Annotated in this window: 52 protein-coding genes and 1 tRNA gene (1 of these 53 running past the window's edge); 34 read left to right on the forward strand and 19 right to left on the reverse strand. The window is 50.8% G+C overall.

The features are described 5' to 3' along the window. Nucleotides 1-195: 195 nt before the first annotated feature. A complete protein-coding gene (locus tag BUA24_RS02250; protein WP_143146340.1) occupies nt 196-1,854 on the reverse strand; it encodes a L,D-transpeptidase in 1,659 nt (552 codons plus the stop codon). Between the two features lie 780 nt (nt 1,855-2,634). Next, the gene (locus tag BUA24_RS02260) at nt 2,635-3,750 is read right to left on the reverse strand and encodes a DUF3048 domain-containing protein (RefSeq protein ID WP_143146341.1); all 1,116 of its coding nucleotides are present in this window, start codon (nt 3,748-3,750) and stop codon (nt 2,635-2,637) included. A 273-nt stretch (nt 3,751-4,023) separates the two neighbouring features. On the opposite strand from BUA24_RS02260, the gene pdhA reads away from it, so the two are divergent. The 5 genes from pdhA to BUA24_RS02285 all read left to right on the forward strand — a co-directional run bounded on the left by pdhA (nt 4,024) and on the right by BUA24_RS02285 (nt 10,507). Further along, a complete protein-coding gene (gene pdhA, locus BUA24_RS02265; RefSeq protein ID WP_072788338.1) occupies nt 4,024-5,109 on the forward strand; it encodes a pyruvate dehydrogenase (acetyl-transferring) E1 component subunit alpha in 1,086 nt (361 codons plus the stop codon). After that, complete coding sequence (locus BUA24_RS02270) at nt 5,110-6,087, forward strand: alpha-ketoacid dehydrogenase subunit beta (protein ID WP_072788339.1); 978 nt, start codon at nt 5,110-5,112, stop codon at nt 6,085-6,087. Nucleotides 6,088-6,150: 63 nt separating this feature from the next. After that, nucleotides 6,151-7,497 (forward strand): dihydrolipoamide acetyltransferase family protein, encoded by a 1,347-nt coding sequence (locus BUA24_RS02275; protein ID WP_084660102.1) that lies wholly within the window; start codon nt 6,151-6,153, stop codon nt 7,495-7,497. Beyond that, the gene (lpdA, locus tag BUA24_RS02280) at nt 7,498-8,919 is read left to right on the forward strand and encodes a dihydrolipoyl dehydrogenase (protein WP_072788341.1); all 1,422 of its coding nucleotides are present in this window, start codon (nt 7,498-7,500) and stop codon (nt 8,917-8,919) included. It begins immediately after the preceding gene. Between the two features lie 160 nt (nt 8,920-9,079). Beyond that, entirely contained in the window at nt 9,080-10,507 is a 1,428-nt protein-coding gene (locus BUA24_RS02285) for an ammonium transporter (RefSeq protein WP_084660103.1), read from the forward strand. Nucleotides 10,508-10,859: 352 nt separating this feature from the next. On the opposite strand, the gene BUA24_RS02290 is transcribed toward BUA24_RS02285, so the two are convergent. Then, on the reverse strand, nt 10,860-11,972 hold the full coding sequence (locus tag BUA24_RS02290; RefSeq protein WP_072788344.1) for a hypothetical protein: 1,113 nt from the start codon (nt 11,970-11,972) through the stop codon (nt 10,860-10,862). A 389-nt stretch (nt 11,973-12,361) separates the two neighbouring features. On the opposite strand from BUA24_RS02290, the gene xseA reads away from it, so the two are divergent. The 6 genes from xseA to BUA24_RS02320 all read left to right on the forward strand — a co-directional run bounded on the left by xseA (nt 12,362) and on the right by BUA24_RS02320 (nt 18,723). After that, on the forward strand, nt 12,362-13,897 hold the full coding sequence (gene xseA / locus BUA24_RS02295; RefSeq protein WP_072788346.1) for an exodeoxyribonuclease VII large subunit: 1,536 nt from the start codon (nt 12,362-12,364) through the stop codon (nt 13,895-13,897). A 4-nt stretch (nt 13,898-13,901) separates the two neighbouring features. Further along, on the forward strand, nt 13,902-14,120 hold the full coding sequence (gene xseB, locus BUA24_RS02300; RefSeq protein ID WP_072788348.1) for an exodeoxyribonuclease VII small subunit: 219 nt from the start codon (nt 13,902-13,904) through the stop codon (nt 14,118-14,120). 139 nt (nt 14,121-14,259) lie between these two features. After that, nucleotides 14,260-14,332: transfer RNA gene (locus tag BUA24_RS02305), tRNA-Arg, on the forward strand. Between the two features lie 366 nt (nt 14,333-14,698). After that, the gene (locus tag BUA24_RS02310; RefSeq protein ID WP_072788350.1) at nt 14,699-15,784 is read left to right on the forward strand and encodes an ABC transporter substrate-binding protein; all 1,086 of its coding nucleotides are present in this window, start codon (nt 14,699-14,701) and stop codon (nt 15,782-15,784) included. Next, nucleotides 15,781-17,601, forward strand: coding sequence for an ABC transporter permease (locus BUA24_RS02315; RefSeq protein ID WP_072788352.1), 1,821 nt, complete (start codon nt 15,781-15,783; stop codon nt 17,599-17,601). The genes BUA24_RS02310 and BUA24_RS02315 overlap by 4 nt, the downstream gene beginning before the upstream one ends. Further along, nucleotides 17,602-18,723 carry an ABC transporter ATP-binding protein gene (locus tag BUA24_RS02320; protein ID WP_084660105.1) on the forward strand — a complete coding sequence of 374 codons (1,122 nt, stop codon included), beginning with the start codon at nt 17,602-17,604 and terminating at the stop codon, nt 18,721-18,723. Between the two features lie 137 nt (nt 18,724-18,860). Here the strand turns inward: BUA24_RS02320 and BUA24_RS02325 are convergent, their stop codons facing one another. Beyond that, a complete protein-coding gene (locus BUA24_RS02325) occupies nt 18,861-19,787 on the reverse strand; it encodes a hypothetical protein (RefSeq protein ID WP_143146342.1) in 927 nt (308 codons plus the stop codon). A gap of 69 nt (nt 19,788-19,856) precedes the next feature. Between BUA24_RS02325 and BUA24_RS02330 the strand changes: the two genes are divergently transcribed. The 3 genes from BUA24_RS02330 to BUA24_RS02340 all read left to right on the forward strand — a co-directional run bounded on the left by BUA24_RS02330 (nt 19,857) and on the right by BUA24_RS02340 (nt 21,890). Further along, nucleotides 19,857-20,693: a sulfurtransferase gene (locus tag BUA24_RS02330; RefSeq protein WP_084660106.1), complete on the forward strand. Its 837-nt coding sequence runs from the start codon at nt 19,857-19,859 to the stop codon at nt 20,691-20,693. A 95-nt stretch (nt 20,694-20,788) separates the two neighbouring features. Further along, a complete protein-coding gene (locus tag BUA24_RS02335) occupies nt 20,789-21,319 on the forward strand; it encodes a SixA phosphatase family protein (RefSeq protein ID WP_072788355.1) in 531 nt (176 codons plus the stop codon). Nucleotides 21,320-21,446: 127 nt separating this feature from the next. Continuing rightward, the gene (locus BUA24_RS02340; RefSeq protein ID WP_072788357.1) at nt 21,447-21,890 is read left to right on the forward strand and encodes a hypothetical protein; all 444 of its coding nucleotides are present in this window, start codon (nt 21,447-21,449) and stop codon (nt 21,888-21,890) included. Between the two features lie 5 nt (nt 21,891-21,895). Here the strand turns inward: BUA24_RS02340 and BUA24_RS02345 are convergent, their stop codons facing one another. The 5 genes from BUA24_RS02345 to BUA24_RS12090 form a co-directional block, all read right to left on the reverse strand. Next, nucleotides 21,896-23,239, reverse strand: coding sequence for an ABC1 kinase family protein (locus BUA24_RS02345; RefSeq protein ID WP_072788368.1), 1,344 nt, complete (start codon nt 23,237-23,239; stop codon nt 21,896-21,898). A 52-nt stretch (nt 23,240-23,291) separates the two neighbouring features. Beyond that, the gene (locus BUA24_RS02350; RefSeq protein WP_072788370.1) at nt 23,292-24,194 is read right to left on the reverse strand and encodes a TIGR01777 family oxidoreductase; all 903 of its coding nucleotides are present in this window, start codon (nt 24,192-24,194) and stop codon (nt 23,292-23,294) included. A gap of 49 nt (nt 24,195-24,243) precedes the next feature. Next, entirely contained in the window at nt 24,244-24,996 is a 753-nt protein-coding gene (locus BUA24_RS02355) for an SDR family NAD(P)-dependent oxidoreductase (protein WP_072788371.1), read from the reverse strand. 64 nt (nt 24,997-25,060) lie between these two features. Next, the gene (locus BUA24_RS02360) at nt 25,061-25,888 is read right to left on the reverse strand and encodes an alpha/beta fold hydrolase (protein WP_245790264.1); all 828 of its coding nucleotides are present in this window, start codon (nt 25,886-25,888) and stop codon (nt 25,061-25,063) included. Nucleotides 25,889-26,003: 115 nt separating this feature from the next. Further along, nucleotides 26,004-26,243 (reverse strand): hypothetical protein, encoded by a 240-nt coding sequence (locus BUA24_RS12090; RefSeq protein WP_143146343.1) that lies wholly within the window; start codon nt 26,241-26,243, stop codon nt 26,004-26,006. A gap of 165 nt (nt 26,244-26,408) precedes the next feature. Here BUA24_RS12090 and BUA24_RS02365 point away from each other — a divergent pair, with 165 nt between their 5' ends. Continuing rightward, entirely contained in the window at nt 26,409-30,269 is a 3,861-nt protein-coding gene (locus BUA24_RS02365) for a multifunctional oxoglutarate decarboxylase/oxoglutarate dehydrogenase thiamine pyrophosphate-binding subunit/dihydrolipoyllysine-residue succinyltransferase subunit (protein ID WP_245790258.1), read from the forward strand. Nucleotides 30,270-30,284: 15 nt separating this feature from the next. On the opposite strand, the gene BUA24_RS02370 is transcribed toward BUA24_RS02365, so the two are convergent. Next, nucleotides 30,285-30,899, reverse strand: a complete 615-nt coding sequence (locus BUA24_RS02370; protein WP_072788376.1) for an HAD family hydrolase — start codon at nt 30,897-30,899, stop codon at nt 30,285-30,287. Between the two features lie 164 nt (nt 30,900-31,063). Here BUA24_RS02370 and BUA24_RS02375 point away from each other — a divergent pair, with 164 nt between their 5' ends. From BUA24_RS02375 to BUA24_RS02400, 6 genes are all read left to right on the forward strand, one after another. After that, nucleotides 31,064-31,480 (forward strand): 3-hydroxyacyl-ACP dehydratase FabZ family protein, encoded by a 417-nt coding sequence (locus BUA24_RS02375; protein ID WP_072788378.1) that lies wholly within the window; start codon nt 31,064-31,066, stop codon nt 31,478-31,480. A 44-nt stretch (nt 31,481-31,524) separates the two neighbouring features. Next, nucleotides 31,525-32,307: an exodeoxyribonuclease III gene (locus BUA24_RS02380; RefSeq protein ID WP_072788380.1), complete on the forward strand. Its 783-nt coding sequence runs from the start codon at nt 31,525-31,527 to the stop codon at nt 32,305-32,307. A gap of 191 nt (nt 32,308-32,498) precedes the next feature. Next, entirely contained in the window at nt 32,499-33,389 is an 891-nt protein-coding gene (locus BUA24_RS02385) for an FAD:protein FMN transferase (protein WP_072788382.1), read from the forward strand. After that, entirely contained in the window at nt 33,389-34,153 is a 765-nt protein-coding gene (locus BUA24_RS02390; RefSeq protein WP_143146345.1) for a ferric reductase-like transmembrane domain-containing protein, read from the forward strand. The genes BUA24_RS02385 and BUA24_RS02390 overlap by 1 nt, the downstream gene beginning before the upstream one ends. 43 nt (nt 34,154-34,196) lie before the next feature. Next, nucleotides 34,197-35,537: an NADH-ubiquinone oxidoreductase-F iron-sulfur binding region domain-containing protein gene (locus tag BUA24_RS02395; protein ID WP_072788386.1), complete on the forward strand. Its 1,341-nt coding sequence runs from the start codon at nt 34,197-34,199 to the stop codon at nt 35,535-35,537. Next, the gene (locus BUA24_RS02400; protein WP_072788388.1) at nt 35,527-35,769 is read left to right on the forward strand and encodes a ferredoxin; all 243 of its coding nucleotides are present in this window, start codon (nt 35,527-35,529) and stop codon (nt 35,767-35,769) included. The genes BUA24_RS02395 and BUA24_RS02400 overlap by 11 nt, the downstream gene beginning before the upstream one ends. 13 nt (nt 35,770-35,782) lie before the next feature. On the opposite strand, the gene BUA24_RS02405 is transcribed toward BUA24_RS02400, so the two are convergent. The 3 genes from BUA24_RS02405 to BUA24_RS02415 form a co-directional block, all read right to left on the reverse strand. After that, a complete protein-coding gene (locus BUA24_RS02405) occupies nt 35,783-37,777 on the reverse strand; it encodes an ATP-dependent helicase (RefSeq protein ID WP_072788389.1) in 1,995 nt (664 codons plus the stop codon). Nucleotides 37,778-37,782: 5 nt separating this feature from the next. Further along, nucleotides 37,783-39,189 (reverse strand): radical SAM protein, encoded by a 1,407-nt coding sequence (locus tag BUA24_RS02410; protein WP_084660108.1) that lies wholly within the window; start codon nt 39,187-39,189, stop codon nt 37,783-37,785. 493 nt (nt 39,190-39,682) lie between these two features. Beyond that, nucleotides 39,683-40,909 carry an ATP-grasp domain-containing protein gene (locus BUA24_RS02415; RefSeq protein ID WP_072788393.1) on the reverse strand — a complete coding sequence of 409 codons (1,227 nt, stop codon included), beginning with the start codon at nt 40,907-40,909 and terminating at the stop codon, nt 39,683-39,685. Nucleotides 40,910-40,974: 65 nt separating this feature from the next. Between BUA24_RS02415 and BUA24_RS02420 the strand changes: the two genes are divergently transcribed. Continuing rightward, nucleotides 40,975-41,589 carry a NifU family protein gene (locus BUA24_RS02420; protein WP_143146346.1) on the forward strand — a complete coding sequence of 205 codons (615 nt, stop codon included), beginning with the start codon at nt 40,975-40,977 and terminating at the stop codon, nt 41,587-41,589. A gap of 121 nt (nt 41,590-41,710) precedes the next feature. Here BUA24_RS02420 and BUA24_RS02425 read toward each other — a convergent pair whose 3' ends face one another. Further along, nucleotides 41,711-42,259 carry a YceI family protein gene (locus tag BUA24_RS02425; RefSeq protein ID WP_072788396.1) on the reverse strand — a complete coding sequence of 183 codons (549 nt, stop codon included), beginning with the start codon at nt 42,257-42,259 and terminating at the stop codon, nt 41,711-41,713. A 120-nt stretch (nt 42,260-42,379) separates the two neighbouring features. Further along, nucleotides 42,380-43,144, reverse strand: a complete 765-nt coding sequence (locus tag BUA24_RS02430; RefSeq protein ID WP_072788398.1) for a tyrosine-protein phosphatase — start codon at nt 43,142-43,144, stop codon at nt 42,380-42,382. Nucleotides 43,145-43,349: 205 nt separating this feature from the next. Between BUA24_RS02430 and BUA24_RS13080 the strand changes: the two genes are divergently transcribed. The 11 genes from BUA24_RS13080 (at nt 43,350) to BUA24_RS02485 (ending at nt 53,294) form a co-directional block, all read left to right on the forward strand. Then, nucleotides 43,350-43,871 carry a type IV pilin protein gene (locus tag BUA24_RS13080; RefSeq protein WP_072788399.1) on the forward strand — a complete coding sequence of 174 codons (522 nt, stop codon included), beginning with the start codon at nt 43,350-43,352 and terminating at the stop codon, nt 43,869-43,871. Nucleotides 43,872-43,966: 95 nt separating this feature from the next. After that, nucleotides 43,967-44,563, forward strand: coding sequence for a type IV pilin protein (locus BUA24_RS13085; protein WP_072788400.1), 597 nt, complete (start codon nt 43,967-43,969; stop codon nt 44,561-44,563). A gap of 15 nt (nt 44,564-44,578) precedes the next feature. Beyond that, nucleotides 44,579-45,313, forward strand: a complete 735-nt coding sequence (locus BUA24_RS02445) for a prepilin peptidase (protein ID WP_072788402.1) — start codon at nt 44,579-44,581, stop codon at nt 45,311-45,313. A 124-nt stretch (nt 45,314-45,437) separates the two neighbouring features. Beyond that, a complete protein-coding gene (pilM, locus tag BUA24_RS02450) occupies nt 45,438-47,198 on the forward strand; it encodes a type IV pilus assembly protein PilM (RefSeq protein ID WP_072788404.1) in 1,761 nt (586 codons plus the stop codon). Continuing rightward, entirely contained in the window at nt 47,195-47,800 is a 606-nt protein-coding gene (locus BUA24_RS02455) for a type IV pilus inner membrane component PilO (protein WP_072788406.1), read from the forward strand. The genes pilM and BUA24_RS02455 overlap by 4 nt, the downstream gene beginning before the upstream one ends. A 15-nt stretch (nt 47,801-47,815) precedes the next feature. Further along, nucleotides 47,816-48,214 carry a hypothetical protein gene (locus BUA24_RS02460; RefSeq protein ID WP_072788417.1) on the forward strand — a complete coding sequence of 133 codons (399 nt, stop codon included), beginning with the start codon at nt 47,816-47,818 and terminating at the stop codon, nt 48,212-48,214. A gap of 1,167 nt (nt 48,215-49,381) precedes the next feature. After that, a complete protein-coding gene (aroC, locus tag BUA24_RS02465) occupies nt 49,382-50,566 on the forward strand; it encodes a chorismate synthase (protein ID WP_072788419.1) in 1,185 nt (394 codons plus the stop codon). A 1-nt stretch (nt 50,567) separates the two neighbouring features. Continuing rightward, on the forward strand, nt 50,568-51,128 hold the full coding sequence (locus tag BUA24_RS02470; RefSeq protein ID WP_084660113.1) for a shikimate kinase: 561 nt from the start codon (nt 50,568-50,570) through the stop codon (nt 51,126-51,128). Next, nucleotides 51,125-52,150: a 3-dehydroquinate synthase gene (gene aroB, locus BUA24_RS02475; protein WP_072788421.1), complete on the forward strand. Its 1,026-nt coding sequence runs from the start codon at nt 51,125-51,127 to the stop codon at nt 52,148-52,150. Before BUA24_RS02470 ends, aroB begins: the two co-directional genes overlap by 4 nt. Further along, nucleotides 52,140-52,589, forward strand: a complete 450-nt coding sequence (locus tag BUA24_RS02480; RefSeq protein ID WP_178138673.1) for a type II 3-dehydroquinate dehydratase — start codon at nt 52,140-52,142, stop codon at nt 52,587-52,589. The genes aroB and BUA24_RS02480 overlap by 11 nt, the downstream gene beginning before the upstream one ends. A 54-nt stretch (nt 52,590-52,643) precedes the next feature. Then, nucleotides 52,644-53,294: a hypothetical protein gene (locus BUA24_RS02485; protein WP_072788423.1), complete on the forward strand. Its 651-nt coding sequence runs from the start codon at nt 52,644-52,646 to the stop codon at nt 53,292-53,294. 159 nt (nt 53,295-53,453) lie between these two features. On the opposite strand, the gene nusB is transcribed toward BUA24_RS02485, so the two are convergent. From nusB to BUA24_RS02500, 4 genes are all read right to left on the reverse strand, one after another. Beyond that, nucleotides 53,454-53,864: a transcription antitermination factor NusB gene (nusB, locus tag BUA24_RS02490; RefSeq protein ID WP_072788425.1), complete on the reverse strand. Its 411-nt coding sequence runs from the start codon at nt 53,862-53,864 to the stop codon at nt 53,454-53,456. Nucleotides 53,865-53,873: 9 nt separating this feature from the next. Next, on the reverse strand, nt 53,874-54,440 hold the full coding sequence (gene efp, locus BUA24_RS02495) for an elongation factor P (protein ID WP_072788427.1): 567 nt from the start codon (nt 54,438-54,440) through the stop codon (nt 53,874-53,876). Nucleotides 54,441-55,366: 926 nt separating this feature from the next. Beyond that, nucleotides 55,367-55,531: a hypothetical protein gene (locus BUA24_RS12390; RefSeq protein WP_178138674.1), complete on the reverse strand. Its 165-nt coding sequence runs from the start codon at nt 55,529-55,531 to the stop codon at nt 55,367-55,369. Nucleotides 55,532-56,249: 718 nt separating this feature from the next. Further along, the gene (locus BUA24_RS02500; protein ID WP_072788428.1) at nt 56,250-57,368 is read right to left on the reverse strand and encodes a M24 family metallopeptidase; all 1,119 of its coding nucleotides are present in this window, start codon (nt 57,366-57,368) and stop codon (nt 56,250-56,252) included. A 167-nt stretch (nt 57,369-57,535) separates the two neighbouring features. Between BUA24_RS02500 and BUA24_RS02505 the strand changes: the two genes are divergently transcribed. Next, nucleotides 57,536-57,671, forward strand: the start of a protein-coding gene (locus BUA24_RS02505; protein ID WP_072788430.1) for a heme o synthase. 770 nt of this gene lie beyond the right edge of the window; 136 of the gene's 906 nt are visible here — the first part of the coding sequence; its start codon is at nt 57,536-57,538; its stop codon lies off the right edge, out of view.

Here is a 57,671-nt window from a genome sequence, read left to right on the forward strand (position 1 = left end):
AACCACTTACTAAGATAGACACAGTTCCAAAGACTCTATGGCCTATTTGCACAACTTTAGGCACACGACCCCCTGAACACCTTCCACCTAAGTAAAAGTGTTCGCCGAGATGTGAGCGTTGTTGATCTGAGATCGAAGACTATGCGGCGAGACTAATGCTGTGCTCGATAGCTGTACTTTTGATTCGATGAGGTGTTATTGGGGCACGATAGTTACCAATGTGCCGATGTGAACCTGAGGATAGACGATGGCGGCGTTGGAAACCGGTAGTTCAACACAACCGAGGCTTTGAGGAAAGCCGTATTGTGAGCGGACAAAGCCGTGTACGGCCTCACTGCCTAAGAAGTAGTTGATCCAGTGGACGAGATCGTGGTACGTCGTCCCGTTGGGGTTTGTCCCACTCATGTAGTCCTGCACGAATCGAAGGTATATAGGGTAGGTTCCATCAGTGGTGTTTAGACCTTGAATGCCTGTATTTACCAACGTGCTAAAGACCATGGAGCCGTTTTCGTATAGGTAGAGCATCTCGGGACGTTGCTTTTCGACTTCGATCCAAGAGTACCTGTGTGGATCGGTCTTATTGGCTACTACGTCCTGGAGAAGAGTTGGCCAGAGTAGGGGATTGTTGAGACCGTTTGTATCGAGATGGTTGAACTGCTCGAAAGACATAACGGCGCCTCTTGTTATTACATTGTAGGTTCCGCTCTGCCAAAGAGATGTAAAGTTTGACGGCATCGACCACTTCCAGTTGAAGCTGCCGACTGGCGTAGTCAAGACTGTACTTGCTAGTTCGTTTACCGAGTTTGTGGGTAGAGCAGAATTGCTGGTAAAGCTCAAGGGAAGGTAGTTGAGTTGTGCTAGCAGTTGCTGCAGTCGGGTTATGGAGGGAGGCGCTCCTTGAAGAGAAAGTGTGTTCGTTGGAGACGAAACCGACCCATCGCCCTGAGCGATTGCAACCTTTGTCGGCAAGGTCATAGTGAACTGCTCGGACGGCCAAAAGTCTGCCTGTGTCGGTGTGTATGTAATGGAGTACGGCGTGTTAGATACCCACTTGCCCTGTGGTAGGAGAGCGCCGTTTATCTGCGGACTGATGGACGGCATCTTGGCACCAAAGACCTGCGAGACGGGTTTAGACAATGTGATGGTGATTGGTGATGAGGGACTTAGGCTATCTAGAGGTTGGCTGACTACGGCCATTGGGACCGACGATGAGTTTCGAAAGTACGTTATTTGAGAAGGGGTCGGCAAGGACTCCCATGTCTCTGGTGACGCTGCAACGGTGATCGTGCCCGCCAGAGTTGAGCCGATAGAGTCTACCAAAGAGAGTTGTTTTGACCTAGAGGTGAGATCGATGATTTTGGTGCCTGCAGGCCCGTCGATGGCAGCCATTTGAACTGGAGACGAGAAGTAGGCTAGTAAGGGCTTGGTGGGAGAGTCGAAGGCGATCGTGTTCAACAGAGTGGCTTTTGGGGTTATAACCGTCTCCGATAACCGTTCGGTCCTTCCGGTGAGCCAGCTGATCCAAGAGGGACGTTCTACTGTGAAGCTGATGTGAACTTTTACGCCTTCTGCTAACTTTTGCTGAGGTACTAAGTCGCCGTTCACAAGCTTGAACAGAATCGGTCTCCCGTCGACGGAGGCGATCGTGTTCAGAATCTTCTGGCTTACACCAGCCAGCTCGATGTGAGCTAAGGAGGTCTTGGACTCTATGAATCCAGCCTTCGGCCACTCAAGAACGGTAGCGACCGTAGCGCCTATTAGCGCTACGCCGACAAATATACCTGAACCTACAAAGATGCGCTTAGCACCAGAGTGTTTACTGCTATTGTGAAGTGCTCGTTTTCCCTGACTCAATGCCACTTATTCCTCACTTCTTAGAGCATCGGTTCAACTGCACCAAAACTGGAGTTTCCTACCTTGTAGATGCCAATACGGGATACTTCCTACAAGCAAGTGTACATGATAAACGTCAATGGTGCCCAGAACAGAAGCAAACTCTAACTTTATGCTATCCAATTGTGACCTCTTCGCTACCGAGGTGGCTGCGATCCTTGGGTGTTTCTTATGTAGAGTGGATGACCAACGTTACTCTGGAACCTTCGATGGTAGAAACGAAGTTGAGGTCGGACGCAACTGCCGAAACACACGAGATCAAAGATCCTTTAGCGCATCTGTGCAATATGGTACGTTTTATGAGAGTGAACACCATCTGCAAACTTGGCTTTGACGACTGCAATTGATGAAGGTTCTGAGCAGAGGAGCCGGTGTCTAAAAAGTAAGAACGCTCCGCCGAACACTCAGGCTCGAAGGCGGAGCGAGTCCTTAGATTTAATTATCTTCTAAACCAGCCCTTTGAACTGCCAGCTGAGGCGTTGGAGCCACATTGGCATCTTTCAGATACCGGAATATGTCCTAATACTTGCTCTACGTGCTGACCGCATCCGGCCCACGTAGGCTTCTTGCACTTGCTACATGTTACTGCTCTACACATACCCCACAGGGTATAGGCAGTATGCAAGTCGTCCGGTCAAATTTTCGATAAAATTGATACTAACACCTAGTTGTATCATGATAATGGCTCTTCATTGTGGTTGTTAGAGTTCCCCGGAGAGCGGGGAACTCTAACTCAGGATCTCAGCTCACGGAAACGGCTACGGTGTTGGGTACGAGTTCCACCCAGGTGCGACCGGGTGCCAAGGGGATCTTTGTACCAGAACTTAGGTAGTACTGGGTTGGCTCAGCGTAGTTTGGTCGGCTCCAGTATCCCGTGTACTCTCTTCCATTTCGAAATATCATAACTGGTCCCGTGCCGATGGTGATGGAGTGGACTCCATAGACGTTGGTGCCGGTCTCGACGTAAGGGCCAGGTATCGTTTGCACCATCTGCACTACTACGTTGGTTGCATTCTGTTGTGCCCCGCTACTAGAGAGGTCGGGCTGACTTCCATACGATCTCAGCCAGAGCTGCTTTTGTGAACTCCATGTCCAGTTGACCTGAGCAGCGTAAGAGAAGGGTACATAAACGTTCGTAACCGCTGTGCCGCCGCTTGGGACTGACTTTTGAAAGGTAAAGATCCGATTGGGGGGTGTAGTGGATGGGTCAAGAGCGTAGAGATTTTTAGTCGATGTGTACAGGTTCTCGGGGGCGGCTCTAGTAGAGATTCTGTAGTAAGAGTTTATGTATCGGAAAAAGTCTGCATCAAAGAGATAAGGCTTTTGAGAGACTGCGTAACGATCTGGATTTATGCCACCGGCAAACGCAATAATCGGTTTACCCAAAGGCTCAATGACGTGCCAGTCTGTCCAGCGTAAGGAGCGAACCGGTCCTATAGCTGAGGCGTTGTTGCACTGAAATACTGCTATGTATCGAGTGATGCCACCTTCAACCTGGACTTCGTAAACGATGTCGGCCTCTTGCAGGCCACTCTGGGGTCGCGCAGCAGGGTCGTTTCCTACCTTAACTGCCAAGGCGGGTCGCTGGGGTACCGTGCCGTTGGGTGCTGGGAGATCTGTCAGCGGGCAAGTGGCTGAGGTGGTTGATGCGACAGGTGCTGAGTTAGAAGACACTGATGTGGTGCTTGATGGACTTGTTGCGATCGCTGACCGAGGACTTTTCTTTGCAGTAACGTATCTGTAGCCGAAGGCGCCGACGACTACGACTGCCAGGAGTCCTGCAAGTACGCTAAGTTTCAAACTCATGGAGTTGGGACCCTTTGGATTTCTTGGCGTGGCGCTGTGACTGCCAGGCACGTGACCTCCCTCAGTTCACGCGAGCGGTAAGACTCAACGTTGTTATTTGCAGATACTAGCGGTTTTGTCGGCATATTTCACAGAGACCTTAGTGCAAAGTCTTCGTGAATCTCTTGAACCATGTTTGATAAATTTAGTAATTTAGTGGTAGCGTTTCAGTGTGCTTCGATAGTTGTCAATTTAGTTTTTCTTGATTGTAACCTACGTTAAAGTATGTAAGGTTAGGTTCCTGAGAGTAGTTTTAGGCATATTTCCGACGGGAGGGAAAGCGATATGGTGGCCAAAACTAAGTCGAATGCGAAAGGTGTTATACCTCGGTACAGCCCTATCCAGATCCTAAATTCAGAGGGAGAACTGACAGGTCCTTCGCCTGAGATCAAAGACGAGCTGTTACTTGAGATCTACAAGTACATGATTTTGGGCCGTACCTTTGATCAGCGCGCACTTTCTCTCCAACGTCAGGGAAGGATCGGAACATACGCACCTATCTCAGGACAAGAAGCAGTGCAGGTTGTGAGCGCAATGTGTCTCAAAGAGGACGACTGGATGTTTCCAACCTATCGAGACTATGCAGCTATGTATGTGCATGGGATGCCCATGAGGGATCTGTTTCTGTTCCCGATGGGGCACCCTCAAGGAGGAAGGGCGCCTCAAAACGTTAACATCTATGCAATCTCGATCTCGATAGCGACTCATCTTCCTCACGCCGTGGGGGCGGCTTGGGCGTCTAAGATCAAAGGCGAGTCAAAGGCATTCATAACCTATCACGGAGACGGTGCTACCTCGGAAGGAGACTTCCACGAGGCCATGAACTTTGCGGGGGTTTTCCAGGTTCCTTTGGTAACGATCTGCGAAAACAACGGATGGGCTATAAGCCTTCCGAGAGACCATCAGACACACTCCGAGACCATTGCCCAAAAGGGAGAAGCCTACGGTATACCTTCTTTTATGGTCGACGGGAACGACCCGTTGGCGGTCTACAAAGTTGTAACAGAGGGCCTCGAGAGAGCCAGGGCAGGGGAGGGGCCAACGTTCATAGAGGCCGTTACCTATCGTCTTGGACCGCATACGACAGCTGACGATCCCGGCAGATACAGAAGTCAGGAAGAGCTGGATCAGATGAAGCAGAAAGATCCACTAGTGAGAACCTCGCTATATCTGCGTAAACTCAACCTGCTTAGTGAGGCAGAGGAAGCTGCTATGTGGGAGGAGGCTAAGACGGTCGTTGGCGAAGCGCTGAAGGCTGCTGAGAGTATCGCACCGCCAGAGCCAGACTTCTTCTTCCATCATGTGTACGAAGAACCTACTCCCAATATTTTGAAACAGATGCGCGAGTTCGTAGCTGAGGAGGCAGAGTAAATGGCGAAACTTACTATGGTGCAGGCGATAAACCAGGCTCTAAGACAAGCTATGGAGTCAAATCCTGAGGTAATGGTTCTAGGAGAGGATGTCGGCAGGGATGGAGGCGTCTTCAGGGCTACTGAGGGTCTCATCGAAATATTTGGAAGCGAGAGAGTTGTGGACACTCCTCTGTCCGAGTCGGGTATCTTGGGAACTGCGATTGGACTTGCGGTATATGGTCTTCGTCCGGTTCCAGAGATTCAGTTTATGGGGTTTTTGTACCCGGCCTTCGATCAGCTCGTCTCGCAGGCTGCGAGAATTCGAACACGAAGTACATCCCGCTTTACCTGTCCTTTGACGCTTAGAGTTCCCTACGGAGGCAACGTCAAGTCTCCGGAGCTGCACTCCGACTCTCTTGAAGCGCTGATTGCGCACTCACCAGGAGTCAAAGTGGTTACTCCCTCTAATCCATACGACGCGAAAGGCCTCCTTTTGGCTGCAATCATGGATCCCGACCCGGTAGTATTTGCCGAACCCTTAAGACTTTATAGAGCTACCCGGGAGGAGGTACCAGACGCATGGTATCAGATCGAGCTGGGAAAGGCGAAGGTTGCAAGAGAAGGAAGTGACGTCACGGTAATAGCCTGGGGATCCATGGTTCCAACCTCCCTGAGAGCTGCCGATATGGCTGAAGAAGAGGGAATCTCTGTAGAGGTCGTAGATCTAAGGACTGTGTCCCCAATCGATGTGGACACGATTCTGCGTTCAGTAGCCAAGACCCATAGGGCGATAGTGGTACACGAGGCTCCAAAGACGGCGGGACTTGGTGCTGAGATAGCAGCTACCCTAGCCGAAGAAGCGATATTGGACCTTGAGGCTCCCGTGATGAGGGTTACCGGTTACGATACCCCGTTCCCCGTGCCGGCAGTAGAGCGAAGCTATGTGCCTTCAGATCGACGGGTTATGGAGTCCATTCGTGCCTGTGTAAAGTTTTGACGTTTCGCCTAAAGCCTACTAAAGGTGAAGTGAGTCGGAAGCAAGTTTCGGAGGTGTATTGATTTGGCTTATGAGTTTCGCATGCCCGACGTTGGAGAAGGCATCACAGAGGGAGAGGTTCTACGCTGGTTCTATGACATAGGCGACAAGGTGGACGAGGACGCTCCTCTGGTTGAGGTGCAAACCGATAAAGCGGTTGTTGAGATTCCGTCCCCGAGTGCGGGACTCTTACTGCGCCGGGGAGCCCAAGAGGGTGAGGTTATAGACGTGGGCAAGGTGTTGGCCGTGATCGGTGACTCCCTTGACGCAGAAGATAGTCCGGTCGAAGTGGCGCCTAAGAGCCCGGAGTCAAAAGATGGATTCGACGGTCGCAACAACGACGCAGTGTCTCCGCAGAGTCTTGGCACAACATCAGCTTCGGTCCTCGATGCTCCTAATCCCACACTGAATCGTAGAGTGTTAGCCATGCCTTCGGTTAGAAAACTCGCTAGGGACCTAGGGGTAGACATTTCTCTTGTGAGCGGCACTGGCTCAGGCGGGCGTGTCCTTGCCCATGACGTTCGAGCCTTCGTTGACCAGCCCAAAGGTAAGTCACCTGTGTCGTCGCCTAAGAGGATTTTGGAGGAGGCCTCGTCCGATTCCGTGCTTGAGATTCATGACGAAGATCAGCACCTTGAAATAGACCATGACGTACCTCGGCAAGTCATGACGGATGTCCGAGTGCCACTGAAGGGCCTGCGCAGGAAGATAGCAGAGCACATGGTAGAAAGCGTCTCCAAGATACCTCATGTGACGACATTCGACGAGGTCGAGATATCTCGATTGGTAGAGCTAAGATCTAGGCTCAAGCCCTTGGCTGAACAGCAAGGGGTCAAGCTTACTTATCTTCCCTTCATCGTGAAGGCGGCCGCCTCCTTGCTTCGGAAGTACCCTTATCTGAACTCTTCCTTTGACGATGAGGCGCAGGAGATCGTGCTTCACCAGAGAGTCAACTTTGGAATAGCTACTGCGACTGAAGCTGGTCTCATGGTTCCGGTTGTTCAAGATGTTGATAGAAGATCGGTGCTGGATCTCGCTAAAGAGATCGATAGATTGGCTGCATCATCCAGAGAACGTACAGTTACTCTTGATGAGCTAAGAGGCTCCACTTTCTCAGTCACAAACATAGGAGTGGTAGGTGGTACGGCCGCCACGCCGATCATTAACTATCCAGACTCTGCGATCTTGGGTGTCTACAGACTTGCGAAAAAGCCGGTGGTTATGGACGGAGCGATCGAGGTAGGTCAGATTCTTCCTCTGAGTCTTACTTTCGATCACCGTATTGTGGACGGGGAGACCGGAGCTAGATTTTTGTCTGAGCTTTGTGGGTTGTTAGCCGATCCCGAGTTGCTGCTACTGGAGATGATCTAGGTGGTCGTAGGTGAGTTGACTATCGAGTGTGACCTTTTAGTCGTCGGAGGGGGTCCAGGTGGCTACGTGGCGGCGATCCGTGGGGCACAACTAGGTCAAGACGTGGTCCTGGTCGAAGAGAATGTCGTTGGCGGGGTATGTCTCAACGTCGGATGCATTCCGTCCAAGGCTCTCATTACCGTGGCCAACAAGGTAGATCAGATGGGTCACCTCAAGGAAATGGGCGTCTCCGTTGGCTCCTTGGATGTGGACTTTAGCCAGCTCATGCGGTACAAGGATCAGGTGGTGTCCCGCCTTACCTCTGGAGTTGCACAGTTACTAAAGGGTAACGGTGTTGAGGTGGTGCAAGGTAATGCAACGTTTGTTTCTGCGAACCTGGCAAGGATACAGCTTGCTCATGAGGTACAGCAGGTCAGATTTAAGAACGCCATAGTTGCAACAGGTTCTCGACCCCTAGAACTGCCTTCGGTTCCGGTGGATCACGAGGTTGTGGTGGACTCTACCGATGCTCTTAGCTTTAGTGAGATTCCTAAACGACTGGTGGTCGTAGGTGGTGGCTATATCGGTCTCGAGATAGGAACCGCTTATCGCAAGTTAGGTTCTGAGGTGACCGTTGTAGAGGCAACTTCGCAATTGTTGGGAGCTATGGATCAGACGTTGTTGGCTCCCGTTGCGAAAAGACTTAAGGCGCTAGGTGTTACTACCCTGCTCTCTACGAAGATAGTTGGAGTCTCAAGAAAAGGTAATGAGGTCTTAGTTTCACTAGAGAGAGATGGCGTTGCTGAGACGCTCCAGGCAGACAAAGTTGTGGTGGCTGTCGGCAGAACACCTAACTCTCAAAGCCTCGGTCTAGAGCACCTTGGAGTTGCTTTAGATGAAAAGGGATTTATCGTTGTAGACGATCAACGCCGAAGTAGCGTCAAGTCGATATTCGCAATCGGGGATGTGGCGGGGGGTGCGCTGCTAGCTCACAAGGCGTCCTTTGAGGGTAAGGTTGCGGCAACCGTTGCGGCTGGAAAGAAGGATGCGTACGATCCAGTTGCGGTTCCAGCGGTGGTGTTTACCGATCCAGAGATCGCTTCAGTGGGCTTGACTTTGTCAGAAGCCGGACGTCTTGGGTACAAGGCAAAGGCAACACGGTTTCCGTTTGCAGCCATCGGAAGGGCGGTCTCGATCAACGAGACAGAGGGCTTCTGTCAGGTGGTCTACGATGAGGCCGCCGAAACGATACTTGGCATACATCTTGTTGGGCCTGAGGCGTCAGATCTGCTTGGTGAGGCTTCTGTGCTCGTTGAGTTTGGGGCGACTCTAGAGGACGTGGGTCGAACGATTCATGCGCATCCGACCCTGGCTGAAATCTTTATGGAGGCAGCCGAGGTAGGCCTCGGTCTTCCGGTGCATCAGTTGCCTCGGAAGTCATAGTTCGCCTGTATAAGGTATTTTTCGCATCTGTTACAAAGTAAAGTGAAGGGCTCCTTAAGAGATCTCTGAATTTAGCCTTTCTGTAACAAAGCGGACAAGCTTACGAAACAGGCCGAGGGTAGCTTTGAGCAACTGTAAAACCTATCAAGGAGGCTTTGCTTTGCTTGTACCTTATGCGTCTTGGCTTCATCCAGGCGATAACTCCTGGCAGTTAACCGCTGCCACGTTAGTTGGCTTGATGAGTATTCCAGGACTAGCCGTCCTATACGGCGGACTTGTCCAGAAGAAGTGGGTCGTAAACACCATGATGATGGCGTTCTCCGCCTTCTCTGCGGTGCTAGTCGTGTGGGTTCTCTGGGCGTTCAAGATGGGTTTCGGTGTTCCTGCGAACCTTGGACCAGGAATGTTGGGTTCTTTCGTGGGTCACCCTGGACCAGTTATCAACAGTCTTTCTGAACAGGGACAGGCTCAGATTCCGCTTCTAAACGGCCTCATGCCGAAGTTCCGGTTTCCTGAGTCCAGCCTTGTTTACTTTCAGTTTGTCTTTGCAGGAATCGCTCCACTGCTGTTTCTCGGATCCGTCTTGGGACGCATGAGCTTTCGGGCGTGGATGATCTTTGTGCCCCTATGGTCCACATTCGTCTATGCGGTCGATGCCTTTTTGATCTGGGGTGGAGGTTACTTTGCCGCAAAAGGTGGCTTGGACTACTCTGGGGGTTACGTCATCCACCTCTCAGCCGGCATAACTGGATTTGTGGCTGCAGCTGTGATCGGTCCCCGTCTCAGAAAGGACCGGGAGACCACAGCGCCAACAAATCTGCTGTTAGTTGCCGTTGGTGCTGGAATTTTATGGTTAGGCTGGAATGGATTCAACGGAGGGGATCCTTATTTTGCCTCGGCAGATGCCTCAGCTGCAGTGCTCAACACGAATATGGCTACTGCGGCCGCCCTTTTGACCTGGGTATTCATGGATGCCTTCAGCCACATAAAGAAGCCGACCTTTTTAGGAGCGGTAAATGGGATGATCGTTGGTCTGGTTGCCATTACTCCGGCGGCTGGTTACGTAAATGGCTATGGTGCCATTGCGATTGGGTTTATTGCGTCTTTTGTAGTTTGGTTCTCATTCAACAAACTCTCGCAGAGGTGGTTCTTCGCTAAGGTAGACGACGCTTTGGGAGTCGTACATACTCACGGAGTTGCAGGACTTATGGGTGGCCTTTTGACTGGGGTGTTTGCCGATCCAAAGATGATAGAGTACCTCGGAGTCGGTAAAGTCGGGAGTTCTTCGGCTAAAGGGTTGATCTACGGACACCCATGGCAGGTCGTTATTCAGCTCTATACGGGGCTATGGGTTATCGGATGGAGTGCTCTTATGACTTTTATTCTCCTCAGGCTGGTCAAACTGATTACACCTCTACGCATGGATGAAGAGACGTTGGAGATAGGAGATCTTGCGATCCATGGTGAACAGGTTGAGCCATCTGAGACCGCTCGAAGGGTCATTCCAGCAGCCTACGAGTACGACCAGGTGGGTCATGGAGGGGAGCAAGACACACCAGTCAAAACTATGAAGGTCGAGGAGCTATAACGAAAGACAGACCGATTACTCGAATCTGACTGCTAGTTAGCAAAGCTGGAAAGTGCCAGGTCTAGGTACCAAACGAGGTTACCTGGACCCGGCAACTTTCTTTCATGAGGGAGACCCTGGGTGGGTCTTGTGCCGATGTGAGTGAATCTTCGGTAGAGACGGTGAACGACTCCCACTCGAAATGATAAAGGGGGGTAGAAATTTCCGTAACAACACCTCCGGATCGACTCAATCAGGTTTTACCTTGTTTTAGGCGACTGCCATTCGTCTCCGATCGAGCGCCTCTCTTCTTTGAGTTCCGTTGCACAACCTGCAGCTTGCAGGTCTTTTGGATAGATAGAAAAAGCGTAGGCTATGCGATATTTGCTCCGTCGGCGTCTGTGTCGCTATCCCCATGTTGACTACTGATGAGCGTTAGAGAACCTTGTACGTGGCTGTAGGAGCTGGGTATGGTAGTCAGAATAAAGTCGAAACGACCGATTCGGGGGAACGCCAACACTCCTCTGAGGGCCCGAGCGTTCACAAGTGTAACTTTGCCCCGCCCAAGTAGGTGATCGAATCTCAGAGAGACCAATGCCCTAGAGTTTACCAGATCAAGGTAACCTGATGGTTGAGGAACTCCGCTGGCTGCGATGGTAACCGCTCCGATCCTGCCGTGATCGAGGGAACCCTCCACCCATACCCTCACCACCTGCTTGATGTTGGGGTTCGACGCAGATGCCGAGCCATAGAACCGAATTACCATAGGTAGACGATTTTCTCCATCTGGTCCGTTGGGCAGAATCCCCGAGCGAAAGGCGGAGTCAGACGAGGAACCTTGGCGACCCTGAGGTTGAAGAGGAAGGATCTGAGAGTTCGAGGATGAGGCGTTATGGTAGGTGACTGTTACCTGGCTATTGAGCAGGTATGAGGGAACTGCTAAAATTGCTACGAAGGCAAGTGCTGCACCCGCAAGATATCGACCAGAAAGAGTTCGTCTTGTTCGGATCTTAGGTGAAATTGTGCTCCAAATGTTGTTGAGTTTTGGTATCTTCCTGTTCAGGACAGCCAAAGCGATAGGCGTGACGGGGAGAAGAAGTAAGGGTTGTAAGCCGATGACGATCTGATCCACTACAACTTGGGATATCGCAGAACTATAGAAGATGAGCCTGAGGGTATCAGCTGAGAGCGGGGTCGACTGGCTCGGATACTGAACGACGATGGCAGCTCCAGCTATGACCATCAGCCAAACTATCGCCAATGATCCCGTGACTAGGTGGGCGAGCAGCGTATGCGTGTTTGGTAACCCACGCCTTTCAAAGTATGAGAGGAGCTCAAAGGTGGTGCCTAGCGTGAAGAGAGTTTTCAAAACACGCATTCGTACCTTCGAAGCTACCTGCGATAGTTCGCTGATGGCCAAGGCGATCGCAATTGATGCAATAAACGCTGCTACAGCGGCTGTCGAAGACAGTGTTAACTCGGGCACGCTATGCTACCTCCCTCCCGCACCTTTTACTTTCTGCCATTAATTGTTATAGTTGTTTTATGTGAGAACGCTGGGTAGGTTAGCGTTGTTCACTTAAGATTTGCTAAAGAATCAGACTGAGTTTTCCGATAGACACAACTTTGTCAAGTTGGACCCGGACTCTGGCAAAGCTGCGTCAGGTAACGACTCAGTGGATGACGGGGCAATCTCTCTAGTTGGATTGAGACATCTAGACGATACAGAGAGGCTCTAGATCGATGCAGGTAGCCGTTGTGGATGAGAAACTGGGTCTTGCTTATCTACTGCTTGGAGAGAATAACTCAAAGGGTCAAGACTCTGGTATGAGATCTCCGTAGTGCGGCTGTTATATGGATGGGTACAATTGGGCTGTGGACCTAAACGAAAGCTTTGACCTGTTCGAACAACGAGATACGATAACGGTGTCGGACCTCTGCAGAGCGGTCGGTGAGGCCCTATCACCTGTAACCGGATCTATTCACAGGGTTAGATGTACGGTATCGTCAGCAAAACGTAACCAAAGAGGACACATCTTCTTCGACATGGTAGATGCCATGGAGGTGGGAGGCTTCTCTAAGTCCGTTACCGCAAAGATGCCAGCGGTTATCTGGAGCGCCGAGGCGAGCGTCATCTCTAGACAGTTGGCGCAGCGCTCCCTGCCTTCATTTGCAGACGACCTTGAAGTTGTAGTTGTGGGGAAACTGAACTTCCATGTTGTCTATGGAATGAGATTTCAGGTCTTGGATCTTGACTACGATGCGTTACGCCGGGATGAACTGATCAAACTCGAAGAGATTAGACGCGCGCTAAAGAAAGAGGGTCTATGGGACCGAAATAGGTCGCTGCCTGCTCCATATCTTCCTCTGAAGATAGCACTGGTGACCTCAGCAAGCGGAGTAGTAAAGCAAGACTTTATAAATCCCCTCTTAGAAAGTGGTCTCAATTTCGCTGTTAGGCTCTATCCAACCTCAGTTGCGGGTCCCTACGCAGTCGGAGATCTCGTTCAGACCCTGGAAATGGCAGGTCGTGGCGGGCATGATCTGATCGTGTTGATACGCGGTGGAGGAGGGGCCCAGGAGCTGTCGATCTTCAACGAGGAGAAGGTAGTTCGAGCTGTGGCGGAGTCCCCTCTTCCAATCTGGTGCGCCATTGGGCACTCTACCGACTCGGTGCTGGTAAATGAGGTTGCCTCTCGTTTTTTCGATGTTCCCCAAAGCGTAGCAAAGGAGCTCACCTCCTTAGCTCTTGAGTATTTAAGATCAATTATGGATAGTGCACAACGAGTGGCCTTCTTCGCTTCGAAGGTGGCAGAGCGAGAGCTGGAGTTACTGAAGAGGGAAAAGTTGAGAGTCGCAATGGCCTATGATTCTTTCAATAAGAGGTTGCTCTCATCGTTAGTCGATTCCTTGCAAAACATAAGACATGAAGCTTCTACTTTGTTATCCCAACAGTTCCATGCTTTGGCCATTGCGGTGGGCACTGTAACTGAGTCCTTGGGAAGAGAGCTGGCAACACATAAAACCGATATCTTGGAGTCGCTTGCTGAGTTTAGATTTGGACTTCTGGGCCTACTAAGAGATGAGGAGGCAGGGATAGGTAGATCGCTTGCTGAGTTTAGATTTGGACTTCTGGGTCTTCTAAGAGACGAGGAGCTTGATGTGCAAAGGTACCCTTTGGGCCATGGTCATCAGCTTCTTAGTCTTGTAGAGTCTGAAGGTAGGTACTTGTCAGCCGCTCTTGGTAATGTTGTAAAGAGAGATCCAGAGGAGCCGTTAAGGGCTGGTTTTGCTATGGTAAGCGATGCCGAGGGGCGTTGGGTGGTCTCCGCTGCTCAAGCGGTTAGTACTGGGGTAAGCCAAATTCGATTTATCGATGGTGGTGTTCCTGTGAAGGTAGTCGAGGAGTAGATAGATGTCAGAAGTAGACCTTGCAAGCTTTAGCTATGAAGAGCTAAAGGGACAGTTGCAACAGATAGTCGACGACCTATCGGCAGGTAACGTAAAGATAGACGACGTATCGAAGGTTGTAGAGAGGTCCCGTCTTATTGTCGCTGAGTGTCAAAGAAGGCTCAAAGGTACGAAAGAACAGATAGAGGCGATGATGGCGGAGATTCAAGGCAGCGATCTATAGTCTCAAAATACCCTTCGTCGCTCGGTGTAGGATCTCCCGGCAGTTAGATAGGTTTTGATGCAGCCAACTTCCTCTTTATGTTTGTGAAAGTTGGGAATTCAACTACTGGTAATCCTGCTAAGCTACCTGTGTCTGATTCGCCCTCGTAGCTCAGGGGATAGAGCGGTGGTTTCCTAAACCATGTGTCGCAGGTTCGAATCCTGCCGGGGGCACAAAGGCTTTCCGTAGCTCACTTGTAAGGCTTGTTGCGTTTGCTAGCCTTTGTTTTGCGGCTTAGTGTTAGATGAGGTAGAGCCGTTTGTGGCTCCCTGGCAGTCTTAGTCGCAAGTGGTGAAATTTCAGCAGCATACTGACGGTTCTCTGGCGGTTGTCAAGCTCTCTTACTATCTTGTTCCATAATCTCTTTGTTGTTGGCACCGGAAGTTCCCCCATTTTTTGAAGGCCTTCGACTGCTTGGGTAGTAGCTCAAGACAGTGGTAAAGTGTGAATCGAGTCCTGACGAAGATTTAAGTTAGTGTTCATCTAACGTACAACAAACGGTTTGCATTAGGTCAATTACGTGCCTTAGTGTCTCAGCCATGAGAGTTACGAAAGTCGTCACGCGCACTAAGAAGTCAAAGATATCTTTGCTCTTTGGTGCTTTGTCATCGCTAGCCTTGGCTGCCTGTGGATCTACGTCGGCATCCTCGACCCCTACCACTGCAGCTGCAGCTTCGGTAAAGAAGGTGCCCCTGGTCGTCTACGCTGCTGAAGGATACGACGCAGCCGAGGTTAAAGGTTTCCAGCAGGCGACCGGTATCCCCACGGAACTGGAAGATCACTCCACCGGCACTTTGCTTGCTAAAATCTCTGCAGAGGCTAACAACCCCCAATGGGGAGTTTTCTGGTCTGACGGTTCAGAGTCTTATGCAGCCCTAGACCAGCAGGGAATGTTGCTCAGAGGTTTTGAGCCTACCTCAGGACAACTCACCGCTTTGGGCAAGTCGCTTGTACCCGCAGATAAGAGCTACATTCCCACGGGTACTACGATCGCTGGCGCCATAGTGTACAACTCCAAGGTTGTTACTAATCCTCCTACCTCTTGGCAGCAGCTTCTGTCGCCAACCTGGAAGGGTGCGGTTGGGATGAACAACCCTGCTATCTCTGGGCCAACCTACCCTGTTGTCGCATCTATTATGGACCAACTAGGTGGGATTAGTAAAGGAGAGGCTTACTTCAAGGCTCTCGCTGCGAACGGTCTTCACGTATACTCGACCAATAAGGTGACCCTGGGGGCTCTCTTGCAGGGCACCATAAAGCTGGCGATCGTCCAGAACTCAGCTGGAATTGGCTTTCAGTTCACCAATCCGGCGCTAAAGGTTGCCTACCTGGATAAGTCTGCTCTTTTGCCAAGTGTTATCGGAATTGACGCAAAGCAGTCCAAGGCGGAGATCGCAGAGGCCAAGGAGTTCGCTAACTTCGTCTACTCTCCTAAAGGCCAACAGCTGATGTTATCTGGAGATCCCCATGGAGATTCGCTCTTCTTTCCGATCATCGTGGGAACCAAAGCTCACAAGGTTGTTCCTCAGTTGTCTTCGATACCCACTGACTACCCTAACCCCTTCGTCTGGGGACCCCGAGAGGCATCTTTGAACCAGTGGTTCACAACTAATATCGTCCAGTGAGAGCCCCTTTATACACAAGGGATAAGGAGGTAGCTGTCACCCTACCTGAGGGTGACAGCTACAGGGTTGAACCAGGGGTTAAAGACAAGGAACGATTCCCATCTCTGATAGGTTCCGTATTGGCAAAGGCGGTAGGCTGGCCCATACTGTGGGTTGTCCTAGCGGTTATCTTGATCGTTCCCAGTGCTTCTTTTCTAGTACTTGCGTTTTCTCCTAAGCTATTTGGTCAAGGGTCTTCGTACTTCACCCTCTCAAACTTTATTCAAGGCTTACAAGGCGTCACCTTGCAGGGGATGCGTGACTCTGTAGTGGTTGGCCTAGTGGCAGCGGTCTTGGCTACGGCTGTAGGCGCATTCTTGGCCTACGTCCTCCAAAGAACCACGCTAAGGGGTAGATCTCTTGTATCTGTCGGTATATGGGGAACTCTTCTACTTCCGAGCTATGTTATTGCAGTTGGCTGGCAGGTTCTACTGGATAGAGGGGGAGTCCTCTCTTCGGTGCACCTGTACTCTCCGACCCTTTTGAATCTCTTCTTTGGTCCAGGCGGATATGCGTTGATCCTTGCGATAAAGGGAGTTCCCTTTGCCTACCTGGCCCTTTCGGGCCCGATAGCGGCGCTCGGAAGTAGTTATGAAGAGGCGATCCGTGTACACGGCGGAAGAAGGTCTGACCTTCTCAAAACTCTGACGCCGATTATATTGCCGGCTATTTTCTCATCCTTGGTGATAGTCTTTGCCGAGTCGATAGCCGATTTCGGGACAGCTGCGGTGATAGCCCCCAATGCACACTTCCCGGTTGCAACCTATATGCTCTACGTTTCTCTATCGTCGTACCCGGCAAACTTTCCCTTAGCCGCTGTTATCGGTTGGCTTTTGGTATCGACGTTAGCGCTTGCCTTGTTGGCGCAAAATCGTGCCTTGAAGAGGAGAGGTTTTGGAACTCTCGGTGGCAAGAGCGGAGTTGCAAAGGTTAAGAAGCTCGGGGGCTTGGGTCAGCTGGGCTACGGTTTGTTAGTGGCCTTGTTCCTGTCTATATCGTTAGGCATTCCGATTCTAGGAGCTATCGCTTCATCGCTTTTGAAGCCACTCAGCAGCATGGCTCTGTCTAACCTGTCTCTATTCGCCTACCGCTCCGTATTCTCCCTTCAGGGCTTCTCCTCGTCTGTGGTGTTTTCCATGAAGATGGCGGCGATAACTGCTTTGTTAGGTACCGTCCTGGCGGTCTTGGTGGCGCGAAGACTTACCAACGGACGCTTGGGTATCTTTGGCCGACTGTTGGACGTTACGGTGCTCGTTGCCGTCGCACTTCCCGGCTTGGTGCTTGCAGCAGGTTATATTTTCACTTATAACCTCCCATTGCTAGATAGGATGGGTGTCCATCTCTACGGCACGACCACCGTTTTGGAGATGGCATACTTAGCGGGTGCCCTGCCTTCTTCTTCCAGAGTTCTCGTAGGACCAATGGCGCAACTGCGGAGCTCTTTGTTGGAGGCAGCTAGAGTCCATGGCTCGGGACCGTGGCGGTCCTGGTCAAAGGCAGTGCTTCCCTTAGTAGCTCCCTCGATCCTCCGAGCCGCACTTTTGACTTTTGCTGGGACGTTTCTCGAGCTACCTGCTTCAGAGTTGCTTTCACCTCCAGGTGTTACACCTGTCTCTGTGGCTATAGTCCAGGTACTCAATAAATCGGATCTCTATCAAGGTACCGCGCTTTCAATCGTGGCGCTTGGAATTGACTTAGGAGTGATCGCAGCTGCGATAGTACTATTCCGTGTCTTTGCGCCAAAGGGATGGCGCCGAGTTGGGGGTCGGGTTATCTAGTTGAGCGATAGAACTATTTCTCAAGAGGTTGCTCCGGATCTCTCCGTTGTATCCGTCTCAAAGACCTACGAAGGAGGTAAGTGTGCACTCTCTGAGGTAACTTTTGAGGCGGAAGCCGGTTCATTCGTCGTTTTGCTTGGCCCCTCTGGCTCAGGGAAGTCAACGCTTCTTAGATGCATAGCTGGGCTTGAACGTGTGAGTTCTGGGAGTATCAGTTTTTCAAAGAGGACTGTGAGTTCCTCAACGCTTCACGTAAAAAGTGAGGACCGACAGTTGTCAATGGTATTTCAGGACTATGCCCTGTGGCCTCACATGACAGCCTTAGAGAACGTGGCGTTTGCTCTAAGGAGAAGAGGGTTGGGTAAGAGCGAAAGGAATGCAAGCGCTGCCTCGATGCTTGAGAGGATGGGTCTTGGGCATCTAGCTTCTAGATACCCTCAGGAGTTATCAGGCGGTGAACAACAGCGAGTAGCTCTAGCGCGTGCTTTGGTAGCTAGACCCGGGCTCATGTTGTTTGACGAGCCACTTTCTAACCTGGACGCAGATCTGCGAGAGAGGCTGCGTGTTGAGATCTCTACGCTGACGAGGGAGGTGGGAGCAACTGCTCTTTATATCACCCACGACCAGTCCGAAGCGTTTGCGTTGGCGGATTACGTGGGTGTCTTGGAATCAGGGAGGCTCGTCCAGTTCGATCGCCCAGAGAGACTTTACCTTTTCCCTAAAACTCCGTTTGTGGCTCGATTTACCGGTTTAGCGGGCGATCTCCCGGGAGTGGTTGCGTCTACCGATGAAAGGAAACACATCGCAGTCACGCAAGTTGGACCCCATAGCTTCAAGGCATCCTATTCAGAAACCTTAGCCGTTGGGGACAAGGTTCGAATGCTCATAAGAGCTAAAGCTGCACTTATGGTACCGTCTTCAGAGCATGATGTCGATGGGTTTGGACAGTCTCTATTTGGAAGCGTGACCGACGTTGCTTTTCGGGGCATTGGCTACGAACACGTAGTCGAGATCTTTGACGGTCACAGACTTGAGGGAATATTTAGTGGTGAGAGATATGGGCGTGGGACCAAGGTCAAGGTTGAGCTAGATCCTGAAGGGTGCATACTTTTTGCTGAATAGCTATGGCCTAAACAGAAAAGCCTTATCTGTTTGAGTTCGTGGTTTTGGGTGGTAGGTTCGCGAATTTGTAGCTACCTCATTTGTTGTCTGCGAGATCGAATTGATCTCTATGCGGTTGCTACCTTGACTTGGTTCCACTATTTGAATGGAACCCCGAGTATTGCTCCCTCCAGGTAGGAGGGGTTGTCTTTATCCAAGATGCGGTCGTTGAGAAGTTGTGTAAGCTCCCCACTGTCTTGGAGCTTAGAGAGGTACTTACAGCTGCAAATCACCTGTTGGCGATCTTTTGGACCATTATATACATCCGGCAATTGAATCATGGAAGGCCACCACTCACATAAGGTGAGAGGAGCCGGCGCTATGGATTGCATGGGATATGGCCAGAGATCTATAGCTACACCTTGGTCCTGTAACTCTCGAGCTAGACGCATTAGCCTGGCGATACCCAGTATCGACTGGCTACCTACAGATCCAGCACCGTAGAGCTGGAAGGGTGACGATATGAAACGCCGGCCGCTTATGGTTCTTGCGCCCTGGTCGCAGTTTCTGTACTCGCCAATAAGTTCCAAAGACCGTTTGTCCTTGTGAGCGTAGAGCCAAGGTTGCGATGAGTGTCGCGTTGGATGGCCCCAAAATACTCTCTGGCCGATCGCTCGGTTTAGTTCAGACGCCACATCGAAGCGATTGTTGCGGTTCTTAGAATCATCAACGACGGATCGCTCCAAGTATAAGTAGAGGTGCACGATCTCAGTTGGAAGCAGATTAACAGAGAAGGGATTACTGTCCTCATGGGTTGCGAGGCCTCTTGTGCATCGATAGAACGTTTCAATAAAGGAAGCGGGATAGGAGATAGCGAAGTCGAGTGCTAACAACGCTCGGTGCTGATCGTCGACCGAGTCTTTGACAACGGCTTTGATGATCTCGCTTAGTCTGAACCTAGTAGGGGGATTGTATAGCTCTACCCCTTCAAAAGGGGCACGGATCACTCCTAGCCAGATTGTGTCTTTCCCTGTCTTTGGGCGAGAGGAAGCGCTGTAGTCAACTACCATTATGGTTTCGAACATCTTGCGCACAGCCTATCTAATGACTTACGGCTAGGGTCTTTTGTGGATAAGGTTCGAAGAGGTTAATCGATGACACACAAGACACTAATTTTGCCAGAGGAACTACCGGAGATGAGTCGCCGTCTTGGAGATCGACTAGTCCTTTTGGATGTGACCTGGATTCTTGGGCGCAACATAGGTGGTTGTTACTACGAGAGAGCACACCTGCCAGGCGCACGGTTTCTTGATTTTGAAGATGTCATGGCTTCAAAAGCGGGAGCTATGGGCCGTCACCCTTTGCCTAGCAAGACGCAACTTGAGGAAGACCTCTCAAGGGTCGGAGTGAGCCAAGAGCAGACTGTCGTCTTTTATGATCACGGAGATACGTTAGCTGCTTCTCGCTCTGCGCTGGTTCTACGACACTTCGGGCACAAGAAGGTGCATACCCTCTTGGGTGGTTTCGGACGTTGGGCGGCAGAGGGGAGATCGGTTTCCGTTGGTCGATTCGAACCGATCTCGACCCGATATGCTTTCGACTCCTCGTCTGCCTCAAAGTCCTTTATCGACGTTGCGGGGTTGATGGAAGGAGAGAGGGTACTTATAGATGTAAGAGATAGAGTTCGCTACACAGGGCGCTACGAGCCGATTGATAAAGTAGCTGGTCATATACCCAACGCGATCAACTTGCCCTACAACGAGGTGTACTCGTTGCAGTCTGGTATCGATCGTGCAAAGATTCAGAGGTTCTGTGAGAAAAATCGGCTTTCTTCAGACTCAAACCTTATTACCTACTGCGGATCAGGTATTACCGCCTCGTTTATGGCTCTCGCCTTCGAGTATCTCGGTCAGGCAACTCCCTTAGTCTATGCAGGTTCATGGTCGGAGTGGATCGAGGACAGCAGCAGAGAGGTGATAGTCGAGCCATAGAGCCATGCTTCCTTCATATAGGGTACAAAGACTCTAGACATAGCGACCGGTCTTGGGTACATTTAGTTGAAAGTATCTAATGTAAGGGGAGTAAAGTGCGAGTTCTGATCGTTCGCCATGCGAAGGCGGGACGTAGAGAGTCCTGGGATCAAGACGATGAGTTGCGTCCACTTGATCCGGGAGGGGTCACCCAGGCCAAGTCCCTGGCTCAGAGATTAGTCGGCGCTGGGATCACTAAGATTTTGTCCAGTCCATATCTGAGATGCATAGAGACGGTTCAACCACTTGGCGAAAGTCTGAATATTCAGATTGAGACCGATGATCGCCTGAGAGAAGACACCGACTTTGAGGCGCTGTCTAGCTTTTTGGCCTCGCTTGAGACTGAGGGTGTCATCGTCGCTTGTACACACGGAAACGTTGCGACCGAGCTTGTTGAGATCTTGCTCGGTCCTCACCTTGAAGAAGTGGACTATCCCCTAAGGTGTGCCAAAGCAAGCCTATGGGATCTTGACCTTAGTCGTGACAAGGTTATGCGTGCAACCTACGTTGAAGGTGACAGTGAGACCACGTATATCACCGATGGAGTGGCCAGAAGAACAACTTCCGGCCAACTTGCTAAACGGTAAATTAGTGAGATTGTAAAAGAGCACAATAAAGTACCGCCGATAGTTGTCGAAAATCATATCGAAACGCTGAAGTCTGTAACGCTTTGGCAGTAATTTAGGATTTCGGGTTGAGGTATCATCGGAACTGATGGCAGCTTATATGCGTTCTAGGGTTATAGGGTCGGATCCCTTCGAGGTGGTAGCAGAAGCGAAGCTAGGGGGATCACGTCGTAGTTTTGGAAGGGGGGCTTCTTTACTCGCATCCTCGTTGTCTGCATACCCCTATACCCAGTCGTCTAGGGCCGGCAACTTGATCCTTAGCGTTGCGAACGTTCCCAAAGGGGTCGACACCGATGCCATCGCTGAAGCGCTCACGCACAAGAGTGGTCGTGGCTGGTTTAGTGCGATCGGCGGTGCCTTCTCTTTCGAACTAGTATCTAACGCCCCTCAGCAGTCTCAGTTTCACGAAGTGGAGATCGAAGGACGAACTCTGCCGCTACTTGCAATTAGCTATCCGTTGCCGTGTTTCATGAGTTCGACCGAGGTCATCTTCGACGCCTTTTTCCGCCTAAGGTCAAACGCTCCCCAATAGTGGTGTCACGAATTACGATATTGCATGTCACGATCTCTTATCCAGGCAAGTTCGCGTTGACCGATTTCAGTCGCTGGACCACCCATTACGAACGGCCAAATCTCCTCTGCAATTAGCCTCCAGTTTGCAGTTGCGCAGATGGAAGCTAAGACGGCGTAGAGTCCGAGATTGATCCGCTGTATAACGACGAAGCTTTTCGGGACGTTCAAGTAACGTGAAAGTTCCGACTTCCGATCAAAGCTATGGGTCAGTAAAGAGTTTGAGTAGCTGTCGGTAATGGTCATAGGAATAGGCTCCATAACAACCTGATAGTAGGGTTGAAAGTACTCATAGATCTCACCGTCAGATATCGGTGCGTCCGCCTTGACTAGACCCGCCAGCTCGACTGACTTGCGGAATCCTTTTGGGTCGTGCTCGATGACCATGTATCGGATCATCTCCATGAAGCGGCTCATCTCTGACTCTGTGAAGCTTCTCGAAAATCCAAAGTCCAAGAACGCGACTTTCCCGTTGTCCAAAAATATGTAGTTTCCGGGATGAGGGTCACCGTTAAAGGTCTTTAGCTGATACAGGGATCTGAAGACAAAGCGAAAGATCGTCTCTCCGTATCCGTCGAGGATCTTTTGGGGTAGGTCGTGAATGTCTCGGAACGAACGCCCTTCGATTAGTTCGGTTGTAAGAACAGCGTCTCCGCTCAGGTCGGTGTAAACCTTAGGTATGGTAATAGTGGGATGACCTTGGTAGTACTCGTAGAACAGCCCTTGGACCTTCGCCTCATGTCGGTAGTCTAGTTCTTCCATGATCCGGGTACTTATCTCCTCGGTCATGTCTTTTACGTCCATGGAAGGGAACACGAACTTCAAGATCGTGGAAAGAGCCTGTGTGTTTTTTAGATCAGCGACGATAGCCTCTCGTGCTTCGGGGTACTGAATCTTAACTGCAACGGCCTCGCCGCTATTTGTGATCGCTCTGTGTACCTGCCCTATGGAGGCCGCTGCAAATGGTTCCTCCTCGAACTTATCGAAGAGATCTTCTAAAGTACTGCCCAAGTCTGCCTCGACTACCTTACGTGCCTCTTCGAAGGGGACTGCGACGGCGTTGTCCTGAAACTGAGCGAGAGAATCCCTCATATCCTTTGGAACTCGAGTGTCTAGATAACTTGCCATCTGTGCGATCTTTGCTGTTACGCCGCGCATAGATCCAAAGCTGTCCCGTATCTTTTGAGAGCTGTTGTTGCCTGAGCCAGAGCGAGGCATTGAAGCTCTAACCCTCTCTGATAGGTGGTCCTTTCCAAGTGCCAATATCAGCCCCGCTGCCTTGGCTGCTCTTTTCCCTCTTGACGCTGACATTTCTTTAGCTGTCCTTGATTCTCCTAGCCGATTGGGTACCGTGTGACGTTAGTTACAGATCTAGCGCTGACAGAGCCTCGTAGATATCGTGGAATTTGAAGGAGAAACCAAGCTCTTCGAGGCGACGTGGTCGTGCGTTTTGAGATGCTAGAACGGTCTCGTTGGCCATCTCTTTGCCCAAGATGAGTTCCAACGCAGCTGCCGGAACTGAGAGAACGGCTGGACGGGATAGGGTCTTGCTCAGAGCTGTCGTAAACTCTGAGTTTGTCACTGGATTCGGATCCACGAGATTGTAAATACCAGATGTGCCTTGGTCCATAAGGAGCTTTATGACGGCTTCGACGTGGTCGTCTATGTGTATCCAGGGCATATAAGACCTCCCGTCTCCGAGTCGCCCACCGGCTCCGAGGCGAAAGGGGATCGCTGCTTTAGGTAGTGCTCCTCCGTCTTTGGCTAGGACGATACCAGTTCGAAGGATACAGGTCCGAACGCCAAAATCGCTGGCCTTTGCAGCCTCCTTTTCCCAGTCCTTACATACCCTAGCCAGAAATCCTGTGCCAGGGTCAGAACTTTCAGTAAGGACCTCAGCACCTCGACTTCCATAGTACCCGACCGCTGAAGCCGATATGAAGCTCAAGTTAGTTTGGCCAAGTGCTTTGAGAGCTTCAACGAGACCTCTAGTGCCATAGACACGTGATGAGTATATGTTTGAACGTACCGTGGCGTTCCAACGCCGTGAAGCAACAGGTTCTCCACCTAGGTGTATTAGTGCGTCTATCTGTGTCTCTTTGGGTATATTTGCCTTCGCTCCGTATGGATCCCACCAAATCTCGTTAGGTGGGTTGGTCTTAAGATCGACTCTTTTGACTGAAAGGGTTTCTATTCCCATCTCATCGAGTCTTTTGCGTAGGTGTCTACCGATCAGACCACTTGCTCCTGTGATGGCAACTCTCATAGCAACCTCTTTATATAAACGACGGTTAGACAGTCTGAATCTTTCAACCTTATTTGTAGACCATCCTAGGCCGAACGCTGGATAAACCCCCATCGATGTGCAGAGTCGTTCCTGTTATCCACTCAGACTCTACGAGAAACATTACGGCCCTTGAGATCTCCTCTGGCTCTCCAGCGCGGCCAAGGGCGTGTGTCGCAAGTGACGCTCCCAATGTGCGTTCATCTTTAAATATGGCTTCGGTCAGATTGGTTTTGGTGAGACCGGGAGCAACTACGTTGACTCGTATCTTCTGCCTTGCGTAGGTCGCCGATGCTGCGCGTGCAAGTCCTTCTAAGGCGGCTTTAGTCATCGAGATGGTTTCATGAGATGCCATACCTACAGAAGCTGCTGCGGAAGAGAAGAAAACTACTGCGCCACCGGCTCTCTTCATCTTAGGGACGGCGAGCTTTAGAGTCAAAAAGGACGATGTGATGTTGACATCGATGGCCTTTTGATACTCAGAGAGGGTTAGTCGATCGGCTGGTGTGAAACTCATTGAGCCTATTGTGTTGACCGCACAGCTAAGTGAGTCTAAACCCGAGAGACCCTCCGAGAGAGACTCTTCGAAAGACTTGGGATCTGTCGCATCTGCAAGGATCGATGCTACCGGGCGATGCGATAGTGCTTTGTTGAGATCGTCCAACTTGGCTCTATCTCTCCCTAGCAAGACGAGACCGTAGCCTCTCTCTTGGAGGTTGTGCGCTACTTGAGATCCAATCGTTCCGGTAGCGCCTAGAACGAGGGCAACTGGTCTATCTGTCACTTGGGCTTCTCCGTCTTTGTAAGAGTTTTAGTTGTCGAGCATTATGTTAAACCTAATTTAGTCACTATTTGTAGCCAACGACCTCTCTCGTGGCCTGGAGTATCTCGGCAATGGCTGTGGGGTTGGCGATGTGGGCACCGTGACCGGCTCCAATTACTTGAGCGCACCGTGTATCTCGCACATATTCACAGAGGTGGATCTGGGCAGCTTGATGTCTTTCGGAAGCGTCTTGACCGACGAGCGAGAACAGCGGAACCTCGATGTTTTCATAGGGTATCTGATAGTCTTTAGAGGCAAGGTAGGCCATCTCTGCGACTAACGTTACTCCTTCAGCGCGTCTGCGCTGTTGAAACTCTCGTGGGAGCCGCCTCCACCGCTTCTCTCCAAGGACCGATATCATAAACCTCTCAGCCCTGTCTGCAGCCTGTTTCGGGTCTATCGCAGCTTCTAACTCGCTCTCTTTCGCTATCCAAATGGGCCACCAATCCTCTGATGGGAGTGGCGATTCGTAGGTAACTAGTCCTTTGAGGTCTGGGGGTATCTGGCTGGCGTAGTGAAGAGCTAATGTTCCACCCATAGAGTGTCCAAAGACTATGGTAGGCCTTCCTTCGCAGAGACCCCAGATATCTGCCACCTGTTCCTCGGGTGAAAGTTCCGAGATGTCTTGCAGGGGGTGCAGAGCTAGAGACTCGTCGTATCCTCGGCGATCATAGGTGATTACCCGACTTGGCGCTAGCTTTAGGGCCAGACGACGCATAGAAGACTTACGGTCCATTGCACCATGGACAAGTAGAAACTGGAGTTCTCGTTCGCTGTCGGCGTGGAATATCTCGACACTAAGCCTTGACTGTGTGCGACGGCTAAGGACGCCTGGCAGGCGACTCGATATCACGGTTCCCAATCTTGTAACTCCACCTCTGTGTCTTTGATGCACAAGTTACTTGGGGAGTAATGTAGTCGGTCAGTCGCGGCGGTTGCCGTCACAGATCCAAATGGGAGACTTTCTTCTACTCCCGTGCTTTGCCGTATGGGAGACCAGCGCTTAGGTAACAGGTGTCATGGAAGTGCTCTACCCGGTTCCATACTCCGTTTTCGTAAACATTAGCGATGATCTGATGGGTGGGTGCCTTCATGGAGAACCGGATCGCTTGACCGCAGCTGGCGCACGTGGACCCTTCGCCAGGCTCCACCCTTCTTCGTACTCCACGTGAGGAAAAGGTGACTACCTGCTCTTCGCTTGTCTTCATAGAGATAGTTTCGGTCCAAAGTGTAGCCTGCTTGAGTTTTTTGCAGATGGATGGGAGTGTCTGTTAGACGGAATCAACGACGACAGATGTGAGTTATTGTACCTCTGTGACCTACCTTGCTATGTGATTTTAAAGTTACCATAACATTGACTACGATCTATAGACGTGGAACAGAACTCTCGAGTACCAACGACCGCTGAATTTGGACCGAACGACTGGCTTGCGGAGGAGATGCTGGAGCGATACCTAAAGGACCCAACCTCTGTCTCAGACAGCTGGCGAAGGTACTTCTTAAAATCGCTTGGAGCTACCCAGACCTCGGAGTTAGCGAACTCTTTAGCTACGTCGACTAAGGGAAATGTTGTTCAAAGTGGTACCTTGACCAGCCAGGTGCAGACACAGGTTCAAGAGGCGTCCGTCGAAGCGGTAGGCACAGAGGTGCCGCCTCAGCGAGCAGTGTCGGCTGCCGAGGGGAGCTTCGGGCACAACGGCGTAGTAGAGGCTTCTAGCACTGGTGCCGAAAGCGCTTCTGACGAAGACTTCGCTTCGAAGATAGAAACTCAAGGAAACCGAGTTACCAAAAGTCCAGACGTTCGCCCCCTCGTCGTGGAGGACGCCGTCCCTTTGAGGGGTGTTGCGTATAAGGTGGTTGAGAACATGGTGGCGTCACTCGAGGTGCCTACCGCCACCTCGGTGAGGGTAATACCGGCGCGATCTTTAGAGGTGAACAGATCGATGATCAACGACCACCTCACGCGTATTATGGCTGCCAAGGTCAGCTTTACCCATATAATATCGTTCGCAGTCGTAAGAGCCCTTGAGACTGTGCCGCAGATGAACTCCTCTTTCTTAGAGGACGTGGACGGAAAAGGGACACCAGGTGTGCTTCGCCACAAGGCATGTAACTTGGGAGTGGCGGTGGATGTTGAACGCAAAGATGGCTCAAGGGCACTCTTTGTTCCTGTGATAAAAAACGCATCAACTCTGACCTTCAAAGAGTTCGTAGCCGCTTACGACTTAGCGATAAAAAAGGTGAAGACCAACAAGATCTCCCCCGAAGACTTCGTCGGGGCGACCATGACTGTAACTAATCCCGGAACCATCGGTACCTCACACTCGGTACCACGACTGATGAAGGGTCAAGGGACGATTGTCGGAGTTGGCTCCATAACTTATGGGGCCGAGTTCGAGGCCTTAGATCCCATGGTTCTATCGGAACTAGGAGTCTCAAAGACGGTCACACTTACCTCGACCTACGACCACCGTATCATTCAGGGTGCAGAGTCGGGCATGTTCCTAAAGAAAATTGATGAACTCCTAAGGAGCGCGTCGTTTTACCAAGAGATCTTCGACTCATTGGACGTACCCTATCCGGCTGTTGAGTGGTCTTTGGATAGAAACGACTCCATATCCAGGCGAATCGATGATCGAGTAGTCAAACAGGTGCATGTGCAGACCCTAATAAACAACTATCGGGTCAGAGGACACCTTATGGCGAAGTTGGATCCTTTAGGGCTTCAAAAGCCGATGTCGTCCAAGGAGCTGGATCCTAAGACTTATGGTCTGTCTATATGGGATTTGAGCAGAGAGTTTTACGCCGATGGACTAGCCGGATATGAGACTTTGACGCTTGAAAAAATCATAAATTTGCTTCGTGATGCTTACTGTCGAACTATCGGTATTGAGTATATGCACATACAAAATCCAGAGGAGAAGCGCTGGATCCAAGAGAGGGTGGAGGGAGTACCTTTTAGTCTCAGCAAAGAAGAGAAGCTTAGGCTCCTTGAGAGATTGAATGCAGCTGAGGCGTTTGAGAAGTTTCTCTCAACCCGTTACATAGGCCACAAACGCTTTGGTCTCGAGGGAGCCGAGGCAGCGATCGCCTTTTTGGACGAGGTCCTCTCTCTAGCGGCAGAGGAAGGACTTCCTGAGGCGGTGCTCGGCATGGCACACAGGGGAAGACTGAACGTGCTGGCCAACATCGTTGGCAAGGGGTATGGCGAGATATTTAGAGAGTTTGAGGGGAACCTCGATCCAACCTCGGTTCAAGGCAGCGGTGACGTGAAGTACCACAAAGGCTACGCCGGGGTCTTCAAAGGTAGAAACGGAGCTACTCTTGAGGTAACGCTAGCGTCGAACCCGTCCCATCTCGAAGCTGTAGATCCCGTTGTCGAGGGTATAGCCCGAGCCAAAGAAGATATCCACGGAAACGTCGGAGAGTTCCCGGTGCTCCCAGTTTTAGTGCACGGTGATGCGGCGTTTGCCGGACAAGGGGTGGTGGTTGAGACTTTAAATCTGTCGCAGCTAAGGGGTTACAGAACCGGTGGTACGGTTCATCTGGTCATAAACAATCAGGTAGGGTTTACGACAAATCCGAACGAGGCGCGATCTTCAATCTACGCCTCCGACGTCGCAAAGACTGTGCAGGCTCCAATTTTTCATGTAAACGGTGACGATCCCGAGTCTGTAGTCAGGGTTGCAAGGTTGGCCTTCGCTTATCGCCAGAGGTTCCACAAAGACGTGGTAGTGGACATGGTCTGCTACAGACGCCATGGTCATAATGAGGGTGATGAGCCAAGCTACACGCATCCTCTTATGTATTCGGTCATCGAAGAGCATCCTTCGGTGAGGAAGCTGTACACAAAGTCACTCTCGATGAGAGATGAGATTACCGAAGAGGACGAAGAGAGGGCGGTCGATGACTTCTTGGAGAAGCTCCAGAGGGCTCTAGATGAAACGAGATCGGCGTCTGCGCCGAATCCAACTGTTTTGCCTCCAGCACGACCACTTAGCGTTCCGCTCAGCAGAGTAGATACTGGCGTCTCAAAGGAGGCTTTGGATCTCATCGCAGAGAGACTGATAACATACCCTCCCGGCTTTAGTGTCCATCCAAAGCTTGCGCGCTTGTTCTCTCAACGTGACGCTCTTTATAGATCTGGAGAGATCGACTGGTCGATGGGAGAACAGCTAGCCTTTGGGTCGATCCTGCTCGAGGGGAAAGATATACGCTTTGCCGGGCAGGACTCTAGGCGAGGAACCTTCTCTCACCGTCACGCAGCTCTCATCGATTACGTAAACGGAGAGGAGTACTTTCCGTTGATGACGCTGCGAGATTACCAGGGTACCCACCTAAAGGCCGAGCGTGGGGGACGCTTTATGATCTATGACTCCCTGCTTTCAGAGTACGCAGCCTTGGGTTTTGAATACGGCTACTCGCTAGTTCAAAAAGATGCTCTGGTGTGTTGGGAGGCGCAGTTTGGTGACTTTGCCAACGGAGCGCAGATCGTGATCGATCAGTTCATAGCGGCAGCTGAGGACAAGTGGGGACAACATTCTGGACTCGTTATGTTGCTTCCTCATGGTTATGAGGGCCAAGGTGCGGAACACTCGTCGGCACGTCTTGAGAGATTTCTAGCTCTTGCATCTGGAAGCAACATGGCGGTGGTCTACCCAACGACCTCATCGCAGATCTTCCATCTCTTTAGATCTCAGGTCCATCGCAAAGACAAAAGACCTCTTGTTGTGGCTTCTCCGAAGTCTTTGCTGAGGGCCAAGACCTCTAGGTCTTCTGTGGAGGAGTTTGTGATGGGTTCCTTCAGGCCGGTGATCGACGAAAATCTAGATAGATCCAGTGATGAGATAGATAGGGTGATCCTATGTTCAGGTAAGGTCGCCTTCGAGGCGATGGCTCTGCGCGACTCTGAACAGGCTCAAAAAAGCGGTATTCCCCCAGCAGCCGTGGTGAGGGTGGAGCAGCTATTTCCTTGGCCAGAGGAAGAACTTGAGGACGTTTTCTCCAAGTACTACAACGCCAAGGAGATCGTCTGGTTGCAAGAGGAGCCCTCGAACATGGGTGCATGGTCGTTCGTACACGAGAGGTTGCACTTTAGCGTCAGGGAGCGCTTCGCTCTGCGTCATGTGTCGCGACCCTCTGCGGGTTCTCCTGCCACGGGCTTTAGTGCAATGCACGTGCTGGAACAGGAAGATCTCCTGAGAAGGGCGTTGTTTGAGCCGATAAAGGCATAGGAGCGGATCCAAGCTCTAATTGAGATCGGTCAAGACTCTGCGTACCTGGGCAACCAGGTCAAGATCTCCTTCTGCCTTTATAGTCAGTATTCCTAGTGATCTTGGATACCTTAGATTCGCTCCAATATCGTCGATGTACACGATCTCTTCTGGGTCAATTTCAAGAGACGTAAAGGTGTAGTCGTAGATCTTGGGATCAGGTTTTCGACACCCAACGATAGATGACTCAACCACAAGGTCAAAGAGGCCAGATATGGTCCATAGAGGTTCCTTGTGTGCAGGTATCTGAAAGTTATTTGTGATAACCGCTGTTTTGTACTTTCCCCGGAGCTCATCTTTGATGTACTGAAGAAGTGGGGTGTTGAAAGAGCCACCGGAGAGCTCGATTAGCGCAGATACCTCGACAGAGATATCATGACGATCGAGCTCTGCGCCCATTTCCTGAACAAAACCCTTGAGATCAATCTCTCCGCGTTCAAATCTGCCCCAGGCTCCCTTTGATCCTGATTCATCTAGAACTCTGGAGAGTTTTCCCGGTGGCAGTCCTGCTCTGCGCTCTAAGCGCGCAACTTGACCAAGGGGAGTTCCATAAAGTACGCCACCAAAGTCAAATACAACGCCCTTTATCATGTAGTAGATCTTATGAGATCTCGCTCCCAAGCAGACTGGAGCTGTAATATCGCTATAGATCTTGAGCCCTAAACCCTTCTTGATTTAGGTCGTATTCGCAATATTGCCACTTGTCGTAACCCTTCGATGTTAGGAAGTCGGCCAATTAATTGTAGTTTGTAGGGATGGATCCAAGAGAAATCATTCCACACAGGGAGCCTTTCCTTCTTCTTGATGAGGTCGTTCAAGTGGAGCCGGGAGTGTCCGCGAAGGGACGGTGGACCCCCAGGAGTTCGATGGCGGTATTTGAAGGGCACTTCCCCACTCGACCGACCCTGCCAGGGGTGTATATGGTGGAATCTCTTGCACAACTAGGTGCGTGTGCAGTCCTTATGGACGATCGATATCGAGGTTCGCTCCCACTTTTCGGAGGCATAGACCGGGCGCGCTTTAGAAGGCAGGTTCTGCCCGAGGAAACCCTCGACCTAGAGGTGCGTATGACGACGCTATCCCAACGTGCTGGTAAAGGTGAGGGTGTTGCAAGACGTAGTGGTGAAACGGTCTGTGAGGTATCGTTCTTCTTTGTGATAGCAGATAGTTAGGCGTAAATAAGAGGTTGTAGGGCGGGAAGGGGTTCGACTGGCTTATGAAGATCGTCTCGTGGAATGTAAACTCCTTGAACGCAAGGCTTCCCTTTGTGCTCGACTGGGTAGCAAAGCACGAACCAGACGTGCTGTGTTTACAAGAGACCAAACTCAAAGACGATGACTTTCCTTACCAGGCGTTCAAAGACATTGGTTACAACTCTGTTCACTTCGGACAGGGGCGTTGGAACGGAGTGGCTATTGTCTCTAAGGCGAAAGGTGAAGACGTCGTCTGCGGAGGGGTTGCAGAGTATTTTGAGGGTCAACTAGAGGCTCGGCACCTAGCAGCTACCGTAGAGGGAATAAGGGTGCATAGCGTCTATGTTCCAAACGGCAGAAGCCTCGAGGATGCACACTTTGACTACAAGCTCAGATGGCTAGGTGATCTTAGGTCACTCCTGGAGAAGGAGTGTAAGTTATTCGATCAGATCTTGGTTGCGGGCGACTTCAACATAGCTCCAGATGACCAAGACGTGTGGGATCCAGCAGCCTATGTGGGTTGTACTCATGTAAGTGACGACGAGCGCTCTGCACTAAAGAGCATCGAAGACCTTGGTTTTGTAGATGTAGCAAGGCATCTAAACCCCAACGATGTCCAGTTTTCATGGTGGGACTATAGAGGTGGTGCGTTCCATAAAGGTGAGGGATTGAGAATAGATCTGGCGTTAGTGTCGAATTCACTTATATCAAGGGTAGTTTCCGCTCGTATCGATAGGGATGCAAGAAAGGTCTCCAAGGCGGGAAAGCCATCTGACCATGCTCCGCTCGAGCTGTGTTTGAGGTGATGAACTACCACGTAGCTAGGCCTTCGAGCTTAACCTCAAAAGAGAACGATCCCCGGGGAGAGTTCCGATCTAACAAGCCTTTAGCTTGTCCTCGACTGTTTCTCAACTTCTCAAGGCATAATTGTACCTCGAAGCGGCTGTAGCTGTGAAAAATCGTAGAGGGGTAGTTGTTGTCGGAGCCGTTAAGTGAGATGTACACCAAAAGATTTGGTGCATTGGGAACCTACGTTGACCTCGCCTGCTCTAAGTGTGATGAGTCTGAGTCGATTCTAGATAGATTGTTGGACCTCCTTGAACAACTTGATGAGGCAGCCTCCTGTTATAGGGCAGACTCGGAGGTAAGGGTACTTTATGAGAGGTCCCTCCTTGGAGGGGAGGAGTCCGTATTTGAGGTCTCCGATGTCCTATGGGATCTCCTGATAAGCGCTCAGGAGGCGGTTCAGGTTACAAGAGGTCTAGTCGATATCGGTTGTGGTGGACTTTTTTGGGAGGACTACGATATAGCCGGTGAAGAGCTCGTCCAAATAGATGGAGAGGTGGATCTGATACCTTCTGAGCGAGCCGTCAGGATAAGACGAGGTACCTTAATCGACCTTGGCTCCGTAGGTAAGGCTTACTGGGCTCAACGTTGTGCCTCGTCCTTAGCCGTTGAGTTCGGATGCGATATATTAGTTGGTCTCGGCGGAGACATCTACGCTAAGTGCGACCAAGGGACGAAGTTCCCCGTGGCGGTCCCCATGGATGGTCGTAGCGTCTACGAACCCGGTGATGAGATCGTCGAACTCTCCTCCATGGCTATTGCGACCTCTGCACGTCGAACCAGGGAGCACCGATATAGCGCTTTAGGTAAAGCAACTCATATCTTTGATCCAAGAACTCTCCAGCCCGCAATAAGCGGAGCTCAGGTGGCAACGGTCATGGGCCGAGTCGCCTCTGTGTGCAACTCTTTATCTCTTATGTCAGTCGTGGATCTTGAACTCGCCAAAGATGCGATCTTCACCCTTGGGTATATGGCACGTCTTGTCACTGAAACTAAAATCGAATACGTTGGGGGCTTCGAAGACGAGGTGCTTTCCCAGTGATGTTTTCTGTCCTTGGTACCCAGATACTATGGTACGTTACTCGATCGTCGGGACTATTGGCTCTCCTTATGCTAAGCGCAACGGTGGCTCTAGGGGTCTCCTCGGCCCAGAAGGCAAAGATCAGGGAGGTACCAAGAGTCTACTTTGCGGACCTGCATCGGTCTTTGGCGCTATTTGCGCTGGTTTTGCTTTCGGTCCATATATTCACGGCCATAGTAGACCCCTTCACCCACCTAGGGTGGACTACTGCGTTCGATCCCTTCAAAAGGTCTTATCGCCCACTATATCTTGGTCTTGGGATAACAGCCTTCGATATAGTCGTAGCCATCGTTGCAACCTCGCTTCTGCGCAAGCATCTATCCAACCGACTCTGGAAGGCGATACATCTAGGCTCTTATCTCGTATGGTTTTTGGCGATGGTCCATGGTCTTGGCACAGGAACAGATTCCCACTTTAGATTCGCCCTCTTTGTGTATGGCTTGTCCTTGGGTATTGTGGCGGTTGGCCTGTGGATAAGGATCCTAAGTGCAAAACCTAAGGCCTTGGTCCTTCGGTTCGTTGCGTATGCACTAATCGCCTTAGCTCCTTTTACTCTAGTCCTGTGGGGACTTTCGGGTCCGGCTAAGGCAGGATGGTCGAAGAGATTTTCCCTGCCTCAAACAACTATCCGAACTAAGTCCACGCAGGTTCATGGTAGTTCTAACTCGTCGTCCTTGGCACCTCCTACTACTGAGATTTACTCCGATGATGGCACGAGTCAATAAAGATCTAAAGGGTACCGATGGCTAGGGAGGGGATCGATATACGTTGACTGCAGAGTCGGTTGCAGATGCACAGATAGACAGGTTCCCATTCGTTCTTCTTCCACGCACCTTACAAGGGTGTGGAAGCTTGCCGTTCCCAAGGCGAATAGAGCCCTTTGGTTCTGTGATGCGTGCTCCAGCACTTGCGAGGGCCCCGGAGTTCTATGGTGTTAGGGACCCGGTCAAGGAGCTGGTGGAACTTAGCCAAAGATGGCAGATAACCGGTCGAGGTGGGGCTGGCTTTCCGTTTTGGAAGAAACTCTCGGCGGTGAGTGACAAGACCTCTATTTTCTCTCGCCCCTTCGTCGTGGTTAATCTAACGGAGTCGGAACCCCTGTCGTTCAAAGACAGATTTATAAAGACCTACTATCTAGAACTCGTCTTAGAAGGCGCTGTACTTGCGTCCAAAGCGCTGCGTGCTGAGGCGATCTATGTCGCATCTCACTATGAAAAAGGGGAGTCCGATGCTCTTTCGGACTACGTCAAGGGATATGCCGCCGCCCGGGGTGTAAAGATTGAAACCGTGGCGATGAGAAAAGCCTTGGTCTCTGGACAGGAGACGTCGATCGTGAATGCCATCAACGGACGGGTGCCCCTCCCGAGAGTGCAACCACCTCGGCTGTCAGAAAAAGGGGTCAAATCGAGACCGACACTTCTCTCTAACGCCGAGACGTATCTGCGCGTTGCACAAGCGAAAAGGCTTGAGAGTATCGGCGACCATGTTGATCCTAAGATGGCGCTTGGGTATCTGGGCACAATTCATCTAAAAACCGGAGAGAGCTACATCGTCGAGTCCCATCCCTCGATGTCTGTAGCTGAAATAATGGGTTCTTTAGGTGCGCCACTGAACGAATCGTCTTTGTACCTCGTCGGTGGCTACTTCGGGCGACTGTTCCAAGGTAAAGATGCGCGTCTTTATGCGCCGATCTCTAGGTCTAAGCGAGAGGGTGGAGCAGGTTGGGGGGCAGGTCTTGTAGTGGAACTTGAACGACAAGGCTGCGTAGCTGCGGAGCTAGGGTTTTTGATCAGGTGGTTAAGCCTCCAAAGCGCTGGTCAGTGTGGTCCGTGTAAGTTTGGCCTACCTCAAATCTCAAATGAATTCGACAACATGGTGACCCAGGCAACCGGCAGTATTGAACTGATTAGACGGTGGAAGGGACAGATCAAAGGGCGCGGTGGATGTGCACTACCTGACAGTGTCTGTGACCTTGAAAGCTCCTTTGAGGAGGTGACTTTGGAGGAGTTGTCTTTGCATCAAGCAGGGAATTGCGACAGAGCATATGAACGCATCTTCGAAGGTCTTCACATGAGTTTTTACGGCAAGGTGGATCCTTATGGGGGGTGACAAGGTAGCTAGGATCACTTCAAAAAGTCACTACGAGATCTCGATTGACCCGACAGTGTGCGACGGTTACGGTTACTGCGTGGAGCTACTACCGGCGAATTTGACCTTCGATGACTGGGGGTTTCCTATCGTAAAGACAAGAGTAGTAGAAGCTGAAGAACTCGAGATGGCGAACCATGTCGTTCAACTTTGCCCAAGGTCAGCCTTCAAACTTTCCAAGGTAAAGGGCTAGCGTGCAAGAGGTTTCAGGTCAACTGAGATAGAGATCTCGAGATTTGCTTCAGCAATATGTCTTTGAAGGTGGGGGATAGAGTTATAAACTCCCCCACTAGCTCGGTCAATCGTTCGTAGGATTCGTTAGTAGCTCTGTTGGCTATAGTCCGAACACCTACATCGCTTATAAGCTCTCTGGGTTCGACGGCGCGACGCTTAGCCTCTTTTTCTCTGACCTTTAGGATCTCAGTCTTTATGTTGTGTATGAGCCTGTCCTCTTTGCTAAATGGGTACAGCTCGCCAAGAGCCAGGCCAATTGGATCAGGTGCCCTCCGATCTGTGTGGTCTGACCTTAGCGCACTTTCAAGTGCTTCTAAATATGGTGGCCTAGTGGCGCTATCAAGATGGGAGGATTCTATGAACGTTATTAGTAGCGAGTCACTCGCTCTCGTCATTGCGACATAAGCTAACCGCTGTTCCTCAGCGAATGACTGGCGGTTGCTTGATTTCGAGGCGGCTGAAGGTATACGATCGACTCCGATCAGATGGACGTGGTACCACTCAAGACCTTTAGCGCCGTGGAAGGTTGTGGCGGTGATCGTAGAGGTCGCATCTCGTCGTGGCTCGAGATCGTCTGCTATCTCTAGAACGTCGCCAACCGTTAGGTTGGGCTGTGCTCGTCTGATCGTCTTTAGCTGATCGATCAGCCCAGCCGGCGGTTCTCGACCCGAGCCGTTTTCTGTCATCTCGGAGATCAGCGCCGATACCGGCCTGTTCTTCTCTTCGGCCTGCCAGCTGGATACAATCCTCCTAAGGTACCATCCATATGAGTAAGAACTGCTCGAAGTGGAGCCTCTAAAGGCTATCCCCATCTTTTCTAATGCAGCCTGGACTAGTCTGAGCTGGGCGTTAGTCCGTGCCAGGACCGCCATGGAGGAGTATGGAACACCTTTAGAGTGTTGTACTTGAATCTCTCTCGCACATATCAAGGCCTCCTCATCTTCGTCTTTGGCGTAACGAAGGATGACGTTTCCCTTAGAACCAGCCTGTCGGCCAGGACTTACCTCGTAGGCGATTCGCTTGTCATTGATCTTTGGCATCACCCTGCCTGAGGCATGCACGATGTTTTCTCCACAGCGAAAGTTACTCGAAAGGGTGACGACTGAAGCCTCGGGAAATGTGTCTAAAAACTCTGACATGTTGGTGGACCGAGCGCCATTCCATCCATAGATGGACTGATTTGGGTCACCAACGACACAGATATCGTGGTTGTTTTCGCCTAGATAGGTCATAAGTAGATCTATCTGAGGTTGATTCGCGTCCTGGAACTCATCCACGTAGATGTGACGATGTAGGAAGCGCTCGATTGACGCAAAGGCATCGCTGTGATCTATGCAACTTGTTGCATAAGGGATCAGATCGTCCATGTCTAGAAGTCGGTATTTCTTCTTGTGGTTCTCGTAGCTCTCGAATATCAAGGAGATGGCCTCCGCCTCTTGAGCTCGAAGCCGTCGCTGTGATAGAGCTGCTTCAAGGTAGGTGACAGGCTCGAGCTGACTGCTTTTCGCCCAAGATATCTCCCTTAGACACCGAATGGCTGCCGACTCTTTGTTGGTGTTTGTTGACCTGACCGACAAGATGGATCGCACGGTGGAGCTAGACGTCTCGACTAACCTTTCCAGTACAGACTTTGGATCCTCCAGAACCTTTGGAGGAGGCGAGTGCACGAAGCTACTGTAGCGCCTCAAAGTGGCCAAGGCGACCGAGTGAAAGGTCCCCACTGATATTGGAGTCGTCTCTATGAGGGAGGACACCCTGGCACCTATCTGATAAGCTGCAGCCCTGGTAAATGAAAGAGCAAGGACATTGCTCGGGGATGTCTGTCCGGAGAGTATCCGGTGAGCTATCCGTCGCGTAAGTACCGTTGTTTTCCCCGAGCCTGCGGGAGCCACGATTGCAAGAGCGGGATTTGGGCATAGCACAGCCGCTCTTTGGTCCTCAGTTAGCCCAGCCGTTAGTTCTACCAAGGTTACTAACTACGCTTTCCTTCCACATAAGGGGTATCTAATATAGAGATTCGCTGGGAAGCTGTGGGTTCGGCGCAACAGAACCAGGTCTCTGAAGACGAGACCGGCATGGCCTTCCTCTCTAGCTTTCGGGGCAATAGTATCTCCCTGTCTAAGTAGACCTCGGTTATGTGCCAGAGGTCCCAAAAGGTCTCATCAAAGGGTTCGTTATCGTCCTCTCCCTTTTGTACTCGGGCCTTTACGTCGAGTTCTAGCTCTGCCATGGCTGGCTCTCGATAGCTCCAGAGGTAACTGAAGGTTTCTTGACTGTAAGAACCTTTGTAAGGCAAAAACTCTTTGGAGGACAAAAGGAGAGACGCCTCAGGAACAAGCAACTTGATAGCGAGTTGGACGGGCTCTACGAACCCCTCCATCCCCATCTGGTAGACGAACCTCAATATCTCTTCGTAGTCTTCTTTGCCCGTCCAGGGGGTGAAGGGAACGAACGAAGGGTGAAAGTCTATGCCAGCGTTATCCACATAAGATACAGCGGTATATATCTCATCCCTTTTGTGTCCTTTACTTAGGTTGTCGAGTATCTCATCTGACATGGACTCTACGGCGGAGGTTATGAAGGTACAGCCAAGCTGACCCAGTTCACCTAAGTACCTGTTGTGCTTTATGAGATGTTCTATCTTTATCGTGCAGTCAAAGGTTGTATCGCTGAACCGCTTGTGCAGCTCCCGTGCAAACTTCATCGCATGAATAGGGGCGTTGAAGAAGTCGGGGTCTCCTACAGTTACATGAGTTGCTCCTGCTGCGACCTGAACCTCTACGTCGGCTAGTACGTCCATAAGTGGATTGACACTAATTTTGCCGTTAAAGTGAATCGGCAAGGGACAGTGCTTACACCTATGTCTGCATCCTCCAGTCGTTTCTACGTAGCCCGATACCTTTTTGCCGCCTTCGACTTTTACGTGCTTGTATCGATCAAGACTACCTAGGCGTTTCCTGGAAGGAAAATAACGACGTGCGTCGATCGGCTCCAGATCTAGGTCTCTGGCTATCTCAGTTTGAGTTGGCGCGGACCGAATGATTAGTTCCCCCGCACCTAGGATCTCGGCCTCCCGGGCTAGATCGGAAGCGTAAAGTCCATAGAGAAATAGCCTATTTATGTGTACCTCTGCGTTTACCAGGTATCTAAAGACGTCCCGAAACAGCATCGCAGAGGTCAACATACCCACTGTGCAGATAAGAGTGTCGATCTCAGAGCCTGCTCGACTCTCTATTGGGGCGAGTTTGTTCATGTCGGTTTCAACGCTTAGGTCTATGACCTTGTAGTTTAAGTTACTCTGCTCGTAGAGTCCGGCGATCACTGCGGCCAGCTGTGGCTGGTGGCCGAGGTCGTAGGTCGATACCACAATGGGTTCCATGCGTCTATCTCACTGTTCGTAGCTACTTTAGGTGGCTTTTACTTCTATGATTCAGCATACCTCGACGATACCTCCTGAGTTCTTTGAGCGTAGGCGTCAAGTTGGGGAATATGTATCTGCGCTAATGCTCGAAGATCTAGAACCTGAGAGGTCAACGGCTTATTAGGACTCACTGCTCCCAAGGACGTTGCTGAAGCCTCTAAAGACGCCCGTGACTAACTGAGAGAGGCAAGTCATGGTCGACACCCGTTGAATCTCCTCTACCTTTGTTCACGAACTGCCAGAGGACTGACGGCGGATCGGAGGGGTACAGGAGTTATTGGTTCATTAGAAATTCATCGATCAGGTTCTTGTATCGACGGTAAGGGCAAGAGTCTGCAGAGAGGCGAGGGGATCTTACAGACTGCACCTAAAGATGATCTTGGGCTAGCTTTGTTGGACGTAGCGATCTCACCTTCACCCTCTTCACGCAGTGTTCTTACGTTTGTGACGTCTAAAGCTCAAGGTCGTCGATCTCGATCTCGATAATGTCGCGGGCTCGGCGCAAGGCTGCAAGTGTTGTACTATAACCCGGGGATACTGCGAACACAAAACCCATATACCGCTCGGAGAATGGAGGTGCCTTGACAACCGACCCAACCGTAGCGGTTATCTCTATAGAGGTAACGAACCGGGTTGCTTCGGCTGCTTTGAGATTCCCAACCGATAGCAGTATGCCAGACTTTGGAGTTGGCAGCATTAAGACGCCGGAGTAGCTGCGCTTTTGAGTTGCTTGCAAAGTTTTATGTGAGTCTCCTAAAGTAGCTTGTGAGACTAATATCTCCTCTAGGGTGATCCTCGGCTCGAATGCTAGGGCCTTGGAGCATGAACCTCCTATAGATCTGGCTGCGATCTCAATTAAGAACAACTGACCCTCACTGGTTACACGGAACTCTGCGTGTATAGGTCCCGTCCATAGTCCAAGTGAACGACAGGATCTCTGAACCACTCGCTTGGCCTCTGTAATGACCTTATCGGGGAGGTTAGAGGGAGTTATGTAGATCGACTCTTCGAAGTAGGGTCCGACGAGTGGTTCCGGTTTGTCGAAGATAGCTAACGTAACTAGTTCGGAGTCGACGAGAACACCCTCTAAAGCGTGTTCACTACCGTCTATGTACTCTTCGATCAACAGGTTGTCTTTATGGGTTACAGAAGATGCTATCTCTATGGCCTGTAGAAGTTCAGAGTAGGAGTTAGCACGGCTAACACCACGTGACTGCGTCTCTGAGGTTGGCTTTACGACGATGGGGTATCTGATGTGTGCATCTGCAAGGGTTTTGGCGATCTCTTCTGGGTGCTGGTGACCTTGGATTTCGATGTAACGAGGCTGGGGAATCTCATGCTTCGATAGCCTTGAGCGCAATAACTCCTTGTTGAGCGTAGCTTCTACGGCATCGATTGGATTTGTAGGTAGGCCGAGCCTCTGGGATAACTCTGTGGCTAACACGACCGATGCTTCGTCCACCGCTACTACGGCGTCGAGGCGAAGCTTATCCAGTTCTTTGAAGGTAGCGTCATCTATTTTCCAGTCCTTTACCCTATAGACCCTGTTGGGAGGGAGAATCGATGGCGTATCGGCGTTGGTGACTATGGTTATGTCAAGATTTAGGTGTGATGCGGCTAGGACAAATGCGCCATTTCGGTAGCTTGTGGATGGTAGAACTAGTAAAACTTTGGTCATTGCAACTATCATGCTAGGTGAGAAAAGTTTTTGTTTATGCGGAAGGAAGTCTCCGGGGTATGGATATGTCATTTAGTGTATCAGAGAGTGCACAAAAGGTCGTGGATGAGGCGCGTCGCTCTGAGGCTGATCCAGATACGCTGGGACTTTGGATAGAGGTGGTGGGTGCAAGTGGAGAGAGCTACACCTATGACGTGTACTTCCAAGAGACGAAGCATGCGAGCCTCGATGATCTCGTCATACGAGATGGAGATACTCCTATAGTCATCCCGAATAACTCCATCGATGCATTAAGTGGTGCAAAGTTGGACCTCGATGATGAAGGTGGTCTGGTAATCGTGAACCCCAACTCTCCAAGTGTTGCACCCAAGGTAGATCTAGACTTTGGTCCTGAAGCCCTCACGAACGAACTCGCCCTAAGGGTAAGTGCGGTATTGGCTGACGAGATCAACCCATCGATAGCGGCCCATGGCGGGAGAGCAGACCTGGTAGGGGTTGTCGAAGACACGGCTTACGTGGTGATGGGAGGAGGTTGCCAGGGCTGTGGTCTTGCGGCTGTTACACTTTCACAAGGAATTACAGTTGCTATAAGAGAGGCAGTTCCTGAGATCAAGCAGGTTGTAGACGTTACTGACCACGCCTCCGGATCAAACCCGTTCTACCAGGAAGCTAAGAAGTAGCAGACTCTAAGTTCTGCTACACAGTTTGGTGAGTAGATCTAAGTGGAAGAGCGAGCCTCTCTTTGGGATGTGAGGCTCGCTCTCTTTAGGTTACCAACTGTGTAGTTGTTGCCTCTGCAGCCTATGCCTTCGTTAGCTCGACCTCGAGATGGATAGTTACCTCATCACCTACCACAGCACCGCCGGTCTCCAACATGGCGTTCCATGTAAGTCCGAACTCCTTGCGTGAGATCTTGGTCGTAGCACTTATACCGCTACGCACGCCACCGTATGGGTCAGGTCCTGCACCGTTGAACTCAGCCTTTAGCTCAACCGCTTTGGTGGTGCTCTTTATAGTCAAGTCGCCCTTGATGATGTAATCGCTACCGTCGGGGACGATCTCAGTGGACGTAAAGGTGATGGTCGGATAGTTCTCTACGTCAAAAAAGTCAGCAGACTTTAGATGGCCATCCCTGTTCTCATCACGTGTGTCAATTGATGCTACATTTATCGTGGCGTTAACTTTGGACTTGGTGACGTCTTCATCGACCTCTACCTCTCCACTAAAGTCGTTAAAACGTCCTCTTACCTTCGACACCATCATGTGCCTGACAGAGAACTCCACGTTTGAGTGGATTGGATCGATGACCCACTTTCCTGTCTGCAAACCTAGATCTGTAGCTGTTGTCACATTTCCTCCTACGTAGTCGAACAATTAGTTCAATTTTAAACTAACGCGAATGTAGCCCTGATAATTCCCGGTCGTAGTTTGGCAACTTCGAAGCACCTCTAGGGCAGCGAGCTTATACTTTCAGCCTAAGAGGGAGCGCCTTAATGAGCTGATCTCGCTCTCGGTGACTCCGATAAATTCTAGATACTCCTCAAACCCGCCATAGGTTGAAACCAGCCAGTCGATGACCTGTGACATGGTTCTGGGCTCGGCAGCCATTAGAGATGCCGGCAAAGACCTAACGTAACGAGCCATATCTGGGCTGATGTTGTCCAGCCAAGTAAGCATGTTTGTTACCGCCAGCTGGGTGAGTGCGTAGTCTTGCACGATAGTATCGGGCTCTACTCCTAATACGCCCAGAAGCACCATGGCAACTACTCCAGTACGGTCTTTGCCGACGGCACAGTGAAAGACGACAGGATGGCTGTCTGGGTCAGAGATCGTACGAAATACCTGATACAGCGATGGAGCTCCCTCTGTCAGGATCTCCTTGTACCTATATGTGAGGTAGTCGCTGTCAGTCTTTGCTCTCTCCGGATCTGCTGAGACGTCCATGAGAGGTATGTGTACAAAACGTGCAGGGGTGTCTGGTTTTTTGGCGTAGCTTCCTCTTCTTAGCAGCTCATCTTCGGTGCGAAGGTCAAGGACTGTCCGAAGCTCCAACTTCTTTAGATCATTTAGGTCTTTGGCGGTTAGTTGACCAAGATTGTCTGATCGAAAGACTCGCCCCATCTTTACGCGCTTGTCGCTTAGGCCTTTATATCCTCCCAGATCACGGAAGTTGAACACCCCTTCGAGGGGGTAGAAGCGATCTACTGACTCGCCGTTGGTGATGATGTCTGTCATATGGATCCAGACTAGAGCCCATAGATGACACGGAGGTGGCGTCAGCGTAACGAATAGGTGATGAATCCGGTCGATGACCACTTATAGTGAAAAAACCTCTAAATGTGGTTTAAGTTTGAAGTCTGTCGGTACGAAGAGTATCTCTGAGAGCCGGGAATCGTCTGCGGGGTCTCAGCACAAGTTGGATAGTTCAGGAGAATGCCTAATGAAGATAAACAAGTTGAAGAGATGCCTAGAGAAGGCGCAGGGAGAGGATGGATTTACCCTGATCGAGCTCATGGTTGTCGTGCTCATCATCGGAATCCTGATGGCGATTGCGATTCCAACCTTTTTGGGAGCGCAGAAGTCAGCACAGGACCGCTCTGCTCAAAGCGATCTGCGAAACCTGTTGACCTCTGAGGTGTCGTACTACACTCAGAATCAGTACTACGCCAATGCGACAGATCTGGCAAATCAGGATCCATCATTTGCCTCTAAGTTGAGCGGAACTTCACCGGCGATAACGGTGGCAGCGCCGAGCGGTGAGACGTTGAGCAGCTCTGGGGCAACGACGGTGTGTCTCTCAGAGGCGTCACAAAGCGGCACAACCTGGGGTATCGAGGAGATAGCCACGGGTAGTGGAGCCGGAACATGGTACTACAAGGGCACAGGTTCCTTTAGCTGCTCCGCGACGCCGACTGCAGTAGCTGGAAGTCTCAGCCAGGACGCTGCAAGCGTGGGCTGGTAAGCAGCCTCCCAGAGATAGCCAAGCACCCTTTGCCGTCCCTCTAAGAAGACCGGCAATGGGTGCTTTTTGTCTTTAAGTTATGGGCTTAGGAGCCGATGAAGCAGGAGGAGGTTGTAGATCAGTTGATAGGGGACCAGAGTATTGCTACCAATAGGTTTCGGTCTGAGGATGGATTTACCCTTATCGAGCTCATGGTTGTCGTGCTCATCATCGGAATCCTGATGGCGATTGCGATTCCAACCTTTTTAGGGGCACAGAAGTCGGCGCAGGACCGCTCCTCCCAGAGCAACCTAAAGGCAGTATTAGCCGCAGAGATAGCGTTTTATGATTCACATGGGAGCTTCGCTGCAGCTGGTGTAGGATCAGGAACTCTTGGATCGGCCGATCCGGAGTTCGCAAGGCTACTAACTTCGTCAGCTCCAAGCGGCGCAGGCACTACCAACGATATCTATATCGCTCTGGCTTCAGTTCAAGGACAAAATGGCCAAGCGTTCTGTGCATTTGAGTACTCTGCGGGCGGGTCTTTATATGGAGTAGAGGCGGTGGCAGTGGGCAGCTCTATGGGGAACTACTTCTATGCGAACCAGGGTTCTTCCCCTTCGGTTCCATCTGGGTGCGCGGTCCCTCCAGCTCTTGGAGGTTCTATCGCCTCAGGGATCTGGACGACCAGTGCACAAGCCGCAGGTTTTTAAGCGGATAGATAGATTATGTACGTCTTAGGTTTCGTGCTCGGTGCGGTTATGGGATCTACAGCTAGTGCGCTGGCCTATCGTCTACCACTTGAGATGGATCTCGTCTTTTCTAGGTCGATGTGTCCGCAATGTGGCTCTAAGATCGCTTTTTACGATAACGTTCCACTCCTGTCTTACCTTGTGCTACAGGGTAGATGTAGGAGATGCCACAAAAAGATCTCTACTCAGTACTTCTTGCTCGAACTCTTTAGTGCTTTGTTGTTCGCTTATCTTGTAGGACGATACGGACTAGGACTTAGACAATTCGGTCTTTACCTAGCCGCCTTTTTGGCGATCACCGCTTCGATAATCGATCTTAAAGTCCATAAGATCCCCAACAAAATCACCTACAGCGGATTTAGTCTTCTAATGCTCCTAACTGCCGTGGAGGCTTTTGAGGTTCACTCCCTAAAGCCGTTAGTTGAAGGGGTCGAGTCCGTCGTGGTCTTTGGTGGATCGCTTGTTCTATTGGCGATCCTAAGCAGGGGCATGGGACTAGGAGATGCAAAACTAGTCGCAATGTTGGCGCTAGCTCTAGCTCCATTTGGTCTTATGGCCACACTATACGGCCTAGTTGTAGCGTTTCTGGCTGGTTCTATAGTGGGGGTTATCCTAATGGCTTCGGGCAAGGCTACGAGGAAGAGCGCGATTCCCTTTGGACCCTTTATAACCTTGGGCTTCCTCCTTGTTCTTATAGTTGGCAAGCTCTAGGTCTCAACCTCTATGGCGGTAAGTGACAAACAAAAGGCTCAAGGTTTTGCTGTCTATGTCGACCAATCTATTGTGAAGCGTTTTCGACTCTCGTCTTGGTTGACCGGCTCGTGTGAGGTGTAAATTGGCGGAGAGGATTCTCGGCATCGATATCGGTAGCTTTGCCGTCAAGTTTGTTGAGGTTGAGTTCAAGGGGAGTCCTCCTAAACTCATGAAGCTTGGACAAAAGACCTTGCCTCGCGGAACCGTTGTATCTGGAGAGGTAGTAGACATCGAGGCCGTAGCTTCTACCCTCAAAGCTCTGCTGGCCTCGGCCGATGTGCGAACCAAGCGTTGTGTCGTTGGTCTGGGGGGTTCTAGGGTAGTTGTTCGGTCGCTTCTAAACCCCGAGATGACGGACGCCGAGCTAAGAGACGCTATCGCCTTTCAAGTAATTGAGTCATTGCCGATCCCTGCTTCAGAGCTTGTAAGCGACTTCGAAAGACTTGGAACGGTCTCTGTCGACGGTAACAGCTTCGTACGAGTCTTGCTCGCTGGGGCACATGAGAGCGTTGTGAGAGCTTCGCTTGAGGCTGTGAGACGTGCGGGGCTACACGTGGTTGGAGTCGATGTAAATGCACTCTGCAGTGCTAGGGCACTAAAGCGTATTACGGATGATATGTCAAAGGAGCCGTCAGTGGAGTCATCTCCGACGGTAGACGCCTCATCCTTTGCGATAATCGAGGTTGGTTCCGACGTAACCGACATAGTTCTGTCTTCATCAAACGAGGTGCGCTTTGTGCGTACCTTGCAGGTGGGTGGCGGTGAGATCACCAGACGCATTCAGGAGGTCGCCAGTTGCGACGAGGCCACAGCTGAATGGTACAAAAGAGGTGGACACCTTGAGGAGAAACAGATAGACGCCTCCTTGAGAGATGGAGTGTCGAGGGTAATCGATGAGGAGGTGACCCGCCTCACTCAAGAGGTTGCTAACTCGCTTGAGTATTATCTGCTTCAGTCCGACGACCTCAACATTGAAAAGGTATTCCTCGGTGGTGGGGGAGGGCTTATAAAGGGCCTGGATGAACAGCTTCGAAACAGGCTCTCCGTAGAGGTCGAGTTGGTTCCAGCATCGCCGTACTTCGATATGATATGTGACGCCTCGGTCTCGGAGTCTGACAGGAAGCTCTTAAGCCTCTCTGGTCTTACTGCGCTTGGATTAGCGCTCTGGAAGGCTGGAGATCAAAAAGAAAAGCGGATAAACCTAATTCCAAAGAAAACGGTGTATCGGGAGTCTATCAAAAGAGAGGTGTCGGTATTTGCGCTTGTGTTTGCGGTGTTAGCCGGGGGACTGGGCCTTCTATCTCTCCGACAGACTCAGGCGTTGTCGGCCAATAACGCCGAGATAGATGGGCTTAATGCGCAAAGCGCTAATTTGCAAGCAAAGATTGGAGGATATCGAGAGGTCGCAAAGCTCTCTTCCATCGTGCAAGGTCTCAAATCACAGGTCGGTACCGACCTAGAGGGATCGATATCGTGGGCAACGGTGATATCGCAGATAGCGTCGGTAACACCTTCTGACTCTTGGTGGACGCAACTACAGACGTCACAGGCGGCGATCGGAGCTCCAGCCTCCCTCACGTTTTCCCTGACAGGGTGTTCTCAGCAGTCTCCAAAGAACTGGCTCCTTGCGCTCTCGGATCTAAGTTTTGTTCAAAATGAGTGGGTGTCCTCGTCAAATCTTGCTCCGGCGTTCGCCTCAGGGCAGGCATGCCCCGGTTATAGCGGCGGATCTGGGCAAGGGCTAGAGAACGGCGTTACCACTTTTTCCTCTACAGCTACGTTGCCCCAAGGCTTCAGCTCTAATCGTGCGTCGGTGTATCTATCAACGGTGGTGAACGGATGAATAATGCGAAGGTTAGGTATATAGCTGGAGCGGTGATCCTAGTGCTTGTAGTGGCAGGCTGGTACTTCTTTTACTACTCTTCGCTCTCCACTAAGGTCTCAGCAAGTGCGCAGGTTATTACCACAGATCAGCAAAACCTTGCGCTACTGCAAAGTAAGCTCGAAGGGCTGGTAAGGGAGGACAAGAACTTACCAACACTCAAACGGGAGGCATCGGCGTTGCAGAGAGCCCTGCCTTCTTCTCCGCAGCTTCCGCAGCTATTCAATGACTTCAACCAAGCTGCAGCGTCCTCAGGGCTTCCGCTAATCAACATAACTCCTACGCCACCTTCCTCAACTCCCCAGGCGGCTGGTACGACGTCTGGTTCTCCATCTAAGGCCACCGCTCCATCTATCTTCTTCTCCATCCAAACCGAGGGCGGTTACTACCAGGTCGAGAGTTTTTTGAAAGATCTGGATACTCTAAGCAGGCTGGTGAACGTTGAGTCTGTCTCAATTTCTGCTGCAGGCCAGCATGTCCCTGGATATCCGAGCTCAGAGGGTGAGATTCTGAGTGTAACGATAAAGGGGCAGGCCTTTGAGTCGCAGGGAACTTTACAGTAAAGAGAGGTTATCGAGATGTCTATCACGGAGAGCGAAGTAAAAGAGCGTGACGATCAAGTAGGCGGAGGGGAGGAGACCTCTAGCCCACCTAAGAAAAAGGGCTATGCACCAGAGCGTAGTGCCCGAACTGTTGTGGTGGTGCTTACGGTCCTGGCCATCTCGGTTGCAACATCTCTATTTATCTACAAAGGTGGCTTGACCTCACAAGCGCCTGTCAAGATTCCGCAGTCTCTGCCAACCTTTCCAAAGACATCGGGGCACAGAGTTATTGACGCCAACTCTGGAGTCTCTGTCTCAAATCGGTCGAGTGGTTCAGTCAACCGCTCTTCACGGACCACTACGCCCACGGTGCAAAAGAACCCCTTTACTCCGTTGGTAAACACCTCTTCTTCGCCGTCTGCTCCACAAGGGTAGATACGCCTTGCGGCGAAGCAATATCTCGCAACTGAGGTTGTAACCTCTGGCTTCAGATTGCCGCTTGTCTGCGGCGGCATATTTATAAGGGTAGTTCTGAGATCCCTTGCTTGATGGATCCTGCGACAGGGCTAGATAGACCGACTGAGGGAACACATCCTACCGACTTGGTCTCAATCTCCTTGGAGGTTGCACGAACCTCCAATGGAACGTTTGCGTATCCCAACCGCCTTGGGAACGAGAGTCAAGTAAAGATCAATTGAGCAAACTGAAAGATCGATAACCGCTAAATTGCATCATTTCTAAAGGGGGTCTGGATCCATCGGGGATCGAGAATGCACTTTTTTCTGCGATGAGAGTGTGTCTACTAGAGCCTATTTAGATACGGTCATTGAGTAAAACAACAACGACAAACCTAGGACCGATGACTCTCTAAAAGGGGTAACGGTCCATCTGCCTATCGATGCGGGCTGATGTCTTTGCGGACCTTCAGTGCCTACTAGTTGGTACCTCCCCAAACTCTGCAGTCCTTAGACTCTTAGGCAGTGTCCTTTGACTCCAAAATTAGCCTTCCGGGCTTATTTGTCATGATCTAAGGCTCATCTCTTCGCAGTCTGCGTGATCTGCGTATGAATCCATATGAACCTTGTAGTAGGTCGCACCCTCGACCAAGTCATTGATGCTTTCTATTGCAGATACGTTGCGCAATGAATGGATCAAGGTGTAATTGCAAAGATTTACGTTCGTTTAGACCTTATTGACCATGGCATCGACCCTTAGATGCATGGACCTTCTCATAGCAGTCGAACTCTGCAGCTTCTACAAGGACTAGTTGAATTTGTAACTACTGAACTTCTTAGGGAGCTTCAGCTTATTAGATGCTGTGTGTTTTGTCTGAGGTGTGCTCGGCTTTGGCCCCAGACTATGTCGTAAACGACTCGTCTAACTGTTTCCAGTTTCTTTCAGAGCGCCTCTTGCCTCTTGGCTATGGGGAACTGTTTTGGAGTTTGCAGTGCTGATTATCTATCGGATCGCATACCCAGGGTGGGAGTATCCTCTCTCCTGAGTTACGCAGCAATGGGTGTGCAGATACTGCAGGAACATGTGAGTTTAGTTCCTCAAGTCAATTCGAGTAATAGTAAGTTCTAGGTGGCTATCCTGTTTTCAATGTTGAGGTTTTTGACTGCAGGCGAATCTCATGGCAAGGGACTCGTAGTAACGGTTGAGGGAGTCCCCTCTGGACTCAGTGTAACTAAGAAAGATATTCAAAATGAACTCGCACGTAGACGCCTAGGTTACGGTCGCGGACCGAGAATGCGCTTTGAGGCTGACGAGGTTGAGCTACTAACAGGGATCAGACACGGTCGCTCTCTTGGGTCGCCGATAGCGATCGTAATATACAACTCGGAGTGGGAGCGAAAGTGGACGGAGGAGATGTCTCCTGAACCTGGAATCCCTTCTAAGGTGCTAACGAAGCCTAGACCTGGGCATGCCGACCTTTCAGGTATGTTGAAGTACGGCTTCGCCGATGCCCGAGACGTTTTAGAGAGAGCCTCAGCGCGTGAGACAGCAGCAAGAGTTGCAGCAGGATCGATCTTCAAACTCATGCTTAGGGAGCTAGGAGTAGAGATTCTAAGCCACGTAACCCAGATCGGATCTGTGGAAGCTGTGCTTTCAGAGCTTCCAACTCCGGCAGATCTTGAGCTGATCGACTCCTCTGAGGTTAGATGTTTCAAAAAAGATGTCGAGCAAGACATGGTGGCAGAGATAAAGGCGGCTGCTAAAGTTGGAGACTCTCTTGGAGGTGCAGCTCAGGTTCTTGCATATGGAGTCCCAGTCGGCCTCGGCAGTCACGTTCATTGGGATCGCAAACTTGATGGTCTTATAGCGCAGGCCCTCATGTCGATACAGGCGGTCAAGGCAGTATCAATCGGGGATGGAGTCGAGGTGTCCTACAAGCGTGGGTCTGAGGCGCACGACGCAATCTTCTGGGACCCGGTTTCTGAGTCTTATACGAGGGATACACACCGAGCTGGAGGCATCGAGGGCGGTATCTCCAGTGGAGACCTTATTACTGCGACCGCATGGATGAAGCCGCTTGCAACGCTGAATCGACCGTCGATCGAGACGGTAGATGTAGTCTCTAAGGAACAGTCTTTCTCCTTTAAAGAACGAACCGATGTAACTGCAGTGCCGGCGATGGGTGTGGTTGCGGAACATATGATGGCCTATGTACTTGCTCAGGAAGCGACGCGGAAGTTCGGTGGAGACTCTATGGCTGAGATGAAAAGAAACCTGACATCTTTTATCAATAACTTAGGCTCGGCTGACTCTCGAGTCGGAGAAGGGTAGTTTGGCGACACTGCGCCCGAGTCTGATCGCACTCAGTGGAATGATGGGAGCCGGCAAGTCCAAGGTTGCTGCAGAACTTGCCACCCTTTTATCTTGGGAGTCTAAAGATCTGGACTCTATCGTAGAGGACATTTTGGGTGAGACGATAGCCTCGTATATAAGCGTGCATGGGGAGCAAGCGTTTCGTTTCTGCGAATCGAAGGCTCTGGCTCAGGTGCTGCAACTACCTAGGCCGCTAGTACTAGCCCTAGGCGGCGGAACCCTTATGTCTTTGGAAAACCAACGGATGTTGAAAGATGCCGGAGCGTTTATAGTCTGGCTCGATGTTCCGCTTGAGATAATTTACAGGAGACTGAGTGCGCCGGAGGAGATCTCAAAGCGCCCACTGCTAAACGTAAAAGATCTCTACCTAGCGCTATCTGATCGGGAGCGAAAGAGGCGTCCAGGGTACGAAAGTACCTGCGACCTTAGGATACACACACACTCCATGTCGGCATCGGAGGTAGCCCGAGAGATTGAGAGAAAGATCGGGTTCTCTTTGGAGAGTGAGGAAGTTGAGTGAAAAGCATTACTAAGACGGTACGAGTGTCACTAGGGGATCGGAGCTACCCGATATTTGTGGGCAACGGCGTCCTAGACGATGTCGACCGATTCATAACCGCGCGCTACGACAAGGTAGCAATCGTTACCCAAAGGGAGATTCCGTGGCAACTGAAGCTGTCGGTAGAACATGAAGTCTTCATCGTGCCAAATGGAGAAAGCGCCAAAAGTCTATCGACGGTCGAGGCTTTATGTTCTCAGCTCGCGCGTTTTGGTTTAAAGAGGAACCATCTTGTGATTGCTATGGGCGGTGGAGTGGTAAGTGATCTGGGGGGATTCGTAGCTGCGACCTATTATCGTGGCACCGACTATATAAATGTTTCAACGACGCTGCTAGCGATGGTGGACGCGTCTATTGGAGGCAAAACGGCAGTTAATCTGCGAGAAGGTAAAAACCTTGTGGGAGCGTTCTGGCAACCCAAGGGAGTCTTTTGTGACTTGGATACTCTTGAGACTTTGCCGGATCGTGAGTACAGATCCGGGCTGGGCGAGATGGCAAAGTACTCCTTTATCACTGACGAGGACTTGGTTGGCCTTTCGCTGTTAGAACAGGTTTCAAGGTGCGCCGAAATCAAGGCGGAAGTGGTTGCCGAAGACGAAAGGGAAGGTGGACGGCGAGCTCTACTGAACTACGGCCATACACTAGGCCACGCTATCGAAGCGCAGAGCTTTCATCGACCAAAGGACGAACGTCTAAGTCATGGAGAGGCAGTTGCGATCGGAGTAGAGTTTGCAGCGAGACTAGCTTACGTCGCTGGTCGGATAGGTGAATCGTCGCTCGAGCGTCATCGAGCTGTTTTGGACTCTTATGGACTTTCGTACAAAATGCCCGAGTGGATAGATATAGATAAAGCTTTGGAGTTTATGGCTCGTGACAAGAAGTCGCAAGGTTCGCTTACCTTTGTTTTAGACGGTCCCAATGGACTAGAGGTTGTGAGAGACGTCCCTGAGTCGTTGGTCTGGGAGGTTCTAAGTGAACGATAACTCAATCCTCTTGGCGCATGGTCCTAACCTCAATACCTTGGGGACGCGTGAGCCGAAGATCTACGGCTCTACGTCTTTGGGAGAGATTGAGACGGCGGTAAGGGTTCTAGGCGCAGAGTTGGGGCTTCAGGTTGACACTTTGCAGTCGAACTCAGAGTCCGTGTTGGTGCAAGAGGTGCAACGAGCCAAAGGTCGTTATGACGCCATAATACTGAACGCCGGTGCGCTGACACACTACTCCTTTGCCTTGGGTGACGCGCTGGCATACTATGGGGGGCTCGTTGTTGAGGTCCATATGACCAACGTGTATGCGAGGGAGAACTGGAGGCATCTCTCAGTTGTGGCACCCCACGCTAAAGGTAGCATCGTTGGATTCGGTGCAGTAGGTTATGAACTAGCTGTGCGGGCGGTCAAGCAGTTTCTGTCGAACAGCCTCTAGGCTGTGTGTCAAGTTCATTTTTAAAGCTTTAGTTGGAAGTTGGTAAGTCAAAAAGTGAAAACGTACAGATCTGACGAGCAGCGGCGAGATCCTGCTCAGGTCGCAGAGGAGAGACGCAAAAAGTTGCGACGGAACTGGGGCTTTATCGTTCTGGCCATACTTTTAGTTGCGATCATTCTCAGCAATCTGCCCCAGGCATCGACAACTTCGTCGAAGCAAGCCGATATGAAGACAATGATGAGCCAGGTTCACTTTGACCTTTTGGGCTGTAATCAGGCGGTGCTGGATGCATTCGATGCGTTGCAAGCGGTGCAAAACCACACTGCAACCAACCTAAAGACAGCGGACACGATCCTCTCTCAGGACCTTGCACAGTGCACCATCGTCAACTCAGACTTGAACAACCTGGCAGACTACGTTCCAACAGGAGATCTGATCCGCCTCGATGTACAGCCAGCCCTGAACGACTACTACAACTGGGCCTTTCCGAATGCCTCTGCAGTGATATCGTACATAACCGATCTAACCAAAAGTCCCCATAATCCTTTGTATGTATCCAAGATTAAAAGCAGGTTTCAGATCATGGCGTACGACCTCAAGGCTGCAAACTCTGTGATCGCGACAGCCTGTAACGAGATCCATATGGCTCCTATATCGATATCACTGTTCTCCTTGAAAGATGTTCCCAATGGACTTTTGAACTGAAATGTTTGTCGGCATCGAATGGCTCCGTTCTGATTTGCGCATAAGAATCAGAGCATCCGCATCAGAGAACAACGTCGTCATCAGAGAACAATGAGAAGCGAGTGTTCTAAGTTCAGACCCCCGGTATCTGTCTCCCTCGACGTACTTCTGTAAGTGCCCTCAACCGGCCTCTTTGGCGTGAAGGGTACGCTGTACCTCAGCTAAGACTCCATTTACAAATCGTCCAGAGTCAGAGGTGGAGAACGTCTTTGCGAGCTCTACCGCTTCGGATATCGCCACGGGGGCTGTAACATCTGAGGCGTATATCAGTTCGTAAACAGCCAAGCGTAAAATATTCCTATCGAGGCTTGGCATTCGAGCTAGCTCCCAGTTGTTAAGGTGCTGGCTACAGGTTCTGTCGATAAGCTCTTGATGTTCAGCTACACCGAGAACTCTGTCGGTGACGAACTCCGACTCAGGTAGTGTTGACCTGCCTAGAACCTCACGTATCGGGATATCCAGTATCTCAGCCTGGTAGAGAAGCGTTAGAACCCGTTCTCTTTCGGATCTCCGTACATCAACGCCGTTCATGATCGCTGACTACGCTCTTGTTATGTATTCGTTGGTTCGGGTATCAACCTTTACTTTGTCGCCGATGTTTACAAACAGAGGAACTTGGATGACTAGACCGGTCTCCAACGTGGCAGGCTTTCTAGCTCCCGAGACGCGATCTCCCTGAATTCCGGGCTCTGTCTCGGTGACGGTGAGCTCGACCGAAGCGGGTAGCTCTGTAGCGACTACCTGGCCTTCGTACATCGAAAGGGTTATTGAGTCGCCCTCTTTCATAAACGACACTGCGGATCCGATAACTGATTTGTCGACTTGAAGCTGCTCATAACTTACATTGTCCATGAAGACGTAGTGGTCACCCTCTCGGTAGAGGAACTGCATCTCTCGCTTTTCGATGATCGCTTGGTCCATCTTCTCATCGGCTCTATAGGTTCGCTCAAGTACCTGTCCCGTACGCAGATTCTTGAGTTTCGTGCGCACAAATGCACCACCTTTTCCAGGCTTTACGTGTTGAAACTCGACGATGGTGAACAACCCTTCAGGGAGCTCTAGTGTCATTCCGTTTTTAAAGTCATTAGTAGATGTACTTATAGCCATATGTGCCTCTGCGTCTATCCTAGGTGTACCCCGCAACAGTTTAGTGAGGGTGGAATCCTTTGGACGCGTCTGGATCTGGGAGCTATTAGCGCCATGGCTACAACTCTGCGTTAGTCTGACGCGTCTTCTTTGCCCAGAACATGTCCCAGCTATACGTTTGCTTCCGATCTCATAACGGCTATGCGGATGAGTAGTAGATAGTGGGCGTGTCAAATTCTCCAACACTTGCGCAACACTATCATCTAAAATCGTACCTCAATGGTTCGGCCGTCGTCCGGACAGATGAGAACATCCCCTAGGGCGTTGTAGGACCCATTAGCTCTATGTATTTGCGGTTGCCTTTAGCGAGCGAACCTGTTCTCTGCGTCAAAGGTACTACCAAGTGTCTGACAAAAACTGGCCGAAGGACTGCTCTGCTATATAAAGTATCCCAAGTAAGTGCGTAAGCGCCGGTACACCTCATTGAGGTCACCTGACGTAACCCAATAAAGTTGGACACATTCCTATTCCGCCGTAGTAGCTAGTGCTAACGATAGCTCGTAGTTGACCGGCGAGACGTCCCTAATCTTTCAGTACCGGCACCTACTGTTGTAAAGGTCCATGTAGTTCGAGATTCCACGTCTGAGATCTTAGAGGCTTTCAAAGGTGTAACGATAAAGTTACTTGTATTTGAAGATCAATTAGAACGACTAAGAAGTGCCATGGATCATAACATTACCCCGTTCTTCCCATGGACCTCCTGATGCCGGTGGCCTCACACAACGCTGCAACCTTGCGATCGCCAAATTTAGCGCCCCTATCTGTGTTTAGAACCATATTGGAAAATGCAACCGTTTCTGATTGCGCATACAGATCAGAGGGCGTCGGTGACGAGTTCGGTTCTCATGTGATCTGAGATGGAAAACCTGAGCACTCTACCAAAGTGTTCACCCCTCATTCATTGCACAGAGATCCGCAAAGCCTGATCCAATACTTAGGTAGGTAATGTCCGATGTCACCACCCCACTTACTCTGCCTTGGTCGAAGTTTTGTTCCACTAGATCTAGGGAGTAGGTGGCACCTGGACCTTCTATGGTCGTTACCACCTTCAAGCTCTAAGGAGAGATACCTTGGGTGCCGAGCTCTTTCATCTGCGAAACTACGGTGTTGTGTCTCACAGATTCATGAGGGTCAAAGAGCTCCCTTCTGCACTGCTTGGCGACGGATAGGCTCTCTCTTTGAAAGAGCTAGAGGTGGTACCTAAGCACGAAAGACCTTGAGCAGTCTCGCCATCTGTGAGATTTCAAAGTTTGCGCACTTAGCTTCCACCCATGCAAATCTCTCCTTTGTGATGGTTCTGCTTTCGAAGTACGCTGACTCCTTTCTCAGGAACTCGTTGTCCTTGCACAGCTAGCAAGGCTCCCGACCAAAGCGAATGAGCTCTTGGCGTTCGGCCGAGCTAAGCGGTTCCTCAGCCATAAAGACGACGCTTCTTCTAATCCCCGATGTTCGTCTCTCACCCAGAGATAGAGCGAGTCCTCTTCAACAAAGAACTCTTTATCGACCGCAGCAACCCTTCTCCCGGAGTCGATGACCCGATGGGCTGCTTTAGTCTTGAACTATAAGATGAACTGTCATCTACTGGCTTCCAAGATGACATTCTTCCTGCCAGAATCGTAAGTGGGCTTGGCAGGTGTCTAGTTTCCTTGGGTCGCCTCAGATAACCCGAACGGTCTGCTACAGCTGCAGATGGGCAGTGCTTATCTAACTCGTCTGGGGGCAAGTTAGCTTAGTTGCCATCTAAGGGCAACGTCTCGCTCTGTGCGTTAGTTACCTCAAGATCCATTGCTTGTCGGCTCTGGTTAGTTGGTTACTCCCGTCCTTAGAGACCAAGATCGTGTCCTCGATCCTGACTCCAAATCTGCCGCTCAGGTATAGACCGGGCTCTATTGTTACAACAAACCCTTCGGTTATCTCCACTTCAGTATCTGTAGAGATAAATGGTCTTTCGTGAATATCGAGTCCCACTCCGTGTCCCAAGCCATGAGCGAAGTATTGGTCGACCCCGTTTTCTTTGAAGACCGATCGCGCTGCACCGTCCATTTCTCTGCCTGTTACTCCGGGGCATAGAGTTGCGACTGCCCTTTGTTGGGCTTCCAGGACGAGTTCATAGGTCTCGCGTACCTCCGCTGAAGGTTCACCAAAGAAGTAGGTTCTAGTGCAGTCGGAGTGGTAACCAGAGTGAACTGCCCCAAAGTCTACGACGACTACGTCACCCTCTCTAATACGTCGATCGGTTGGATGACCGTGAGGAAGAGAAGATCTCTCTCCGCTAGCAACGATAGAAGGAAATGAGCGATCTTCGGCGCCGAACTTGAGCATCTGGTACTCTAGCTCGATTGCGAACTCGCGCTCTGTAACTCCGGTGGTAAGTAGGGTCTTTGTGTATGACAAGGCCCTATCTGCTATTTGGCACGCCTTTTCGATCTCCTGTATCTCGGTGATGTCCTTAGTCCTTCTTAGAAGTTGGACGCTTTGATCTCCGTCAACAACCTCGACCTCTTGTCCGAGGTACGTCGTAAGTTCGTTGTAGTCAGCTACTGAAAGGTGTGATGTCTCAACTGCCAGCCGTCTTATGTCATTTCGTCTTGTCTCCGAACTTACCAGCTCGAGGATCCTATATCCCTTCGGTTCGCTAATAAGGAATCTAATATCATCCAAACCTGAACGTTGTAGTTCGAGAGAAGCCTGCTCCTCGTACCTCGAGTCTGTTAGGAAGACCGATGGTAGCTGCGGATGTGCGAATACTATCATCGCTGCATTAGAACCTGTGAAACCGCTGAGAAAGCGTACATTGGTTAGATTCGAGATGAAGAGCGCCTCCTCCTTACGATCGGCGATGAGAGATTTGAGGTTTTCGATGCGGTTTTTTATCGTTTTGCGTCCCATTCCCAGTCTTTTTCTGTTAATTTTCTAAGTACGGATATGGCTTTACTCTCAGACTAATGTTTCTTTACCTTTCTATAACTTTACTCTCAGACTAAGGTGGAGGATATAGAAAGTTCTACTCGGACAGTAAGCGGTTGTGTAGTAGTAGGTTTGAAAGTGAAGGGTGAATGGATTCGTTTGTAGCGGCGTCTAAGACTGTGCCTCTATCGCGCCAAGTGAGAGGTTATATAGCCCTAACGAAGCCACGTATAATTGAACTTCTTCTGATAACCACCGTGCCAGCGATGGTAGTGGCGAAGGGTG

Origin of the sequence: Ferrithrix thermotolerans DSM 19514 (assembly GCF_900128965.1) — a bacterium.
Lineage (GTDB): Bacteria > Actinomycetota > Acidimicrobiia > Acidimicrobiales > Acidimicrobiaceae > Ferrithrix > Ferrithrix thermotolerans.

Coding starts and splice junctions, on each gene's coding strand:
- pdhA (WP_072788338.1), top strand. CDS start 4,024: ATGGTGGCCAAAACTAAGTCGAATGCGAAAGGTGTTATACCTCGGTAC.
- BUA24_RS02270 (WP_072788339.1), top strand. CDS start 5,110: ATGGCGAAACTTACTATGGTGCAGGCGATAAACCAGGCTCTAAGACAA.
- xseB (WP_072788348.1), top strand. CDS start 13,902: ATGTCAGAAGTAGACCTTGCAAGCTTTAGCTATGAAGAGCTAAAGGGA.
- BUA24_RS02310 (WP_072788350.1), top strand. CDS start 14,699: ATGAGAGTTACGAAAGTCGTCACGCGCACTAAGAAGTCAAAGATATCT.
- BUA24_RS02325 (WP_143146342.1), bottom strand. CDS start 19,787: ATGTTCGAAACCATAATGGTAGTTGACTACAGCGCTTCCTCTCGCCCA.
- BUA24_RS02330 (WP_084660106.1), top strand. CDS start 19,857: ATGACACACAAGACACTAATTTTGCCAGAGGAACTACCGGAGATGAGT.
- BUA24_RS02340 (WP_072788357.1), top strand. CDS start 21,447: ATGGCAGCTTATATGCGTTCTAGGGTTATAGGGTCGGATCCCTTCGAG.
- BUA24_RS02345 (WP_072788368.1), bottom strand. CDS start 23,239: ATGTCAGCGTCAAGAGGGAAAAGAGCAGCCAAGGCAGCGGGGCTGATA.
- BUA24_RS02350 (WP_072788370.1), bottom strand. CDS start 24,194: ATGAGAGTTGCCATCACAGGAGCAAGTGGTCTGATCGGTAGACACCTA.
- BUA24_RS12090 (WP_143146343.1), bottom strand. CDS start 26,243: ATGAAGACAAGCGAAGAGCAGGTAGTCACCTTTTCCTCACGTGGAGTA.
- BUA24_RS02370 (WP_072788376.1), bottom strand. CDS start 30,899: ATGATAAAGGGCGTTGTATTTGACTTTGGTGGCGTACTTTATGGAACT.
- BUA24_RS02375 (WP_072788378.1), top strand. CDS start 31,064: ATGGATCCAAGAGAAATCATTCCACACAGGGAGCCTTTCCTTCTTCTT.
- BUA24_RS02380 (WP_072788380.1), top strand. CDS start 31,525: ATGAAGATCGTCTCGTGGAATGTAAACTCCTTGAACGCAAGGCTTCCC.
- BUA24_RS02385 (WP_072788382.1), top strand. CDS start 32,499: ATGTACACCAAAAGATTTGGTGCATTGGGAACCTACGTTGACCTCGCC.
- BUA24_RS02390 (WP_143146345.1), top strand. CDS start 33,389: ATGTTTTCTGTCCTTGGTACCCAGATACTATGGTACGTTACTCGATCG.
- BUA24_RS02400 (WP_072788388.1), top strand. CDS start 35,527: ATGGGGGGTGACAAGGTAGCTAGGATCACTTCAAAAAGTCACTACGAG.
- BUA24_RS02410 (WP_084660108.1), bottom strand. CDS start 39,189: ATGGAACCCATTGTGGTATCGACCTACGACCTCGGCCACCAGCCACAG.
- BUA24_RS02415 (WP_072788393.1), bottom strand. CDS start 40,909: ATGACCAAAGTTTTACTAGTTCTACCATCCACAAGCTACCGAAATGGC.
- BUA24_RS02420 (WP_143146346.1), top strand. CDS start 40,975: ATGTCATTTAGTGTATCAGAGAGTGCACAAAAGGTCGTGGATGAGGCG.
- BUA24_RS02430 (WP_072788398.1), bottom strand. CDS start 43,144: ATGACAGACATCATCACCAACGGCGAGTCAGTAGATCGCTTCTACCCC.
- BUA24_RS13080 (WP_072788399.1), top strand. CDS start 43,350: ATGAAGATAAACAAGTTGAAGAGATGCCTAGAGAAGGCGCAGGGAGAG.
- BUA24_RS13085 (WP_072788400.1), top strand. CDS start 43,967: ATGAAGCAGGAGGAGGTTGTAGATCAGTTGATAGGGGACCAGAGTATT.
- BUA24_RS02445 (WP_072788402.1), top strand. CDS start 44,579: ATGTACGTCTTAGGTTTCGTGCTCGGTGCGGTTATGGGATCTACAGCT.
- BUA24_RS02455 (WP_072788406.1), top strand. CDS start 47,195: ATGAATAATGCGAAGGTTAGGTATATAGCTGGAGCGGTGATCCTAGTG.
- BUA24_RS02460 (WP_072788417.1), top strand. CDS start 47,816: ATGTCTATCACGGAGAGCGAAGTAAAAGAGCGTGACGATCAAGTAGGC.
- aroC (WP_072788419.1), top strand. CDS start 49,382: ATGTTGAGGTTTTTGACTGCAGGCGAATCTCATGGCAAGGGACTCGTA.
- nusB (WP_072788425.1), bottom strand. CDS start 53,864: ATGAACGGCGTTGATGTACGGAGATCCGAAAGAGAACGGGTTCTAACG.
- efp (WP_072788427.1), bottom strand. CDS start 54,440: ATGGCTATAAGTACATCTACTAATGACTTTAAAAACGGAATGACACTA.
- BUA24_RS02500 (WP_072788428.1), bottom strand. CDS start 57,368: ATGGGACGCAAAACGATAAAAAACCGCATCGAAAACCTCAAATCTCTC.